This window comes from Sedimenticola hydrogenitrophicus (assembly GCF_029017505.1).
GTDB classification, from domain to species: domain Bacteria; phylum Pseudomonadota; class Gammaproteobacteria; order Chromatiales; family Chromatiaceae; genus Sedimenticola; species Sedimenticola hydrogenitrophicus_A.
In genome coordinates this window covers 57,672-104,041 of record NZ_JAQGEI010000017.1, presented here as the reverse complement: position 1 = coordinate 104,041, position 46,370 = coordinate 57,672, and the positions used below count along the sequence as shown (strand labels likewise).

At 63.6% G+C, this 46,370-nt stretch carries 46 protein-coding genes; 31 read left to right on the top strand and 15 right to left on the bottom strand.

Features of this window, described 5'->3' with window-relative positions; genetic code table 11:
• The first annotated feature begins 117 nt into the window (after positions 1-117).
• Positions 118-1,314 carry a CaiB/BaiF CoA transferase family protein gene (locus O9K64_RS12425; RefSeq protein ID WP_275098392.1) on the top strand — a complete coding sequence of 399 codons (1,197 nt, stop codon included), beginning with the start codon at positions 118-120 and terminating at the stop codon, positions 1,312-1,314.
• 5 nt (positions 1,315-1,319) lie between these two features.
• Here O9K64_RS12425 and O9K64_RS12420 read toward each other — a convergent pair whose 3' ends face one another.
• Positions 1,320-1,670 carry a hypothetical protein gene (locus tag O9K64_RS12420; protein WP_275098391.1) on the bottom strand — a complete coding sequence of 117 codons (351 nt, stop codon included), beginning with the start codon at positions 1,668-1,670 and terminating at the stop codon, positions 1,320-1,322.
• Positions 1,671-1,985: 315 nt separating this feature from the next.
• The gene (locus tag O9K64_RS12415; protein WP_275098390.1) at positions 1,986-2,591 is read right to left on the bottom strand and encodes an XTP/dITP diphosphatase; all 606 of its coding nucleotides are present in this window, start codon (positions 2,589-2,591) and stop codon (positions 1,986-1,988) included.
• A 334-nt stretch (positions 2,592-2,925) separates the two neighbouring features.
• On the opposite strand from O9K64_RS12415, the gene ccmA reads away from it, so the two are divergent.
• The 9 genes from ccmA to ccmI all read left to right on the top strand — a co-directional run bounded on the left by ccmA (position 2,926) and on the right by ccmI (position 10,122).
• Positions 2,926-3,561 carry a cytochrome c biogenesis heme-transporting ATPase CcmA gene (gene ccmA, locus O9K64_RS12410; protein ID WP_275098389.1) on the top strand — a complete coding sequence of 212 codons (636 nt, stop codon included), beginning with the start codon at positions 2,926-2,928 and terminating at the stop codon, positions 3,559-3,561.
• Positions 3,554-4,222, top strand: a complete 669-nt coding sequence (gene ccmB / locus O9K64_RS12405; RefSeq protein WP_275098388.1) for a heme exporter protein CcmB — start codon at positions 3,554-3,556, stop codon at positions 4,220-4,222. Before ccmA ends, ccmB begins: the two co-directional genes overlap by 8 nt.
• Positions 4,223-4,548: 326 nt before the next feature.
• The gene (locus O9K64_RS12400) at positions 4,549-5,298 is read left to right on the top strand and encodes a heme ABC transporter permease (RefSeq protein ID WP_275098387.1); all 750 of its coding nucleotides are present in this window, start codon (positions 4,549-4,551) and stop codon (positions 5,296-5,298) included.
• Positions 5,295-5,468: a heme exporter protein CcmD gene (ccmD, locus tag O9K64_RS12395; protein WP_335342285.1), complete on the top strand. Its 174-nt coding sequence runs from the start codon at positions 5,295-5,297 to the stop codon at positions 5,466-5,468. The genes O9K64_RS12400 and ccmD overlap by 4 nt, the downstream gene beginning before the upstream one ends.
• A complete protein-coding gene (gene ccmE, locus O9K64_RS12390) occupies positions 5,465-5,914 on the top strand; it encodes a cytochrome c maturation protein CcmE (protein ID WP_275098386.1) in 450 nt (149 codons plus the stop codon). Before ccmD ends, ccmE begins: the two co-directional genes overlap by 4 nt.
• The gene (locus tag O9K64_RS12385; protein WP_275098385.1) at positions 5,911-7,899 is read left to right on the top strand and encodes a heme lyase CcmF/NrfE family subunit; all 1,989 of its coding nucleotides are present in this window, start codon (positions 5,911-5,913) and stop codon (positions 7,897-7,899) included. The genes ccmE and O9K64_RS12385 overlap by 4 nt, the downstream gene beginning before the upstream one ends.
• Entirely contained in the window at positions 7,896-8,429 is a 534-nt protein-coding gene (locus O9K64_RS12380) for a DsbE family thiol:disulfide interchange protein (RefSeq protein WP_275098384.1), read from the top strand. The genes O9K64_RS12385 and O9K64_RS12380 overlap by 4 nt, the downstream gene beginning before the upstream one ends.
• Positions 8,426-8,887 carry a cytochrome c-type biogenesis protein gene (locus O9K64_RS12375; protein WP_275098383.1) on the top strand — a complete coding sequence of 154 codons (462 nt, stop codon included), beginning with the start codon at positions 8,426-8,428 and terminating at the stop codon, positions 8,885-8,887. The genes O9K64_RS12380 and O9K64_RS12375 overlap by 4 nt, the downstream gene beginning before the upstream one ends.
• Positions 8,884-10,122, top strand: a complete 1,239-nt coding sequence (gene ccmI / locus O9K64_RS12370) for a c-type cytochrome biogenesis protein CcmI (protein WP_275098382.1) — start codon at positions 8,884-8,886, stop codon at positions 10,120-10,122. Before O9K64_RS12375 ends, ccmI begins: the two co-directional genes overlap by 4 nt.
• A gap of 130 nt (positions 10,123-10,252) precedes the next feature.
• On the opposite strand, the gene O9K64_RS12365 is transcribed toward ccmI, so the two are convergent.
• Positions 10,253-10,783: a pentapeptide repeat-containing protein gene (locus O9K64_RS12365; protein WP_275098381.1), complete on the bottom strand. Its 531-nt coding sequence runs from the start codon at positions 10,781-10,783 to the stop codon at positions 10,253-10,255.
• A gap of 481 nt (positions 10,784-11,264) precedes the next feature.
• Here O9K64_RS12365 and O9K64_RS12360 point away from each other — a divergent pair, with 481 nt between their 5' ends.
• The 3 genes from O9K64_RS12360 (at position 11,265) to O9K64_RS12350 (ending at position 16,966) form a co-directional block, all read left to right on the top strand.
• Complete coding sequence (locus tag O9K64_RS12360; RefSeq protein ID WP_275098380.1) at positions 11,265-12,959, top strand: methyl-accepting chemotaxis protein; 1,695 nt, start codon at positions 11,265-11,267, stop codon at positions 12,957-12,959.
• Between the two features lie 162 nt (positions 12,960-13,121).
• A complete protein-coding gene (locus tag O9K64_RS12355; protein WP_275098379.1) occupies positions 13,122-14,462 on the top strand; it encodes an aspartate aminotransferase family protein in 1,341 nt (446 codons plus the stop codon).
• Positions 14,463-14,758: 296 nt separating this feature from the next.
• A complete protein-coding gene (locus O9K64_RS12350) occupies positions 14,759-16,966 on the top strand; it encodes a diguanylate cyclase (protein WP_275098378.1) in 2,208 nt (735 codons plus the stop codon).
• 349 nt (positions 16,967-17,315) lie between these two features.
• Here the strand turns inward: O9K64_RS12350 and rph are convergent, their stop codons facing one another.
• Genes rph through O9K64_RS12335 form a run of 3 tightly spaced genes read right to left on the bottom strand, consistent with a single transcriptional unit; the run spans position 17,316 to position 19,884 of the window.
• Complete coding sequence (gene rph / locus O9K64_RS12345; protein ID WP_275098377.1) at positions 17,316-18,032, bottom strand: ribonuclease PH; 717 nt, start codon at positions 18,030-18,032, stop codon at positions 17,316-17,318.
• On the bottom strand, positions 18,029-18,910 hold the full coding sequence (locus O9K64_RS12340) for a PP2C family protein-serine/threonine phosphatase (RefSeq protein ID WP_275098376.1): 882 nt from the start codon (positions 18,908-18,910) through the stop codon (positions 18,029-18,031). The genes rph and O9K64_RS12340 overlap by 4 nt, the downstream gene beginning before the upstream one ends.
• The gene (locus O9K64_RS12335) at positions 18,907-19,884 is read right to left on the bottom strand and encodes a serine/threonine protein kinase (RefSeq protein WP_275098375.1); all 978 of its coding nucleotides are present in this window, start codon (positions 19,882-19,884) and stop codon (positions 18,907-18,909) included. Before O9K64_RS12335 ends, O9K64_RS12340 begins: the two co-directional genes overlap by 4 nt.
• Before the next feature lie 322 nt (positions 19,885-20,206).
• On the opposite strand from O9K64_RS12335, the gene O9K64_RS12330 reads away from it, so the two are divergent.
• The 5 genes from O9K64_RS12330 (at position 20,207) to O9K64_RS12310 (ending at position 25,052) form a co-directional block, all read left to right on the top strand.
• Positions 20,207-21,061 carry a YicC/YloC family endoribonuclease gene (locus tag O9K64_RS12330; RefSeq protein WP_275098374.1) on the top strand — a complete coding sequence of 285 codons (855 nt, stop codon included), beginning with the start codon at positions 20,207-20,209 and terminating at the stop codon, positions 21,059-21,061.
• A 104-nt stretch (positions 21,062-21,165) separates the two neighbouring features.
• Positions 21,166-21,780 (top strand): guanylate kinase, encoded by a 615-nt coding sequence (gene gmk / locus O9K64_RS12325; RefSeq protein WP_275098373.1) that lies wholly within the window; start codon positions 21,166-21,168, stop codon positions 21,778-21,780.
• 318 nt (positions 21,781-22,098) lie between these two features.
• Positions 22,099-22,380: a DNA-directed RNA polymerase subunit omega gene (gene rpoZ, locus O9K64_RS12320; protein ID WP_275098372.1), complete on the top strand. Its 282-nt coding sequence runs from the start codon at positions 22,099-22,101 to the stop codon at positions 22,378-22,380.
• A 92-nt stretch (positions 22,381-22,472) separates the two neighbouring features.
• Positions 22,473-24,638 carry a bifunctional GTP diphosphokinase/guanosine-3',5'-bis pyrophosphate 3'-pyrophosphohydrolase gene (gene spoT / locus O9K64_RS12315; RefSeq protein ID WP_275098371.1) on the top strand — a complete coding sequence of 722 codons (2,166 nt, stop codon included), beginning with the start codon at positions 22,473-22,475 and terminating at the stop codon, positions 24,636-24,638.
• Positions 24,639-24,659: 21 nt separating this feature from the next.
• Positions 24,660-25,052, top strand: a complete 393-nt coding sequence (locus O9K64_RS12310; RefSeq protein ID WP_275098370.1) for a RidA family protein — start codon at positions 24,660-24,662, stop codon at positions 25,050-25,052.
• Between the two features lie 22 nt (positions 25,053-25,074).
• Here the strand turns inward: O9K64_RS12310 and O9K64_RS12305 are convergent, their stop codons facing one another.
• Together O9K64_RS12305 and O9K64_RS12300 are read right to left on the bottom strand one after the other, a co-directional pair.
• A complete protein-coding gene (locus O9K64_RS12305; protein WP_275098369.1) occupies positions 25,075-25,491 on the bottom strand; it encodes a secondary thiamine-phosphate synthase enzyme YjbQ in 417 nt (138 codons plus the stop codon).
• Positions 25,492-25,660: 169 nt separating this feature from the next.
• Positions 25,661-25,975, bottom strand: coding sequence for an MTH1187 family thiamine-binding protein (locus O9K64_RS12300; RefSeq protein WP_275098368.1), 315 nt, complete (start codon positions 25,973-25,975; stop codon positions 25,661-25,663).
• A gap of 156 nt (positions 25,976-26,131) precedes the next feature.
• Here O9K64_RS12300 and recG point away from each other — a divergent pair, with 156 nt between their 5' ends.
• The 3 genes from recG (at position 26,132) to ubiA (ending at position 30,165) form a co-directional block, all read left to right on the top strand.
• Positions 26,132-28,249 carry an ATP-dependent DNA helicase RecG gene (recG, locus tag O9K64_RS12295; RefSeq protein ID WP_420493168.1) on the top strand — a complete coding sequence of 706 codons (2,118 nt, stop codon included), beginning with the start codon at positions 26,132-26,134 and terminating at the stop codon, positions 28,247-28,249.
• A gap of 450 nt (positions 28,250-28,699) precedes the next feature.
• Positions 28,700-29,263: a chorismate--pyruvate lyase family protein gene (locus tag O9K64_RS12290; protein WP_275098365.1), complete on the top strand. Its 564-nt coding sequence runs from the start codon at positions 28,700-28,702 to the stop codon at positions 29,261-29,263.
• Positions 29,260-30,165, top strand: a complete 906-nt coding sequence (ubiA, locus tag O9K64_RS12285; RefSeq protein WP_275098364.1) for a 4-hydroxybenzoate octaprenyltransferase — start codon at positions 29,260-29,262, stop codon at positions 30,163-30,165. Before O9K64_RS12290 ends, ubiA begins: the two co-directional genes overlap by 4 nt.
• 55 nt (positions 30,166-30,220) lie before the next feature.
• Here ubiA and dsrA read toward each other — a convergent pair whose 3' ends face one another.
• The 4 genes from dsrA to O9K64_RS12265 all read right to left on the bottom strand — a co-directional run bounded on the left by dsrA (position 30,221) and on the right by O9K64_RS12265 (position 34,329).
• On the bottom strand, positions 30,221-31,468 hold the full coding sequence (gene dsrA / locus O9K64_RS12280) for a dissimilatory-type sulfite reductase subunit alpha (protein WP_275098363.1): 1,248 nt from the start codon (positions 31,466-31,468) through the stop codon (positions 30,221-30,223).
• Between the two features lie 425 nt (positions 31,469-31,893).
• The gene (locus O9K64_RS12275) at positions 31,894-32,271 is read right to left on the bottom strand and encodes a phasin family protein (protein WP_275098362.1); all 378 of its coding nucleotides are present in this window, start codon (positions 32,269-32,271) and stop codon (positions 31,894-31,896) included.
• A 191-nt stretch (positions 32,272-32,462) separates the two neighbouring features.
• Positions 32,463-32,930, bottom strand: coding sequence for a polyhydroxyalkanoate synthesis repressor PhaR (phaR, locus tag O9K64_RS12270; RefSeq protein WP_275098361.1), 468 nt, complete (start codon positions 32,928-32,930; stop codon positions 32,463-32,465).
• 214 nt (positions 32,931-33,144) lie between these two features.
• A complete protein-coding gene (locus O9K64_RS12265; RefSeq protein WP_275098360.1) occupies positions 33,145-34,329 on the bottom strand; it encodes an acetyl-CoA C-acetyltransferase in 1,185 nt (394 codons plus the stop codon).
• A gap of 203 nt (positions 34,330-34,532) precedes the next feature.
• On the opposite strand from O9K64_RS12265, the gene O9K64_RS12260 reads away from it, so the two are divergent.
• On the top strand, positions 34,533-35,423 hold the full coding sequence (locus tag O9K64_RS12260; protein ID WP_275098359.1) for a poly(R)-hydroxyalkanoic acid synthase subunit PhaE: 891 nt from the start codon (positions 34,533-34,535) through the stop codon (positions 35,421-35,423).
• A gap of 1 nt (position 35,424) precedes the next feature.
• Complete coding sequence (locus tag O9K64_RS12255; protein WP_275098358.1) at positions 35,425-36,522, top strand: class III poly(R)-hydroxyalkanoic acid synthase subunit PhaC; 1,098 nt, start codon at positions 35,425-35,427, stop codon at positions 36,520-36,522.
• A gap of 18 nt (positions 36,523-36,540) precedes the next feature.
• Here O9K64_RS12255 and hisG read toward each other — a convergent pair whose 3' ends face one another.
• The 3 genes from hisG to O9K64_RS12240 form a co-directional block, all read right to left on the bottom strand.
• Positions 36,541-37,419: an ATP phosphoribosyltransferase gene (gene hisG, locus O9K64_RS12250; RefSeq protein WP_275098357.1), complete on the bottom strand. Its 879-nt coding sequence runs from the start codon at positions 37,417-37,419 to the stop codon at positions 36,541-36,543.
• A gap of 246 nt (positions 37,420-37,665) precedes the next feature.
• On the bottom strand, positions 37,666-37,908 hold the full coding sequence (locus tag O9K64_RS12245) for a YdcH family protein (protein ID WP_275098356.1): 243 nt from the start codon (positions 37,906-37,908) through the stop codon (positions 37,666-37,668).
• Between the two features lie 153 nt (positions 37,909-38,061).
• Complete coding sequence (locus O9K64_RS12240; protein WP_275098355.1) at positions 38,062-38,760, bottom strand: ComF family protein; 699 nt, start codon at positions 38,758-38,760, stop codon at positions 38,062-38,064.
• A gap of 127 nt (positions 38,761-38,887) precedes the next feature.
• Here O9K64_RS12240 and bioB point away from each other — a divergent pair, with 127 nt between their 5' ends.
• The 8 genes from bioB to O9K64_RS12200 all read left to right on the top strand — a co-directional run bounded on the left by bioB (position 38,888) and on the right by O9K64_RS12200 (position 45,887).
• The gene (gene bioB, locus O9K64_RS12235) at positions 38,888-39,913 is read left to right on the top strand and encodes a biotin synthase BioB (protein ID WP_275098354.1); all 1,026 of its coding nucleotides are present in this window, start codon (positions 38,888-38,890) and stop codon (positions 39,911-39,913) included.
• Positions 39,914-39,981: 68 nt separating this feature from the next.
• On the top strand, positions 39,982-41,160 hold the full coding sequence (gene bioF / locus O9K64_RS12230) for an 8-amino-7-oxononanoate synthase (RefSeq protein ID WP_275098353.1): 1,179 nt from the start codon (positions 39,982-39,984) through the stop codon (positions 41,158-41,160).
• Positions 41,157-41,933, top strand: a complete 777-nt coding sequence (bioH, locus tag O9K64_RS12225; RefSeq protein WP_275098352.1) for a pimeloyl-ACP methyl ester esterase BioH — start codon at positions 41,157-41,159, stop codon at positions 41,931-41,933. Before bioF ends, bioH begins: the two co-directional genes overlap by 4 nt.
• Positions 41,926-42,828, top strand: coding sequence for a malonyl-ACP O-methyltransferase BioC (bioC, locus tag O9K64_RS12220; RefSeq protein ID WP_275098351.1), 903 nt, complete (start codon positions 41,926-41,928; stop codon positions 42,826-42,828). The genes bioH and bioC overlap by 8 nt, the downstream gene beginning before the upstream one ends.
• Positions 42,829-42,834: 6 nt before the next feature.
• The gene (bioD, locus tag O9K64_RS12215) at positions 42,835-43,512 is read left to right on the top strand and encodes a dethiobiotin synthase (RefSeq protein WP_275098350.1); all 678 of its coding nucleotides are present in this window, start codon (positions 42,835-42,837) and stop codon (positions 43,510-43,512) included.
• A gap of 42 nt (positions 43,513-43,554) precedes the next feature.
• Positions 43,555-44,157, top strand: coding sequence for an ACP phosphodiesterase (locus O9K64_RS12210; protein WP_275098349.1), 603 nt, complete (start codon positions 43,555-43,557; stop codon positions 44,155-44,157).
• Positions 44,154-44,612, top strand: coding sequence for a YbaK/EbsC family protein (locus O9K64_RS12205; RefSeq protein ID WP_275098348.1), 459 nt, complete (start codon positions 44,154-44,156; stop codon positions 44,610-44,612). Before O9K64_RS12210 ends, O9K64_RS12205 begins: the two co-directional genes overlap by 4 nt.
• 198 nt (positions 44,613-44,810) lie before the next feature.
• A complete protein-coding gene (locus O9K64_RS12200) occupies positions 44,811-45,887 on the top strand; it encodes a 3-deoxy-7-phosphoheptulonate synthase (protein ID WP_275098347.1) in 1,077 nt (358 codons plus the stop codon).
• Positions 45,888-46,370: the final 483 nt, after the last annotated feature.

Below are 46,370 nucleotides of genomic sequence, written 5' to 3'. Positions count from 1 at the left end.
AATGGTGCATCATGGGAATAATGACAGAATCAATGGCTGTATGCGCGCGGGCAAAACCGCCTGCGGAGTGGCACAATTTGCAACCCGTTACACCGACTTGCCGGAGTCAGAATCGCCATGGGACCACTGAAGGGGATCAAGATACTGGACCTGAGCCGCATCCTGGCCGGGCCCTGGGCCACGCAGCTGCTGGCCGATTATGGGGCCACGGTCTGGAAGATCGAGCGCCCGGGGGTGGGGGATGACACCCGTCACTGGGGACCCCCGTTTCTTAAGGATAGCGAGGGTGCCGATACGGCGGAATCGGCCTATTACCTCTCCACCAACCGGGGCAAGCACTCCATTGCCGTGGATATCACCAGCGAAACGGGGCAGGCGGTTATCCGTCGGCTGGCCGCCCGGGCCGACATCCTGGTGGAGAATTTCAAGGTCGGTGGATTGGCGAAATACGGCCTGGATTACGCCAGCCTCTGCGCCGTCAATCCGGGTCTGATCTACTGCTCCATTACCGGATTTGGCCAGACCGGCCCGGACGCCGCGCTGGCCGGCTATGACGCCATGGTGCAGGCGCGGGGCGGCCTCATGAGCATCACCGGGGAACGAGACGGGCTGCCCGGGGCCGGCCCACAGAAGGTCGGGGTGGCGGTGGCGGATCTGATGGCCGGGATGTATGCGGTCAGCGCCATCCTGGCGGCGCTGCATCACCGCGACCAGACCGGCGAGGGGCAGCAGATCGATCTCGGGCTGCTGGACAGCCAGGTGGCCTGGCTAGCCAATCAGGGCATGAACTACCTGGTCGGTGGCGAGGCGCCGGTCCGCCAGGGCACCGCCCACCCCAATATCGTGCCCTACCAGGCACTGCCCACCCGGGACGGTTTCCTGATGCTGGCGGTCGGCAATGACCGCCAGTTCGCCGCCTGCTGCCGGGTGTTGGGCCGGCCGGCATTGGCCGAGGATTCGCGTTTTACCAGCAACCGGCTGCGCGTCGAGCACCGGGAGCAGCTGATCCCGCTACTGGAGGGGCTGTTCAGTCGCAAGACCACCGCCGAGTGGGCGGGGCTGTTGGCGGCGGAGCAGGTACCCTGCGGGCCGATCAACAACATTGCCGAGGTGTTCGATGATCCGCAGGTGCTGGCCCGGGGTATGCGGCTGGAGCTGCCCCATCCGCTGGCCGGCACGGTGCCCCAGGTGGCCAATCCGGTCAAATTCTCCCGTACCCCGGTCGAGTATCAGGGCGCGCCACCGCTGCTCGGTGCGGATACCGAGGCGGTGCTGCGGGCGCTGTCGGATGAAGAGACGCCCGGGGAGCGCTGATTTGGCTAGCGAGTTGCGACCGGATCCAGGCCGGGACGGGGGACCGGCCGGAAGCTGAGCGGGAGTTCATTACGCGCCGCGGCATAGAGTTTGTGCTGGGTCTGCTTGAACAGGATGCCGATCTCGTGGGGCGTGGTGTGGGTAATGACCGCCTTGATCTGCCAGGGCGACCGGTCCACGGTCAGCGACAGCTCCACCTCCATGCCGACCGGCAGGGTCAGGGCGTGGGTCTCCAGCAGCGCCCCCTCCGGGGTCAGGCTGCCCAGGGTGGCGGAGAAGATGCGTCCGTGGTAGACGATCTGGGTCGGCAGCAGCAGGTTGATATGGTTGTTGCGGCACTCGTGTGGATGGTTCATGTGGGTTCTCTTCTGTTGGTCCTTGGTTTCAGGGCAGAAGGCTATCGAATCAACATGTCACCCCGGTTGCAGGCAGGTTAAGCTTTTGTTTCGTCCGCTGCCGGCAGGCAGCGGCCAGACCACGAACGGACGGCCAGGAGCCTTTCAATTAGATTTTACCGGATGAAGCTGTTTTGGTTTCGTAGGGTGGATAAGCCGGAAGGCGCATCCACCACGGCAATGGTGGATGCGCTGTCGCTTATCCACCCTACAACAGTACGTTATCAAATTGAGGTAGTACTGACTTTACCAGGCAGAATCAAGTTGAAGCACTACTTAGGAGAGCGCGGCCACCAACTGGCGCAGGGCCTGGCCGCGGTGGCTCAGGGCGTTCTTCTGGTCCGCGCTCAGTTGGGCGGAACTGCAGCCGAATTCGGGCACCAGGAACAGCGGATCGTAGCCGAAGCCGTTCTCGCCCTGGGCGGCGTGCAGGATGCGTCCCTCCCAGGTCCCCTGGCAGATGATCGGGGTGGGATCGTCGGCGTGACGCAGGTAGACCAGCACACACTGGAAGCGGGCGGTACGTTCCTCATCTGCCACCCCCTGCAGATCGGCCAGCAGCTTGTCGTTGTTGGCCTGATCGTCACAGGCGGGGCCGGCGAAGCGCGCCGAGTAGATGCCGGGCGCCCCGTTGAGCGCATCCACCTCGATGCCCGAATCGTCGGCAATGGCCGGCAGGCCGCTGTGGCGGGCGGCATTGCGTGCCTTGAGGATGGCGTTTTCCACAAAGGTCAGGCCGGTCTCCTCCGCTTCCGGGGTGGCGAATTGGCTCTGTGGAATCACCTGAATCTCCTGTTGCGCCAGCAACTGATTGATTTCGCGTACCTTGCCGGCGTTATTGCTCGCCAGTACAACCCTTTCTCCATGATGACTCGGTGACATGATACGGTTTCCTGCTGTGAATTGACTGGGGGGATTCTACCCCGGAACACAGCTTTAGAGCTCGCGAAAGAATAATTCCATCGTACCGAGGGCGTTCCTGGGCCGCTCCTGGGCATCCCTGCCCCCGCGGCATTAGTGAATCCCTTCACGTCGCCACGCGGGCAAGGCACGCTTTGCAGGCAATGGCCATTCCCTTGCCAAAAAGCGTAACGCCGCCAGCGGGGGCCAGGGGCGACCGAATACAGGAACTTATTCTTTCGCGAGCCCTTTTATGGGAAAGCGGGGTCAGGCTGTGTACAATCGGGCGGTTTTTTGATGGTTAAAGGTGCTTGTAATGCTCGAAGTGGCGGGGTTGGCCTGCATACGGGGTGACCGGAAACTCTTTTCCGATCTCAGCTTCACGCTGGAGGAGGGGGAGCTGTTGCGCCTGCACGGTCATAACGGCAGCGGCAAGACCACGCTGATGCGCACGCTGTGCGGATTGAGCCGGGAGAGTGCCGGTGAGATTCGCTGGAACGGGGCGTCGATCCATAAGCTGGGCGAGGAGTTTACCCGCGAGGTGGTCTATATCGGGCATAAGAACGGCATCAAGGACGACTTGACCGGGGTCGAGAATCTGCGTGTCTGCAGTGCCCTGGATGGCTGCCCGGTCACCGAGCGGCAGGCCTGGGATGCCCTGGAGCGTATGGGTTTGATGGGCCACGAGGACCTGCCCAGCCGGGTGCTCTCCCAGGGCCAGAAGCGGCGGGTGGCGCTGGCGCGGCTACTGTTGAACAAGTCGCGGCTGTGGATCCTGGATGAGCCTTTTACCGCGCTGGATGTGGCGGCGGTGGATTTCCTGCAGTCGATCATCCGCGACCATATTAATAGTGGCGGCATGGTGATCCTGACCACCCATCAGGAGGTCAAGATCACCCGGGAACAGGTGCTGGAACTGCGTCTCGGCTGGAAGGAGGCGGGGCATGTTTAATGCCTTCCAGACCCTGCTGGGGCGAGATCTGCTGCTGGCGATGCGCCGCCGTTCCGATCTGTTCACCACGCTGTTCTTCTTTGTCATCGTGGTCAGCCTGTTTCCCCTCGGTATCGGGCCGGAGATGAAAACCCTGCGGCTGATCGCCCCCGGGGTGTTCTGGGTGGCGGCGCTGCTGGCCTCCATGCTGGCGCTGGAGCGGCTGTTTGCGGTGGACTATGAAGATGGCGCCCTGGAGCAGATGCTGCTCACCCCGCAGCCGCTGTTTACCCTGGTGCTGGCCAAGGTGATCGCCCACTGGCTGGTGACCGGCCTGCCGCTGGTGCTGATGGCGCCCCTGCTGGGACTGCAGTATGACCTCTCCAGCGATGCCCTGGGGGTGATGGTGGTATCGCTGCTGCTGGGTACCCCGGCGCTGAGTCTGATCGGGGCGATCGGGGCGGCGCTGACCCTGGGTCTGCGGGGTGGGGGGGTATTGGTCTCGCTATTGGTGCTGCCGCTCTATATCCCGGTGCTGATCTTCGGTTCGGGGGCGGTGGAGGCGACCGCCTCCGGCATGGGTGGACAGGGACATCTCCTCATGCTGGGCGCCATTCTGGTACTATCCCTGCTGCTTGCCCCGCTGGCCGCCTCCGCGGCACTCAGAATTTCTGTTGAGTAGCTGGCCGTCGAGTAACTGGAATGAAAAATTGTCAGGATAGACAATTTTTACGGCCGGAGGCCGGCTGTCAGGGTGCGGCACAGGGATGTGCGGCATAAAATCTGCATATTTTTAACCGATTTGCCTTTGGTCAATGTCAATGCATGGTGGAATTGGGTATAACTGCCCCCCGGTGTGAAAAATTGTCAGGACAGACGATTTTCACGGCCGAAGGCCGCCCGTCAGGGTGCGGCACAGGGATGTGCCGCATGAAAAATTCACCAGAAACGGGAACCAAATCCTGTTTGTATTATCAAATCTCGGAATAGCTGGTCCTACACTATCCAATGAATGCTAGATTAATCAACTGGTTCAAATTTTCCTCACCAGCCACTTTCTACCCCTTGGCGGGGCGCCTGGTTCCCATTTTCAGCGTACTGGCGGTAGCGCTGATCGGCGTCGGACTCTATATGAGCTTCTTTATCGCCCCCACCGATTACAAGCAGGGTGAAGGCTATCGCATCATCTTTGTCCATGTGCCCGCGGCCTGGATGTCCATGTTCATCTATCTGGTCATGGCGTTCTGGGCGGCGCTCGGCCTGGTGTTCAACACCCGGCTCTCGGGCATGATGACCCGGGCCCTGGCACCCACCGGCGCGATCTTCGCCTTCCTGGCACTCTGGACCGGGGCCTTCTGGGGCAAGCCGATGTGGGGAACCTGGTGGGTGTGGGATGCGCGGCTGACCTCGGAACTGATCCTGCTGTTTCTCTATTTTGGTTACCTGGCCCTGCAGGGGGCCATCGACGACACCCGCCGGGCCGACCGGGCGGGCGCCCTGCTGGTGCTGGTCGGGGTGGTGAATATTCCCATCATCTACTACTCGGTACGGTGGTGGAACACCCTGCATCAAGGGGCCAGTATCAGTATGGATAACGGTTCGACCATGGCGGCGACCATGCTCTGGACCATGCTGATCATGGCCCTGGGCTTCTGGGCCTACACCATTGCGGTGGCCCTGGCCCGCGTGCGCTCCATTATCCTGGAGCGGGAAGCGGATACCACCTGGGTCAGCGAGCTGGCGGAGGTTAGGCGGTGAGTGTGGCGGAATTTTTTGATATGGGCGGCTACGCCCTTTATGTGTGGGGCTCGTTCGGCGTGTCCGCACTGTTGATGGTGCTTGAACCGATCATGCTGCGAAGCCATCGGCGCGCCGTACTGCAACGGATTGCCCGAATCATCCGAATCAAGGCAGGAGAGAAGGTATGAAGGCAAGGCATAAGCGACTCGGGTTTCTGGTTGTCGGACTGGCGGGGCTCGGCGTGGCCGCCTGGCTGGTGTTCAATGCCCTCGACAGCAACCTCTCCTACTTCTTCTCACCCTCCGATGTGGTGCAGAACAAAGCGCCGACGGATCATGTCTACCGGCTCGGTGGCATGGTGCAGAGCGGCAGCCTTGAGCGCGGTCAGGAGCTGACGGTGCGCTTTCTGGTGACCGATACCGCCAATACTGTCAAGGTCGCCTATACCGGCATCCTGCCGGACCTGTTCGCCGAAGGTCAGGGGGTGATCGCCCAGGGACGCATGGGAGCGGATGGCGTGTTCATCGCCGACGAAGTGCTCGCCAAGCACGATGAGAACTACATGCCACCCGAGGTGGCGGATGCCCTGGACAAGGCGCATAAGGGCGCACCGGACGGAGTAGCCAAAAAATGATTCCCGAACTCGGACATGTGGCGCTGATCCTGGCGCTGTCACTGGCACTGATTCAGGCAACCCTGCCGGTCATTGGTGCCCATCGGCGTATCGCCAGCTGGGTGGCGGTGGCCAAACCGGCGGCCCTGGGACAGCTGTTGTTCATGATGGTGGCCTATGGCTGCCTGACCTACGCCTTTCTGATGAATGATTTTTCGGTCAGCTATGTGGCTCAGAACTCCAATACCGCCCTGCCGACGATCTATCTGATCTCCGGTGTGTGGGGTGCCCACGAAGGGTCACTGCTGCTCTGGGCGCTGATTCTCTCCGGCTGGACCGCGGCGGTGGTGCTGTTCAGCCGCAGCATGCCGGAGGCCATGCTGGCCCGGGTGGTCGGCGTGATGGGCATGATCAGCGTCGGTTTCCTGCTGTTCATGCTGTTCACCTCGAACCCGTTTGACCGGCTGATCAACCCCCCGATCGAGGGTCGGGACCTCAATCCCCTGTTGCAGGACGTGGGTCTGATCATCCATCCGCCGCTGCTCTATATGGGCTACGTGGGCTTCTCTGTGGCCTTCGCCTTCGCCATCGCCGCCATGCTGGGTGGCCGCCTGGACGCCGCCTGGGCGCGCTGGTCACGGCCCTGGACCAATGTGGCTTGGGCCTTTCTCACCCTGGGTATCGTGCTCGGCAGCTGGTGGGCCTATTACGAACTGGGCTGGGGCGGCTGGTGGTTCTGGGATCCGGTGGAGAACGCCTCGTTCATGCCCTGGCTGGTGGGCACGGCGCTGATCCACTCCCTGGCGGTGACCGAGAAGCGCGGGGCGTTCAAGGCCTGGACCGTACTGCTGGCCATCTTCGCCTTCTCACTCAGCCTGCTGGGCACCTTCCTGGTTCGCTCCGGGGTGCTGACCTCGGTGCACGCCTTCGCCACTGACCCGGCCCGGGGTATCTTTATCCTGCTCTTCCTGGTGGTGGTCATCGGCGGCTCCCTGCTGCTCTACTCCTGGCGGGCGTCGCAGATCCGCAGCAGCGTCAGTTTCAAGCTGGTCTCCCGGGAGACGGCCCTGCTGCTGAACAACGTGATCCTGGTGGTGGCCGCCTGCAGTGTGCTGCTTGGCACCCTCTATCCCCTGGCGATCGATGCCCTGGGCCTGGGCAAGATCTCGGTGGGACCGCCCTATTTCAATACCGTATTCATCCCCCTGACCGCGCCGCTGGCGGCGCTGGTGGGGGTCGGTGCCCTGGCCCGCTGGCGCCAGGACAGCGGACAGCGGCTGTTTGCGCGGCTGCGTTTCTCGCTGTTGTTCAGTGTGATCGCCGGACTCGGTCTGACGCTGCTGGCGCCGCATTACTCCTGGGCCGCGGCGCTGGCCCTGGTGTTGGCGATCTGGGTGCTGCTCAGCACCCTGCAGTGGCTGTTCGAGCGCCACAGCGCCGGCCGCGCCTTTACCCGGACCCTGGCCAACACCCCCCGCTCCGGCTGGGGCATGATGCTGGCCCACCTCGGGGTGGCGGTATTCGTGGTGGGCATCACCCTGACCAGCGTCTACAGCGAGGAGAAGGATGTCCGCCTCGAACCGGGGCAGAGCTATAACCTGGGTGGATACGATTTCCATTTCCAGGGGGTGAAGCAGATACAGGGGCCCAACTACCAGGCCTTCCGCGCTGAGGTCGACATCTATCAGGGCGAGCGCAAGATCACCCACCTCAGTCCGGAGAAGCGCAACTACAAGGGCGGTCAGCCGATGACCGAGGCGGGCATCGATGCCGGCCTGTTCCGCGACCTGTTTGTCGCCCTCGGCGAACCCCTGGGAGATGAGGGCGCCTGGAGCGTGCGTATCTACCACAAGCCGTTTGTCCGCTGGATCTGGCTGGGTGGGCTGTTGATGGCCCTGGGCGGCCTGCTGGCGGCGGCCGATCGCCGCTATTATCGATTGAAAAACAAGGCCAGCGTTGCTGTTAACAGCGTCGCTGTCGACGAGGCCACGGTGGGTACGGCATGAAGGCACGTTTTCTGATACCGCTGGGGATTTTCCTGGCTCTGGCACTGTTGCTCGGCATCGGCCTGACGCTCAATCCACGGGATGTCCCGTCGGTGCTGATCAACGAAAAGGCGCCGACGTTCAACCTGCCGGACCTGTTTGACCCGGAGAAGCGGGTCAGCTCCCAGGACATGCAGGGCAAGGTGTGGCTGCTGAATGTCTGGGGAGTCTGGTGTCCGGAGTGCTGGCGGGAGCATGAGTTCCTCAATCACCTGGCGAAAGACGAGGGGGTCACCTTCATCGGCATCGACTGGCGTGATGATCGCGAGGAGGCCATCGCCTTCCTGACCAATAAGGGCAACCCGTTTGCCGCGGTCGGCTTCGATCCGGAAAGCGAGGCGATCATGGACTGGGGCGTGTATGGCGCGCCGGAGACCTTCGTGATCGACAAGCAGGGGATGATTCGCAAGAAACACACCGGCCCCCTCTACCAGCAGGTGTGGGACAAAGAGTTCCGGCCCCTGCTGCAACAGCTGGAGGGCGAGTCATGATCCGTGCCTGGCTGTTGCTGCTGCTGTTGCTGCCGCTGTTTTCCCAGGCGGCCATCGAGGCGAACCAGTTCGATGACCCGGAGAAGGAGGCGCGCTACAAGCAGCTGATCACCGAGCTGCGCTGTCTGGTCTGTCAGAACCAGAATCTGGCCGACTCCAACGCCGAACTGGCCCAGGATATGCGCCGCAAGACCTACGAGTTGGTGCAGGGCGGTGCCAGCAGCGACGACGTGGTCGACTACATGGTCAAGCGCTATGGGGATTTCGTGCTCTACCGTCCGCCGTTCCGGCTCTCGACCCTGCTGCTCTGGCTGGGACCTTTTGCCATTCTCGCCGGTGGCGTCGCCATCCTATTGGTATTCATTCGGGGACGCGGCAGACAACCCGGCGCCCAGCTCAGTGACAACGACCTGCAGAGAGCCAAGGCATTGCTTGGCGAAGAAGACAATAAATCATGACACTTTTCTGGATTATCACGGCGGCCATGATAGTGGTCGCACTAGCCTTCATTGTGCCTTCCCTGTGGCGTAAATCAGAGCTACGGGTTTCCGATCGCGACAAGCAGAATGTGGTCATTGCCCGCGAGCGGCTGGCCGAGCTCAACAATGAGCTTGCCGCCGGCACCCTGTCGGACGAAGAGTACGAGCAGACCAAGCTGGAGCTGGAGCAGACCCTGCTGATCGATCTGGAGGCCGGTGACGAGGCGGCACAGGCCGGCGGCCCCGGGAAGGCTGGCATGCTGGCGCTATTGTTCTCGGTCCTGTTCGTCGCGGTGGTCACGGTCTCGGCCTATCTCTACCTCGGCACGCCCCAACTGGTTGACCCCGCGGCCATGCAGGCGCAGCAGGCCGACCAGGAGTTGCCCTCGATCGAGGAGATGATGACGGCCCTGGTGGATCGGCTGAAGGAGAATCCCGAAGATGCGGAGGGGTGGTATCTGCTGGGACGTACCTACATGGCGGTGAAGGATTACCAGAAGGCGGCCTTTGCCTTCGACAAGCTTAATCAGCTGGTGAGCGACCAGCCCTCCATCATGCTGGCGCTGGCGGATGCCCTGGCGATGGCGTCGGGTGGGGATATGCAGGGGCGCCCGGCCGAACTGATACGCAAGGCGGTCGGCCTGGCGCCGCAAGATCAGACCGCTCTCTGGCTGGCCGGGATGGTGGAGGATCAGGCCGGCAATCACGCCCGCGCCCTGCAGCACTGGGGACGGCTCAAGCCGATGCTGGCGGATGACCCGGAATCCACCCAGCAGGTCGACCGGCTGATGGCGGCGGCGCAACGCAAGCTGGCCGCTGCCGGGCCCGGCGAGGCGGTGGAGCAGCAAGTGGCGGCGCAACCGGCGAGGCAGGTCATCACCGCCCGCATCACCCTGGCCGCGGAATTGGCCGCCCGGGTAAAACCGGAAGAGAGCCTGTTCGTCTACGCGCGGGCCCTGGAGGGGCCGAAGATGCCGCTGGCGGCGGTGCGCCTGAAGGTGAGTGACCTGCCGACCACGGTCCAGCTCAATGACGGTCAGGCGATGGTGCCGGGGATGAATCTGTCCCGTTTTGATCAGGTCGTGGTGGGTGCCCGCATATCCCGCTCCGGCAATGCCATTGCCGCCAGCGGCGATCTGCTGGGTGAGGTGTCCCCGGTGGTGGTGAAGGGGGATGCGGTGGTGGAACTGGTGATCGACTCGGTGATTCCGTAACCGATTGCCCATCCGGCCGATCCTGCCCAGGAAGGATATTCGCGACCTTATAAAACCAAGCGGCCCGATGGGCAATCAGCAAAGGCCTTGCCCCGACCGGCAAGGCCTTTGTTGTCTCAGCGACCTGGCGTTACCGGCACTCACCCTTGGAGCCGACCGCGCAGACCCGGCCGTCGGTCCAGGTGGCATTGTCCAGCTTGGCGGCGATCAGGATGGCGCCCTCCATGTTGGCGCCGCGCAGATTGGCCCCACTCAGGTCCGCGTCGAGGAAGTTGGCCCCTTTCAGATTCGCCAGCATCAGGTTGGCGCCCTGCAGGTTGACCGCATGCAGGGCGGCATGCTCCAGATTGCTCAACATCAGGTTGGCACCCTGCAGATTGGCCAGGTGCAGGATGGCACGGGAGAGATTGGCCCCCTGCAGATTGGCGTTATCCAGCCGCATGGAGGCCATGGAGGCTTCGTGCATGTCCACCCCGGGTATCTGCGCGCCGATCCGTACCGCCCATGAGCACTGCGCCTGCGGCTCGAACTTGCAGGTGGTGTTTTCGATCGGGCCGGAGGTCTCGATATCCTTGCGCCAGGCGTTGGATTCGATGGCATAAGTGGAGAGGAGTGCTACGGTGACTCCCATGACGGTCGTGCGAAGGGTGTGTGAAATCATCATCTGTTCCTCTGGTTATCCTGCCCGGCTCAGGGCGTTGGTGGTTAAAGGGCTCGCGCTAAAATAAGTTTCGATATTCGGTCGCATCTGGACCCCGCTGGCAGCGTTACGCTGTTTGGCACGGGAATGGCCATTGCCTGCAAAGCGTGTCTTGCCGGCGTGGCGCCCAGAGTAACCCGGCGACTCCCTCGGTACTGCGAAATTATTCTTGCGCGAGCCCTAAGTGATCGTCCCTACCCAGTCGAGTGGAAAAGGTGCGAGCCCATCAAAGTGGTTTATGTTACCCCAATAATATTCTATCTGATTTGACCCAGATCTATTGCCCCCCCTGATTTAGCGCCCCCGGAGACGGGTTTTGGCTGGACGGCTTCCGCGGATCTGTCCCGGATACGAGGCTGGACACTATTATGGATTGATTAAAGTTGAGCGCAAACCAGTCGATAGTGATTTTATGTCGGCATACATATAGTTTATGAACACTATGAAGAGACTCAACAAAACGACTCCCCCCATTATCCTGGCGCTTGTCCTGATGGCTTTGGCGGCCGGGGCGGCAGCGGCACTTCTCGGTGGATATCTGGGGCTCGGTCGTATAGCGGCAATGGCGGTCGTGGTGGTGGTTTCGCTGACGGCGGCGCTGCTCCCGGCCTACCTCCTGCTGCTGAAGCCCCTGCTGCGTGATATCGGCCTGATCCACCGCCTGGTGGAGACCCGGGGCGACCTGGATGCGGAACAGAACCGGCGGCTGTCGGCCCTGGGAGAGGGTGTCGCCGGGGCGCAACTGAAGGTGGTGGCGGAGATGTTGCGGGAGTATTACAGCTGCGGTATCGGTGTGGTCAACCGCAGCGGCAAGATCGCCATCGCCGGGGCCGAGGTCTCCTTCGCCGCGGATGTGTTGAAGCGGCGTATCGACGATCAGATCGAGCATATCCGCAATATTACCGAGGCGACCGGCCAGATCTCCTCTAATATCGAACAGGCGGTGACCAATTCCGAAACCCTGAAAGAGCTCTCCCGCCAGACCCGGCGCGCCAGCTATATCGGCCAGGAGGCGATCGGGGAGGCGGCCGAGCAGATGCGCAACACCGGCAGCCATGCCCGCGAGGCGGCCGAGCTGATCGCCAAGCTCGAGGAGGGCGCCGGCCAGATCTCCCAGATCACCAAGGTGATCAGCGAGATCGCCGACCAGACCAATCTGCTGGCCCTGAACGCGGCCATCGAAGCGGCCCGGGCGGGCGAGCAGGGGCGCGGATTTGCCGTGGTCGCCGAGGAGGTGCGCAATCTCGCCACGCGCACCTCCAAGGCCACCACCGAGATCGGCCAGATGGTACAGCGGATCAACGCAGAGACGGGTAATGCCGGCAACACCATGCGCGCCCTGGTGGATGAGGTGCAGGAGAGCCGACTGCGTACCGAGAAGGTGGATACCCAGCTGCTGGAGATCCTGGAGCACGCCCGGGAGGTAGAGTCGCGGGTGATCTCCGCGGCGGAGCGTTCGGCGCAGAACCGCGAGCACCAGGCGCAGATCAACCATTCGCTGGAGATATTTACCCAGACCCTGAACGACTCGTCGGATAAGGTGGATTCGGTGGCCGGCCAATCCCTGGAACTGTCAGAGATGGCCGAGGCGATCTACGAACTGCTGGGCGATGCGGGGCTGCAAGGGGCGCACGGCATCGCCTACGCCGAGGGGTGTGCCGCGGTGACGGCGATCGGCCAGCTGTTTGAAAACGCGCTGGCGCAGGGGCAGCTGACCCTGGATCAGCTGTTTGACCGCAATTACCAGCCCATTGCCGGGACCAACCCGCAGAAGTACAAGTCCCAGTTTGATGGCTTCACCGACGCCAATTTCCCATCGATCCAGGAGCCGATCCTGTCCCGTCACAGCTTCATGGCCTATGCCGGCGCGGTGGACAACAACGGCTATTTCCCCACCCACAACAAACGTTATTCACAGCCGCTCAGTGGCGACTATGCCAAAGACCTGCTGGCCAATCGGACCAAGCGGATCTTTAATGACCGCACCGGTGCCCGATGCGCCAGCTCCACCAAACCGTTCCTGCTGCAGACCTACAAACGGGACACCGGGGAGGTGATGCACGACCTGACCATCCCCATCCACGTCGCCGGCCGGCACTGGGGCGGGTTCAGGATCGGTTACCAGTCGTCCGATTAGTCGCGCTTCCCTGTGCTGAACAAAAACCCGGCCCGGCCGGGTTTTTATCTGTCTGCCGTTTCTTCCACCGTTAAGGGCCCGACAGACTCCTGGATCTGCCATACTGATGCTGATGGAGCCAGACTGTAAGACAAATTTCACCCGTGGAACAAGGATTGACCTATGTCCGATATCGATACCCGACTGACTGCCGGCCTGAACCGTGAGGCGCTGGAGGCGCACTGGATGCCGTTCACCGGCAACCGCGATTTCAAACGGAACCCCCGCCTGCTGGTGGCCGCCGAGGGCAACTATTACCAGAGCGCCGACGGGCGGCGGATTCTGGACGGGATGTCCGGCCTCTGGTGTTGTGGCGCCGGGCACAACCGGCGGGAGATTGCCGACGCGATCACCGCCCAGCTGGGGCGCATGGACTACTCCCCCGGATTCCAGTTCGGCCATCCGCTCTCGTTTGAGCTGGCCAATCGCCTCAAACAGCTGACACCGGCCGGCCTGGATTATGTGTTTTTCTCCAATTCCGGCTCCGAGGCGGTGGAGACCGCGCTGAAGATGGCGCGCGCCTACTGGCGTCAAAAGGGGATGCCGGGCAAGAACAGGCTGATCGGCCGCGCCAAGGGCTACCACGGGGTCAATTTTGGCGGTGTCAGCGTGGGCGGGATCGGGCCAAACCGCAAGCCGTTCGGTACTCTCCTGGATGCGGATCATCTGCCCCACACCCTGCTGAAGGAGAACGCCTTCAGTCGCGGCGTGCCGGCCCATGGTGCTGCCCTGGCGGATCAGCTGGAGGAGCTGGTGGCGCTGCACGATGCCTCCAACATTGCCGCCGTGATCGTTGAGCCGGTGGCCGGGTCGGCCGGCGTCATCGTACCGCCCGAGGGCTACCTGCAGCGCCTGCGGGAGATCTGTGACCGGCACGCGATCCTGCTGATCTTCGATGAGGTGATCACCGGCTTCGGCCGCACCGGGCATGCCTTCGCCGCGGATGCCTTTGGCGTGGTGCCGGACATCATGACCCTGGCCAAGGGGCTGACCAACGGGGTGGTGCCGATGGGGGCGACGCTGGCCCGCGCTGAGATCTACCAGACCTTCATGGAACAGGGCGGTCCCGACTACCTGGTGGAGTTTCCCCACGGCTACACCTATTCCGCCCACCCGCTGGCCTGCGCGGCCGGGCTGGCCGCCCTGGAGCTGTTCGAACGGGAGCGGCTGGCGGAGCGCGCCCGTGAACTGGCACCCTATTTCGAAGCCGGCCTGCACAGCCTGAAGGGCTTCCCCCACGTAACCGACATTCGCAATTTCGGCCTGGCCGGGGCGCTGCAGATCGCCCCCCAGGGCGGGGAACCGGCGCGCCGCCCCTGGGAGATCGCCATGCGCTGCTGGGAGCGCGGGGTCTATGTGCGCTATGGCGGTGACACCCTTCAGTTCGGACCGGCCATGACCATGGAGCGGGAGGAGATAGACCGCCTGGTCAATGTGGTGGGGGACTGCCTCAGGGGCCTTTGAAGCCCGGTCCGCCGGCCCGTCCGGGACCGGCCTGTGCAACCCCGGGACCCCTGTTGCCGCCGGCCCCGGGAGGATTGCCTGGGCGTCGAACGGATAACAAAATATTCATAAATGTGTCATCACTCCTTAAGAAATCGCTAATGTGACCGATAGTAAAAGGTGATCCGGTTCACAAACCGGGGTGCCGGGAGCAAGAGATGCTCCTCTCTGATGGATGCGGGTGGGGTTGATGCGACTCGCCGGTATGTCCGGTTCAGGCCGGCAGGCGGGCGCAACGGCTGCCTGATTGATGTGTTATGAAGAGAATCCATTGGGATGAAGGGCTGAGTATAGGTGATCCCGTACTGGACGGGGAGCACCGGCAATTCATCGTGCTGCTCAATCGGCTCATCGATCTGATCGACGAATCGCCGGATGCGGAACAGGTGCATCGGATTCTCGACGAGCTGGAGCAACTGGCCGTCGAGCACAGCCGCCATGAGGAGATGCTCAGCCTCTCCAGCGGGGCGGGCGCCAGGGAAGAGCAGCGGCGCGAGCACAGTGACTTCCGCTCGGCCATCATCGAGGCCAGGAGCCAGCTGCGGCCCGACGATCTGGGGAGCTCCCTGATCGATATGACCGAGTCCCTGGTCAAGTTGCTGATCAACCATATCATCGATCAGGACCTTGACCTGGCGCCGCTGCTGGCGGAACGGGAGCTGAATAATCACTCCCTGGCGGAATATCTGGTGGTCAAATTCCAGAAAGTCTCCTTCGTGCGCGGCCTCGAGATGCTGGTGGTCATCTCCCTGCTGCCGATGCTGGTGTTTGCCGGAATGATCATGGTCCAGTCCTGGCGGGCGGCGGTCGACGCCAGTGATGTGACGCGGTTGGCCAATTTCAGCCAGCGGGTCGGCGGTCTCGCCCATGAGCTGCAGAAGGAGCGTGGCCTCAGCGCCGGTTTTCTGACCAGTGAAGACCGGGCGTTCAGGACCGCCCTGCAGTTGCAGCGCCGCCACAGCGATCATGAACTGGCGCTGTTCCGCTCGGACCTGGAGTCCCGGAAGCTGGAGGGCCGGCTGGAGCAGATCGGCAAACTGGCAGCCAAGGTGGTGGTCCGCCTGGAGGCGCTGGCGCGTTACCGTAACCGCATCGACCGGCAGCAGATAGCCCCCCGGGAGAGTTTTGACGGCTTTACCGGGCTGATCTCCGAACTGACCGGGCTGACCAACCAGATAGCCATTTTCTCCCGCCGTCAGAGCGCCGCCGAGCTGTTTCAGGCCAATGCCCTGCTGATCCAGTATGCCGAGTTGGGCGGGCGTGAGCGGGCGGTGGTCTCCGGGGCATTCGGCCGGGGTGAATTCACCCGGGATGAGTACCGGCAACTGGTCTCGCTGACCTCGGAGCAGGGAATGCTGGAGAGGCAGTTTCACTCCTTCCTCTCGGAGCGCCAGTGGCTGCGCTGGCGTGCCCATTACGCGACCGAGGCGGTCATTGCCTATAAGCGCCTCAGTGACTACGCCCTGGAGGCCGGCGGCGGCGACGGCAAGGTCGCGGTGGACAGCTTCACCTGGTTCAAGGTGGCTACCCTGCGCATCAACCTGATCAATGCGTTCCAGCAGCAGATGCTCAGTCAATTGCTGGAGGAGATGAAGCGGCAGCGCAGTCTCGCCACGGCCGTCTTCATGATGACGGTGTTTGGCGGCGGCGCCATGGTGCTGCTGATCGGTTACGTGGCGCTGCAGCTGGCCCGGTCGATTCGCCTGCCCATCCTCAGCCTGACCGAAGGGATGCGGGCGTTGACCGCGGGTGACAAGTCGTTGCGCATACCGTTTGCCAAGCGCCGGGACGAGCTGGGGGATATGGTGCTGGCCTATGAGACATTTCGGCGCAAGCTGATTCGGGCAGATATGTTGAGCCTGGGTGAGCAGCTGGGGCCGCTGGCGGTGAGTCGGCATGTACTGGCATTGAAACGCAGCACGGCGGAGGGGGAGGAGTATAAGCGGCTGGCCAGTATCGACTCCCTGACCGGGGTGATCAACCGCCGTGAATTCATGAAGCGGGCCAAAATGGAGGTGGCGCGGCTGTTGCGCCATCAGGGCGAGTTGTCGGTGATGCTGCTGGATGTGGATTACTTCAAGCAGGTGAACGACAACTACGGCCATCCCGCCGGTGACCGGGTGTTGAAGTTTGTCGCCCAGGCCATCGTCTCGGCGCTACGCGAAGAGGACATCATGGGCCGCATCGGCGGAGAGGAGTTCGCCGTGCTGTTGCCCGCCACCGATCAGTCGTCCGCCGGCGCAACGGCGGAGCGGGTGAGGACGGCCATCGAAAATCTGCGTATCCAGGTCGGTGAGGACGAGATCAAGGTAACCATCAGCATCGGTCTCAGCGAGTTCGCCGGCGGCGAGACGTCGGTCGAGGCGGCCATGCTGCGGGCCGACCGGGCGCTCTATCGGGCCAAGGATGAGGGGCGTAACCGGGTCTGCAGCCAGCCGGCTGTTGCGCCGGCGACGAGCGCCTGACCAGCCGCCCGGCGGCTATCCCACCCCCGGGTCCGTAAACGGTACATCCATGTACCACTCCTCACCATGAATCGGGTGGCGGTGGATGCGCAAGCTTATCCACCCTACAAGTACTGCGAATTCCCAAACTTGTTTTAACAACTCAAGGTTCGGAGTTCAAAAAGCATCGTTCAGGGCGGGCCACCCCCTTGTCGGGACCGTCGGAGGCAGGGATGCCGACGCCGAGCGTACAGGGACGTATTCACAGCGTGTACCGGCAAGGGGGTGGCCCGCCCGGTGTCTGGAACTGAGCTACGAACTTGAGCTTGTACCACTCCTCACCCTATGAATGAATCCACCGCCCGATGCGCTATCCCTCCAGCGCCTGCCGCTGCAGCGCCATGATCTCGCGGATGCCGCCATCCGCCAGTGCCAGCATGGCATTCAGCTCCTGCAGGTGAAAGGCGTGTCCTTCCGCCGTCCCCTGGACCTCGATAAAGGCCCCGGCGTCGTTCATCACCACGTTCATGTCGGTCTCGGCCTGGGAGTCCTCGGCATAATCGAGGTCCAGTACCGGTACCCCCCGGTAGATGCCGACCGAGACCGAGGCGAGCTGGCCGTGTAGCGGATCGCGGGCGAGTTTGCCGGTCTCCCGCAGCTTGCCGACGGCATCGCACAGCGCCACGTAGGCACCCGAGATGGAGGCCGTGCGGGTGCCGCCGTCCGCCTGGATGACATCGCAGTCCAGGGTGATGGTGCGTTCGCCCAGGGCCTGGAGGTCGGTTACCGCGCGCAGGCTGCGGCCGATCAGCCGCTGGATCTCCAGGGTACGGCCCCCCTGTTTGCCCCGGCTCGCCTCCCGTGCCATACGGCTGTCGGTGGAGCGGGGCAACATGCCGTATTCGGCGGTCACCCAGCCCTGGCCACTGCCCTTGAGGAAGGGCGGTACGCGCTCCTCGACCGAGGCGGTGCAGATGACCTGGGTATCGCCGAACGAGATCAGTACCGACCCCTCCGCATGCTTGGTGAAGTGTCGGGTGATGCGGACAGGGCGCATCTGCTCGGGTGTACGGCCACTCGGTCTCATTCTTTCTCCTGCTTGATTTCTGTTTCAAAATTGTTGATGGCGTTCTGCAGCTCGGCAATGGCCTGGGCCAGGTTGCTCTCCTCCGCGGGCTCCGCTTGTTCGTCCCGGGTCTTGTCCAGCTTGTCTTGGTCCCCCTGCTGCATCCGCAGGGCGAGCAGGGTGATGTTATCACTGTCCGGAAAGGCGTTGTGGGCCGCCTGTTCGGCCAGCTTGTGAATCGCCTCCGACAGCGGCAGGGTACTGAACAGGGTGGTCAGCAGATCCTCTTCGCTGATGCTCCCCCAGAGTCCGTCGCTGCACAGCAGCAGGATATCCCCGGCCTCCAGCTTGTGTTTGCCCAGGGTGATGTCCGGGGAGGCCAGCGCGCCGCCCAGGCAGCGGGTGACATAGTTGCGCTGGGGGTGGTTCTTCTGCTGTTTGGCGGTGATCACCCCCTGCTGTTTCAGCCGTTCAACATAGGAGTGGTCGATGGTCTTGGAGAGCACCCGGCGCTCACGCAGCAGATAGAGCCGGCTGTCGCCCGCGTGTGCCCAGTGGGCCACGCTCTTCTGCACCAGGCAGGCCACCGCCGTGGTCCGCGGATCGATGGCCGGCTGCTGTTCATAACCGAAGGCAACGATATTTTCATGCGCCTTATGCAGCAGGCGGGTGAGGAAGCTGCTGGGATTGAGGATCGGATGGGGGATCCGGTTGAAATAGCTCTGGCAGGTATCGATCAACACCTGCGCCGCCGCCTCGCCCCGTGGATGGCCTCCCATGCCGTCACCCAGGCCCAGCAGGATGCTGTCACCGTCGGTCACCCGGATACAGCGGTCCTGATTGATCTTGCGGTCGCCTATCAGGCTACTGAAGGCAAATTCACCGGGTTGTATGCTCATTCAGGGGGGCTCTCCTTGAACAGATCGTCGGTTGTCGCAGGCGGTGTCTGGCGGTTGTTTGCCGGGCGCCCCCGTTCCTGGGTCAGCGCCTCCAGCATGATGCCGGCATTCTGGGGCCTCAGCAGGGGGTCCACCTCCATCGCCCAGTCGATCACATCCAGCAGGTAGGCGGGGTACTGTTTCCGGTACAGGCTGGCGATCGGCTTCATGGAATCCTGCGCATGCCGTTCGATGGCGGAGGGCGGCGGTTTTCCCTCGATGCAGGAGCGCATGGTGGCGCCGATGGCGTAGACGTCGCTCCACGGTCCCACGTAACCGGAGGCGTAGTACTGCTCGACCGGGGCGAACCCGGGTGTCACCACCTGGGAGGATTGCCGGCGGCGCGTGGTGGCGAACTGGTGCACCGCGCCAAAGTCCAGCAGCAGGGGATTGCCGCCCGGCCGCAGGTGGATATTACTGGGTTTGATGTCCAGGTGCAGCTGTCCCTCGGAGTGGATCAAGTTCAGGGCGTCCAGCACCGCCGGGAAGACCGTCAGCAGAAAGGTGGTGCTGAGTCCGCCGTTGCGCTTTTTGACATAGCTGCCCAGGTTTTTGCCATGCTCATAGTCCATCACCAGGTAGGCGGTGTTGTTGGCCAGGAAGAAGGTGCGGACATTGACGATATTGGGGTGGCGCAGGGTGGCCAGCGCCTTGGCCTCCAGGTAGAACAGCTTGCGGCCGTTGTGGAAGGCGTCGCACTGTTTCTCGCCGCTCACCTGCACCCGGCCGGCCGGGTCCCGCACCGCCAGCTTCTTCGGCAGGTACTCCTTGATCACCACATGGTCCTGGGTGTCCTCGTCCTCGGCCAGATAAATCAGGCTGAAGCCTCCGCTCCCGATCAGTTTGATGATCGAGTAACAGTCAATGACGGTGCCGGATGGTAGGCTGTCCCTGGTCTGTTCCGTGGGTGAAGAAATAGTCGGCTCCGGATGCACTCTGTACGAATGCGCATTATGATACACCTCGCAGCCTGTCGGACTTAACGCAGATCTACTGCGGAAAAGCCGGGTTTGGCCATATTTCCCGATCTTTCTCGTTAAATAGGTCCACTATTCGCCTCGAAAGATCGAAAAATCTGGCTCAAACCGGCTTTCCCTCGCTACGATCGGTCAAGCCCGACAGGCTGCTAGACACTGTCAACGGCCGCCAGGATCTCGGCGGCCCGGTCGATCGGCGGGTAGATCACTGCCTGCGTTGTCATGATGATACGCAGTACTCTTCCAAGTATAAATAACAGGTGCGCACATGATCTGCAGTATGACCTCATTTTCAAGAAGAGAGAGCCGCGACGAGCTGGGTGAACTGGTATGCGAACTACGCTCGGTCAATCACCGCTACCTGGAGCTGTTTGTGCGGCTGCCGGAAGAGTTGCGTGCCCTGGAGCCGCTGGTCAGGGAACGGGTTGCCGCCCGGCTGGGGCGTGGCAAGGTGGATTGTCTGTTCCGTTTCGTGCCATCGAAAAGCGCCACCGCCGGGGTGGCGGTGAATCAACGCTTCGCCCAGCAGATCATCGATGCGGCCGGTGAAGTCGGGCATCTGCTGCATGAGTCGGTGCCGCCGCGGGCCATGGATATCCTGCGCTGGCCCGGGGTGCTGGAGACCGAGGAGGTGGATCTGACCCCGGTGCATCAAAAGGCGGCGCAGCTGCTGGATGAGACCCTGGATGGCCTGATTGAATCACGCCGGCGCGAGGGCGGCCGTCTGGCGGAGCTGATCACCCAGCGTTGCGGGGCGATGCGCGAAGAGGTGACCAAGGTGAAGCAGCTGATGCCGCAACTACTGGTATCGCTGCGTGACCGGCTGCGCGCCCGGCTGGCCGAACTGACGGCCGAGCTGGATGAGGGGCGCATCGAACAGGAGATGGTACTGCTGACCCAGCGGCTCGATGTGGATGAAGAGATGGACCGGTTGCAGACCCATCTGGACGAGGTGGAGGCGGTACTCGCCCGGGACGAGCCGGTGGGACGACGGCTGGATTTCCTGATGCAGGAGCTGAACCGGGAGGCCAACACCCTGGGCTCCAAATCCAATGACGTGGAGATGACCCGGGTGTCGGTGGAGCTGAAGGTGCTGATCGAACAGATGCGCGAGCAGATCCAGAATATAGAATAGGTACAGGGCGTTACCATGCCCGTCGCTCACCCGGAGGGAGGGCGGAGCGGGGAGTCGCGACGCGCCATGTACCGTCAGAGAACGGAAGGAAAAGCGGAAACAACATGACTACAGGTACCCTGTTTATAGTGTCCGCCCCGTCGGGGGCGGGCAAGACCAGCCTGCTGAAGGCGCTGGTGGAGACCGAGGAGCGTGTGCGGGTCTCCATCTCCCACACCACCCGACCGAAAAGACCGGGCGAGAGCGATGCCGTGGACTACCATTTCGTGGATAGCGATGCCTTTAGCCGGATGATCGAGGCGGGTGCGTTTCTGGAGCATGCGGAGGTGTTCGGCAATTTTTACGGTACCTCCGAGGCCGGTATCCGCGAGCAGATGGAGCGCGGCAATGACGTGATCCTGGAGATCGACTGGCAGGGCGCGCGGCAGGTGCGGGAGCGTTTCCCGGCGGCGGTCTCGGTGTTCATCCTCCCGCCCACGCCAGAGGCGCTGCGCCAGCGGCTGGGTAGCCGCGGGCAGGACAGCGAGACGGTGATTCAGCGGCGCCTGGGCGAGGCGCGGCAAGAGATGTCCCACTACCCCGAATACGACTACATCGTGGTCAACGACCTGTTCGACCAGGCCCTGGGGGAGCTGCGTGCGATCATCACCGCGCAGCGGCTGCGCCAGTCGGTACAGGCGCAGCGGCTGCAGGAGCGGCTGCGCTCGCTACTGGCCTGAATCACCGTTCCGACTACAGCAATGCTAAATTTGGCGGGACCCTGGAGAACCACGAATTCACACAGATAAACACGGATTCAGAATACTGATCTCCCATCTGTGTGGATCCCTGTCCATCCGGGGTTCCTTGCCAGTCGGGGCCGGGATAACTAAACGGCTATTGAAAGCCATACTTGGAATTGCTGCTCCGGCTGGCTGGTGCGCGCGCGGGCATTGTTATACTATTAAATGTTCCGGTCGTGACGGCTGGTGTGATTGAATTATTTTCTTCCCCGTGGACAGCGTATCCGGGGATCGGACCTTCGGAGTGTATTGAACATGGCCCGCGTTACTGTTGAAGATTGCCTTGAGCATGTGGATAACCGTTTTGATCTGGTGTTGTTGGCGACCAAGCGTGCACGCCAGTTGAGCCATGGTGTGGCGCCGCTGCTGGCCTGGGAGAATGACAAGGCGACCGTCGTGGCCCTGCGCGAGATCGCCGCCGGCCTGGTGGACGACCGCCTGGTGGCCCCCAAATCCCAATCGGAAGTGGACATGAGCGCCCTGGAAGATAACTTCGGTTCGGATGACATGGTGGAAGAGCAGACCTTTGCCAGATAAGGAATGGGTACCCGAGGCCGCTCAATTGAACTTATCAGCCCTCTTGCCGAGGCTGCATGGGTCTATGGTGCAGCCTTCGACCGGTGCATCGTATGAGCAGTCCGGCCAGTCTCCAACCTTCCGAATCGAATAACAAACCCCGCTTCCTGATCAGCGATCTCTGCGTCTATCTCGAATCCTATCTGAGTGTCGAGCAGATCCGCGAGGTCTACCGTGCCTATGTCTTCAGCGCCGAGGCACACGAGGGGCAGAAGCGACTCAGTGGCGAGCCCTACATCTACCACCCCCTGGCCGTGGCCCGGATCCTGGCCGATATCCGCCTCGACCACCGCTGTCTTATGGCCGCCATCATGCATGATGTGCTGGAGGACACCCCGGTCACCATGACCCAGCTGGTGGCCGAATTTGGGGAAGAGGTGGCCGCCCTGGTGGACGGCGTCAGCAAGCTCAACCAGATCGATTTCCCCTCCAAGGCCGAGGCCCAGGCCGCCAGTTTCCGCAAGATGCTGCTGGCCATGACCCAGGATATCCGCATTATCCTGATCAAGCTGGCCGACCGGCTGCACAACATGCGGACCCTGGAGGTGATGCGCCCGGAGAAGTGCCGGCGGATCGCCCGCGAGACCCTGGAGATCTATGCCCCGATCGCTCATCGGCTGGGTATCTACCGGTTGCGCACCGAGTTGGAGGAGCTCTGCTTCGCGGCCTACTGGCCGATGCGCTACCGCGCCCTGAAAGAGGCGGTACGCGCCGCCCGGGGTAATCGCAAGGAGGTGATGGCCAATATCGATACCGCGCTGGCCGGCCGCCTGGAGCAGGAGGGGATCGTCGGCGTGGTGCGCGGCCGGGAGAAGCACCTCTACAGCATCTACACCAAGATGCGCGATAAAAAGCTCTCCTTCTCCGAAGTGGTGGACGTCTACGCCTTCCGTATCATCGTCGACCGCCTGGACACCTGCTACCGGGTGCTGGGCGTGGTGCACAACCTCTACAAGCCGGTCCCCGGACGCTTCAAGGACTACATCGCCATCCCCAAGGCGAACGGTTATCAGTCGCTGCACACCCTGCTGTTCGGGCCCCACGGCCTGCCGATCGAGATCCAGATCCGCACCGTGGAGATGGACCGTATGGCGGAATCGGGCATCGCCGCGCACTGGCTCTACAAGTCCAGCGACAACCAGAGCGGCAAGGCCCACGCCGATGCCTCCAGTTGGCTGAAGAATCTGCTGGAGTTGCAGAAGGACGCGGGCAACTCCATGGAGTTCCTGGAACATGTGAAGGTGGACCTGTTCCCGGACGAGGTCTACGTCTTCACCCCGCGCGGTAAGATCATGGTGCTGGCCAAGGGGGCCACGGTGATCGATTTCGCCTACGCGGTGCACTCCGACGTGGGTAACCACACGGTGGCGGCCCGGGTCGACCGGCACATGGTGCCGCTGCGTACCCGGCTCTACAGCGGCCAGACGGTGGAGATCATCACCTCCGACTCAGCCAACCCCAGTGCCGCCTGGCTCAACTTCGTGGTGACGGGCAAGGCACGGGCCAATATCCGCGGCTATCTGAAGAATCTGCGCCATCAGGAGGCGGTCACCCTGGGGCGGCGGCTGGTGAACAAGGATCTGGCGCAGCACGACCTGAATATCGATCAGATTTCCGATGCCCGATTGGAGCGGTTGCTGGAGGATTTCCACCTGACCAGCAAGGAGGCGTTGCTGGAGGAGATCGGCCTGGGTAACCGCATGCCGCTGTTGGTGGCGCGCCGGCTGACCGATTCCGACAGCGAAATCCCCCGGGAAGAGATGCCGCCCCAGGCCGGTTCGGCACCGCTGGCGATTAGCGGCACCGAAGGCATGGTGGTGCGGTTCGCCAAGTGCTGCCGGCCGTTGCCGGGGGACGAGATCGTCGCCATTTTCAATCCCGGCAAGGGTATCGTGGTGCACCGGCATGAGTGCCGCAATCTCGGCGATTTCCGCAAGAGCGACAGCTGGCTGGATGTGAGCTGGGAGAAGGAGCCGGTGGGCGATTTCACCACCGAGATCAAGGTGGATGTGGGCAACAAACGGGGCGCCCTGGCGTCCGTGGCCTCGGCCATCTCGGAGATGGGCTCCAACATCAAGAACGTCAATATGGAGGAGCGGGACGGTCTCACCTCCACGCTCCATTTCGTGGTGGCGGTGGATAGCCGCATCCACCTGGCCAACATCATGCGCCGTCTGCGCCAGTTGAAGACGGTGCTGCGGATTCACCGCGTCGGTTGAATAGACAGAGAGCAAACAGCAATGGAAAAAGAGATCATTCGAACAGACCTGGCGCCGCAGGCGATCGGGACCTATTCCCAGGCGGTCAAGGTCGGGACCACGGTCTATCTCTCCGGGCAGATTCCCCTGGTGCCGGAGACCATGGAGATGGTGACGGGCGATATGGAGGCGCAGATCCGTCGCGTCTTCGATAATCTGCAGGCGGTGGCTCGGGCGGCCGGCGGTGAACTCCGGGATGTAGTCAAGCTGAATATCTTTCTTACCGACCTGGTGCACTTCCCCCTGGTGAACAGCGTGATGGCGGAGTACTTCGCCCAGCCCTACCCGGCGCGGGCGGCCATCGGCGTGGCCCGGTTGCCCAAGGATGCCGGGGTGGAGATGGATGCCGTGATGGTGCTTGCGTCCGGCGGCTGAAGAGGCATAGCGTCCGCCGCTGCTACTCCCCCTGCACCGTGACCGTGATCTGGCGGCGCTGCGGCGCGGTACGATGTTCCCACAGATAGATCCCCTGCCAAGTGCCCCGGGCACAGTGCCCGGTGGTGACCGGCAGGGTCAGGTCCATGTTGGTCAGGATCGAACGGATATGGGCCGGCATGTCATCGGGCCCCTCCTGCGTGTGTTCGTAGGCCGGGTCGCCATCCGGCACCAGTCGCGCCATGAATTGCTCCAGATCCCGGTGTACGGCCGGATCGGCGTTCTCGCACAGGGTGAGCGAGGCGCTGGTATGGTGGGTATAGACATGGCACAGGCCGGTACTGATGCCGGAATCACTCACCACCTGCTCCACCTCCCGGGTGATGTTGTAGGTGCCCCTGCCGTTGCACTGAATCTGCAGTATTGCTTGATGGATCATGGATCTCTCCGCTGACAGCAGTTAGCCTGATTATGCTCGCAGAGGCGCAAAGGTGACCAAAATAACCGCAGCATATATGCGACAGTGATCTGCCGACGTACGCAGGCAATAGATCGTTGTTTTCTTTGCGCCCTTGGCGTCTTGGCGAGAGTTTTATGAAAAGAACGGGTTAACTGCGCACCTCGCCGATCTTCTCGCGCACCGAATCCACCTTGCCCTGCATGCGGTTGCCGCTGCCCTGGCGGATATCAAGCTTCAGGGAGGAGTAGACCCTCGCGCAGCCGGCCTGTTCCAGTATCCGGTAGGCCGCCTCCACCAGGGCCAGCGCCTCGGGCAGGGTGTCGGTCTCGATAATGGTGCCCATGGGGGTCAGCTGATAGTCACTGCCGCTGTCACGGATCATGCGGATTACCTGGCTGACATAGCCCCCCACACTCTCCCCCTTGTCGGTCGGGAACATGGCAAACTCCAACAGTACGGACATGGCCGGTCTCCTCTATTTGTTCTCTCTAGGTTTTCCATGTGGATTTATCTGGTAATATTATCACCCAATTGATTACCTGCCGGTCTTGTCACTAAGCGTGGCACAGGGATGGGCCGCTGGCCATTATGGCCCTATTCATCAAGAAGGATACGACGGATGCCGGAAGGGGGGGCTTTGAACAATCACGCTGGGGTTTCAGGATTGGACCAGCTGCCGGTAACCGCCCTCAAGGGGGTCGGTTCGCGCAACAGCGAGAAACTGGCCCGGATCGGCGTCAGGACCGTTCAGGACATCCTCTTTCACCTGCCGTTCCGCTATCAGGATCGTACCCGGGTGGTGCCGATCGGCTCGCTGCGTCCCGGCGACAGCGTGGTGGTGGAGGGCGAGATCGAACTGGCGGATATCCGCTTTGGCCGTCGCCGCTCGCTGTTGATCCGGCTGGCCGACGGCAGCGGCGCCCTGACCCTGCGCTTCTTTCATTTCTCCACCGCCCAGCAGGCGGCGCTGAGCCGCGGCCGCCGGCTGCGCTGCTATGGCGAGGTGCGCCCCGGTCCCGCCGGCTATGAGATGGTCCATCCCGAGTATCAGCCTATCGCGGAAGGGGAGAGTCCGGCGGTGGAGGAGCGCCTGACCCCGGTCTACCCCACCACCGAGGGGATGCACCAGTTGAGCTGGCGCGCCATGGCGGGGCGGGCGCTGGCCCTGCTGCAGGCCGATCCCGCCGCCCTGCCGGAGTGGCTGCCGGAGGAGCTGCTGCAGCGCTTTCGCCTGCCCGATCTGGCCGCCGCCCTGGGTTATCTGCACCGGCCGCCGGCGGATGCCCCCCAGGCGCAGCTGCTGGCGGGCGCTCATCCCGCCCAGCAGCGTCTCGCCTTCGAGGAGCTGATGGCGCACCAGCTCAGCCTGCGGGCGACCCGCCAGCGTCAGAAACGTCAGCAGGCACCGGCCCTGACCGCCACCCGGCGGCTGACCCGGCCTTTTCTCGAACGGCTAGGCTTCACCCTGACCGGGGCTCAGCGGCGGGTGCTGCGGGAGATCGCCCGCGACCTGGAGCAGACCCACCCGATGCTGCGCCTGGTGCAGGGGGATGTGGGCTCGGGCAAGACCGTGGTGGCGGCGCTGGCCGCCCTGCAGGCGGTGGAGGCGGGGCACCAGGTGGCGCTGATGGCGCCCACCGAGCTGCTGGCGGAGCAGCACCTGCGGGTGCTGCGGCAGTGGCTCGAACCGCTGGGGCTGGGAGTGGCCTGGCTCACCGGCCGCCACAAGGGCAAGGCACGCGAGCAGCTGCTGGAGGGGCTGGTCGCCGGGAGCACTCCGATTGTCGTGGGTACCCATGCCCTGTTCCAGGCGGATGTCGATTTCCAGGCCCTGGGCCTGGTGATTATCGATGAGCAGCACCGCTTCGGCGTGCACCAGCGCATGGCATTGCGCGAGAAGGGCGGCGGCAGCGCGGTGCCCCATCAACTGATCATGACCGCCACGCCGATCCCCCGTACCCTGGCGATGACCGCCTATGCCGATCTGGATCTCTCGGTGATCGACGAGCTGCCGCCGGGACGCACCCCGGTGGCCACGGTGGCGATCCCGGACAGCCGCCGTGGCGAGGTGGTGGAGCGGGTGCGCAGCGCCTGTGTGGCGGGGCGCCAGGCCTACTGGGTCTGTACCCTGATCGAGGAGTCGGAGGCGTTGCAGTGCCAGGCGGCCGAGGAGGCGGCGCGCATGCTCCAGGAGGCGCTGCCGGAGCTGCGCATCGGCCTGGTGCACGGGCGGCTCAAGGCGGCCGAGAAGGAGGCGGTAATGGCGGCCTTCAAGGAGGCCGGGCTGGACCTGCTGGTGGCCACCACGGTGATCGAGGTCGGGGTGGACGTGCCGAATGCCAGCCTGATGATTATCGAGAACCCCGAGCGGCTCGGCCTGGCCCAGCTGCATCAGCTGCGCGGCCGGGTCGGCCGCGGCGCGGTGGAGAGCCACTGCGTGCTGATGTACCACCCGCCGCTGTCACAGAATGCCCAGCAGCGGCTCGGCGTGATGCGCGCCTCCACCGACGGCTTCGAGATCGCCCAGAAGGACCTGGAGCTGCGCGGACCCGGTGAGGTGCTGGGTACCCGGCAGACCGGCGAGATGCAGTTCCGCATTGCCGATCTGCTGCGTGATCAGCCCCTGTTAGCGGAGGTGCAGCAGGCCGCCCAGCTGCTCCTGGAGCGCTATCCGGAGCGGGTCACCCCGCTGGTACGGCGCTGGGTCGGCGACCGCCAGCACTACATCAACGCCTGAGGTGACAGTGCGGTAAACGCCCAGGGTCCTGATGCCGTTCCGCTTGCACTTCTGGGGGGTGTAGGATGCCGGTGAGGCACGAACCGCATCATTTACCGGCTTCCGGATCGATGCGGTTCGCAAGCTCACCGGCATCCTGTTCTGGGCGTCTGGTTTGTAGCCTGGATGGAGCCCGCTCCATGGGAACTTAACAGGCACGTAGTCCCGGACGGGCGAAATCCGGGGCGGTGTTGAGTTGAAGCCCGCTGCCCCGGATTCCGCCGCCGTGGGTGCATGCGGTCCTCCGGTTTGGGGAAATGGCGGCTTCATCCAGGCTACGGTACTGAGCCCCACCATCGATAGGCACGCTCCGCCCCAGGGCGTATGAGCATCGCAGCCAAGTGCATTTATAGGGGAAACGGGGCAAAAAATCGGTGATAATGGCCCATTTGCAGTCAGCGGAAGTCGTTCTTGAAGCGTTTTTACAGCAGGCGTGAGCCCCACTGGGCACCCTGGTGCCGGTTTCGGCATCACCAGGTGCCCGCGGATATCGAGCAGTGGTTGCGCGATCGTGGCTCATTGACGGCACGTCTGAAGAGCGCCTCGCCAGGAGATTTCCGGGTCAATCTGTTGCGTCAGGGGTGGGCCCGGCCGCTGGACAGCGAACGCCGGCTGCTGGGCATGCGCCGGGGCGGGATTGCCGTGCTGCGAGAAGTGGAGCTGCTCTGCGGCGGCGTGCCCTGGGTGTTTGCCCGCACCCTGATACCGGCGCGCAGCCTGCAGGGCCCGGCCCGGCGCCTGGCCATGCTGGGGGAGCGGCCGCTGGGTGAAGTGCTGTTTGCCGATCCCTCGATGCGCCGCGGGGTCACCCAGATGGCCTGTCTGCTGCCCCGCCACGCGCTCTTCGTCTCGGCCACCGTGCATCTGCGGCAGGTCGAGGCGATCTGGGGGCGGCGCACCCTGTTTCACTTGGCGGGCAAGCCGTTGTTGGTGAACGAACTGTTTTTACCCGATATTCCAGCGAGTCCCTCATGAGCCATTCACCATCCGACCTCAACACCGTTGCGACGCCACGCACCCTGCGCCGACAGCTGGACGGCTATATCCGCCTGGTCCGGCTGGACAAGCCGATCGGCATCCTGCTGTTGTTGTGGCCGGCGCTCTGGGCCCTGTGGCTGGCCGGCGCCGGTGAACCGCGCTGGGGGGTGGTGCTGATCTTCGTTCTCGGGGTGGCGCTGATGCGTTCCGCCGGTTGCGCCATCAATGATTACGCCGACCGGCATATCGACGGCCGGGTGAAACGCACCTGTGGCCGGCCGATCGCCACCGGCGTGGTGTCGCCGAAAGAGGCGCTCTGGGTGTTTGCCGTGCTCTGCCTGATCGCCTTCGGCCTGGTGCTGCTGCTCAACCGCCAGACCGTGCTGATGTCGGTGGTGGCGGTGCTACTGGCGGCCCTCTATCCGTTCATGAAACGCTATACCCACCTGCCCCAACTGGTGTTGGGCATGGCCTTCGGCTGGGCGGTACCGATGGCCTACATGGCCCTGCTCGGCGACATCCCGACGGTGGCCTGGGTGCTCTATGGGGCCGCCATCCTCTGGGCGCTGATCTATGACACCGAGTATGCCATGGTCGACCGCGAGGATGATCTGCGCATCGGGGTCAAGTCCACCGCCATCCTGTTTGGCCGCCAGGACCGGCTGATTATCGGCCTGCTGCAGCTGGCGATGCTGGCGCTGCTGGCGCTGGTGGGTGCCCGGGAGGGGCTGGGGATGGCCTATTATCTGGGGCTTGCGGTAGCGGCGGCGCTGTTCGTCCGCCAGCAGGTGCTGATCCGCGGGCGCGAGCCGGCCGCCTGTTTCAGCGCCTTCCGCAACAACAACTGTGTCGGCATGACGATTTTCTTCGGCCTGCTGCTGGACTATCTGCTGGGGTGAGTGTTCGGTAGGGGACCCGGACCGTGCCGAAGCGCGTGCCGGGTCCCCGGTCGGCTTATACGGAGCCCGACTTACGCTCGTTCCATTTCGCCGCCTGCTCATCCCAGTCGTCGGTGCGGACATAGGGATTGGTACGCGGCTGGGAGATCATCTCCGGCTCGATCTCCAGGCCGAGACCTTCCAGGAAATTGATCAGACCGATACGTTCGATCATCTCACCGGTACGCTCGTGCTCCAGGGCGTTCTCGGCGAAGAAATCGAGGATGCTGGTGCTCAGCTCCTCCAGCCACTCGAAGTCCTCGTCGCTCTCCAGCTTGTGGAACGGCACGATCACCGTGCCCATCAGATCACCGATCTTCAGGGTACGCTTGCCGCCCACCAGGATGGTCACGCCCTTGTCGTCACCCGGGGAGAGGGCCTTGGTCATCACGTTGATGCAGTGCATGCAGCGCACGCAGTTGTGATTGTCCACGACCAAGGTGTCGTCGTCATTCAGGGACAGCGCCTGGGTCGGACAGCGGGTGATCACATTGTCGATGGTGTATTTGCGTCCCTTCTTGGCGACGAACGCCTGCACCTCGGCCTGATCCACCTTGATGTCGCCACGCCAGGTGCCGATCATCGCCACATCGGCGCGCTGGATCGAGTTCATGCAGTCGTTGGCGCAGCCGGAGGCCTTGAACTTCAGCTTGTAGGGCAGGGCCGGGCGGTGCATGTCGTCCAGGTTGGCGTTGACACAGGTGCGCATCGCGCGGGCCTCGTCGTAGCAGGACTGTTCGCAACGGGCGGCGCCCACGCAGGACATGCCGGTGCGTACCGCCGGGCCGGCACCGCCCAGGTCGAAGCCCGCCTTGTTGATCTCGTCGAAGGCCTTCTGCACATTCTCCGTGGAACAGCCCTGGAACATGATGTCCCCGGACTGGCCATGGAAGGCGATCAGCCCGGAACCGTATTTCTCCCAGATGTCGCACAGATGGCGGATGGTCTTGGTGTCGTAGTGCATGCCGGGTGGGGGGATCACGCGCAGGGTGTGGAATTCGGCCGCCGCCGGGAACAGTGGCTTGTTGTTCTCATCCTTCAGTTCGGTGAACCGGGGAATGATGCCGCCGCCATAACCCATGACGCCGACGGTGCCGCCTTTCCAGTAGCCTTTGCGGGTTTCATATGAAGTTTCGAGCTGGCCCAGCAGATCGACCATCATGTCGCTGTTTTTCGCCAGACGTTTCAGGCCGGTAACAAAGCTCGGCCAGGGACCTCCCTCCAGCTGATCCAGCATCGGGGTATCATGCATTGGTTTTGTCATACTGCTCCTCCCAAAATTACCAGTCATCCGGAGTGTTGGCTCGATCTGTCGGTCCGGGACTGCCATTCGTGTGTGACCCGCCTATTTATGGGGGCTTGGGGAAGATGATAGATCAAAGCAATACCAAGTAAACCACTAGGTTATTGGGGTATCGGAAACACCCACCGCGCCGAACCGTAGGGGCAGGCCCCCATGCCTGCCCTTTGTTCCAGATCCCCCGGGGACCAGGGCAACCACAGGGGGTTGCCCCTACGCCCATCCCCTGGACAAAAAAAAGCCCGGCAGGGAGCCGGGCGTAAAATCTCTCTATGCACTGTTCAGAGAGAGGAGGATTTCTGCCTGAAGGCCGCTGCGGGCCGTCGGGACTTCGCCGCACCCGCCGGGTGCGGGTGCCGCTGATGTATTACTTTTCCAGGACCTCTGTATTACTTTTCCAGGACCTCTTCGGCCACTGCGGTGACTTTGCTGTTAAAGGTGTTGATGCCGTTTTCCAGCCAGCTGCGATACTCGTTGCCGGCCTGGGTTGCGAGGTTGACCGCGTCACGGCCCTTGCCGGCGAGGTTTTCGCCGAGGGTCCTGCCCAGGGCCAGCTGGCTGTCGAACACCGCCTTGGGATCGCTGGAGTGGCTGGTGGCGGACAGCTGCTCGATGCCGGCATCGACAAATACCGCGAAGGTATCCAGCTGTTTCTCAACCAGTTGTTCCCAGGTGCGCAGGTTGATTTCCGCCAGGGCACGGATATTTTCGTAGCCGTTGATTCCGAACTCTTTGAACAGCTCAAGATTTGCCTTGGGATCGTTCATTGCGCATTCTCCACGATTTGTGCGTTGCAATAATATTGCGACGCAGCATAAGGGGGCTGGCGCGGTGTGTCAATAGGTCAGCGAAAAAATTGTGCGACGCACAACCGAGTTCGGCTGGTTCGCCCGCAGCCGTAGAGATCCGGCCCCGAAGTGACTCGCTAGAGGCCCGGTGCCGGGGCGGGTGGGGGGGGTTATTCTTCTTCTTTTTTTCTGTTGGCGGCGCCAGCCAGACCGGCGGCCTTGAAAAAGTTCTTCTGCATGTCGGCCCACATGCGCATGTTCTGTTCGGCCATGCTGGTGATCGCCTTGACCGGGTCGGTACCAACCGTGTTGTTCAGCTGCTCCTGCTGCTGCACGAACATGGAGAGGCTCTCCTCCAAGTAGCGGGCCAGCATTCCCTGCACCGTGCCGCCGTAGAAGCGGATGATCTGCGACAGCATCTTGGCGCTGAATAGCGGCGCTCCGCCGGACTCCTCATCCAGCATGATCTGCAGCAGGATGGAGCGGGTGAGGTCCTCGTTGGTATTGGTGTCGACCACCTGGAAATCCATTCCGCTCATGACCAGTTCCCGAATATCACTCAGGGTGATATAGCGACTGAGTTCCGTATCGTAGAGGCGACGATTGGGATATTTTTTTATAATTCTGATGTTGGACATGAAGCTGGATCCTCGAAATGAATTACCACCTGCGGCCACAGTTTACCCGGGAATATTGGCAAAGGGAAAACTCTTTGGACTTGTCGGGTTGAAGGGGCGGGGGAGGATGTTGGCAGGCGCGGCCATTTACCGCCGGAGGACGGATTTTGCAGGTACGGGAGAGGACGGTGACGGGGCCGATCCGGCAGTTTCCGGATCAGCCCCGTGATGGCTCCTAGTCGCGTTCCACGGCCAGGGCCACGCCCATGCCGCCGCCGACGCAGAGGGTCGCCAATCCCTTCTTGGCGTCACGTTTAGCCATCTCGTGCAGCAGCGAGACCAGGATTCGGGCACCGGATGCGCCGATCGGATGGCCCAGGGCGATGGCGCCACCGTTGACGTTGATCTTCTCCGGGTCCCAGCCCAGCTCCTTGTTGACCGACATCGCCTGGGCGGCAAACGCCTCGTTGGCCTCCACCAGATCCAGGTCGCCAACCGACCAGCCGGCCTTTGCCAGGCACTTGGTGGTGGCGGTGATGGGGCCGGTGCCCATGATGGCGGGATCGACGCCGCTGGCGGCGAACGCCTTGATCCGCGCCAGCGGGGTCAGCCCCAGTTCCACGGCCTTGCTCTCTTTCATGACGATCACGGCGGCGGCGCCGTCGTTGAGGCCGGAGGCGTTGCCGGCGGTGACCGTGCCGTCACGGTCGAAGGCCGGGCGCAGCTTGCCCAGGGTCTCTGCCGTGGTGCCGTGGCGCGGGAACTCGTCGCTGTCGAAGATGACCGGGTCGCCCCTGCGCTGCGGGATCTCCAGCGGGATGATCTCGTCGCGGAACCGGTTGGCCTTCTGTGCGGTCTCCGCCTTCTGCTGCGAGGCGGCGGCAAACTGGTCCTGGGCCTCGCGGCTGAACTCGAACTTGCTGGCGATATTCTCCGCCGTGACGCCCATGTGGTACTGGTTGAAGGCGTCCCAGAGCCCGTCGACGATCATGCTGTCTTTCAGTTTCCAGTCACCCATGGTCTGGCCCTTGCGGGAGCCGGGTACCACGTGGGGGGAGAGACTCATGTTCTCCTGGCCGCCGGCGATCACGATCTCCGCATCACCACAGGCCACCGCCTGCATCGCCAGGTGCACCGCCTTCAGGCCGCTGCCGCAGACCTTGTTAATGGTCATGGCGGGAACCTCCTGCGGCAGGCCGGCACCCAGGGTGGCCTGGCGTGCGGGATTCTGTCCGCAGCCGGCGGTCAGGACCTGGCCAAGGATCACCTCATCGATTTGTTCCGGGGCGAGCTTGGTGCGTTCCAGGAGGCCGGCGATCACCTTGGCGCCCAGTTCGCTGGCCGGAATGCCGGCGAGGGCTCCGGAGAAGCTGCCGATAGCGGTTCTGCCTGCTGCAACGATTACGATGTTATCACTCATACGCATTACCTATATGCTGTCATGGGCAGGGGGGTCGCGATGACACACCCCTTAGTATTGCGCCGGTGGGCGCGGAGTATCCATTTCTACTATACACAGGTCAGTGTAATGCAAATTGCTGCACCGCACTACATCGGTTTGCATGTTAGTATGCTGCGTGATAATGACGGCAGAGTTAAGGACCGATGGGGGAAAGTGATTTCTTGAACGATGACTGGCTGGAGGCGCAACGCAACTACTGGGCCGAGTGGTCGGCGCGTGCCGGGCAGAGTGGTGCCGGGGCTGAGCCTGCGCTCAACCCCTGGGAGCAGGCGCTCAATCAGTGGTGGCAGAGCCTGGCCCCGACCGCACCGCAGATGGTTCAGGAACTGCTGGAGAAGACGCTTGCCCAGGGTCGGCAACTGTTCCAGCTGGCCGAGCAGTTTGCCGCCACCGGGCAGCGACCGGAGGGCGGCCCGGACTGGCAGGCGGCGGCGCAGCAGACCATTGGCGATCTGCGCGGGATCCTCGCCGGTATCACCGCTAGCATGAGTCCGCTGCCGGAGGCGGTAACCGAGGGCGCCACTGATTATCTGGAACGCTTGTCTGCGCTACCGGGACTGGGCCTAGTGCAGGGCAGCCAGGCGCAGCGGGAGGTGATTGCCCGTCTGCTGCGATTTCAGAAGGCCCATCAGGCCTACGAGCTGTTTTTTGTCGATCTGGGCAAACAGGCGATCGCCCGGCTGCAGGATGAGATCGCCAAGCTTGACGGGCAGGGCGAGACGCTCGATTCCGCCAGGGCGCTGTATGATCTCTGGGTGTCGGTCTGCGAGGGGGTGTACGCCGGGCAGGTGATGACACCGGCGTATGTCGAGCTTTACGCGGAGCTGATCAACAGCCAGATGGCGCTCAAGCAGCAGCTGCGCGACATGCTGGACGAGTCATTCACCCTGCTGGGCATGCCCACCACCCGGGATTTTCGCGCCCAGGAGCAGCGGGCACATCAGGATCGTCAGGCCCTCCGCGCGCTGCAGGCCGAGGTCGCGGCCATGCGCCGGGCCCCGGCAAAGAAACGCGCCGGATCCCGGAAAAGGCCGGCCGTGGCGGGGAAATAGTATGGCTCCCATCGATTTGCCGCCTGAAAAACTGATCGCGGAAGTGGTCGAGTACAGCCGCAAACTGCAGGCGGGTGCCGAGCGCCTGTGCACTGCCGGGGGGCTTGCCTCCGGGGGGCTTTCCAGCGGGGTTTCGCCCCGCGAGGTGATCTACCGCGAGGACAAGCTGACCCTCTACCGCTATCTGCCCGACGCGTCGGCCTCCGCGGCGCCCAACCCAGTGTCCGAAAAGGTACCGCTGCTGATCGTCTACGCGCTGGTGAATCGCCCCTACATGGCCGATCTCCAGGAGGACCGGTCGACCATCAAGGGTCTGCTGGCCAGCGGCCAGCCGGTCTATCTGATCGACTGGGGCTATCCGGACAGCGCCGACCGCTTTCTCACCCTGGACGACTATATCAACGGCTATATCGACCGCTGTGTCGACCGGCTGCTGGAGCGCCACCAGGTTGAGCGGATCAATCTGCTGGGGATCTGCCAGGGCGGCACCATGAGCCTCTGCTATACCGCCCTGCACCAGCCGAAGGTGCGCAACCTGGTCACCATGGTGACGCCGGTCGATTTCCAGACCCCGGACAACATGCTCAGCGCCTGGGTACGGCACCTGGATGTGGATCTGCTGGTGGATGTGCAGGGCAATATCCCCGGCGACTTCCTCAACTGGACCTTCCTGGCGCTGAAACCCTTCACCCTGGCCGGACAGAAGTACGTGCAGTTGGTGGATATCCTGGAGGATCAGGCGCAGGTGGAGAATTTTCTGCGCATGGAGAAGTGGATCTTCGACAGTCCGGCCCAGGCGGGGGAGGCCTTCCGTCAGTTTATCAAGCAGTTCTATCAGCAGAACGGGTTGATCCGCGGGGAGGTGATCCTGGGGGAGCAGCCGGTGAAGCTGAACAAGATCACCTGCCCGCTGCTGAACATCTACGGCGAGCAGGATCACCTGGTGCCGCCGGACGCCTCCCGGGCCCTCAAGGGCCAAACCGGCAGCACGGATTACAGCGAGCTGGCCTTCCCCGGCGGCCATATCGGCATCTATGTCAGTGGCAAGGCCCAGGCGCTGATCCCGCCCAGCATCGGCCGCTGGCTGGACGAGCGCTGATCCGGGAAGATACCCGCATCAGATCATCTTGCGCAGCTCGTACTCCAGGATCCCTTCGGCGCCCGCCGCCTTCAGGCGCGGGATCAGGTCGCGCACCGCGCCGCTGTTGACCACAGTCTCCACCGCCAGCCACTCCTGATCGTACAGATGACTGACGGTCGGGGCGTGCAGGCTGGGCAGCATGCCGACCACCAGTTCCAGCTGGTCCGCCGGCACGTTCATCTTCAGCGCCACCTTCTGGCGGGCGGTCAGCGCGGCCCGCAGCAGGGTGGCGATCTGTTCGATCTTGGCCCGCTTCCAGGGGTCCTGCATCGCCTGTTTGTTGGCGATCAGCCGGGTCTCGGTGTGCAGGATGTCGCAGACGATGCGCAGTCCGTGGGCGCGGATGGTGCTGCCGGTCTCGGTGATCTCCACCACCGCATCCACCAGGCCTTCCACCACCTTGGCCTCGGTTGCGCCCCAGGAGAACTCCACCCGGGCGTCGATGCCCCGCTGCGCCAGGTAGCGCTTGGTGAAGGAGACCAGTTCGGTGGAGATCTTCTTGCCCTGCAGATCCTCGATGGACTGGATCGGTGACTCCTTGGGCACCACCAGCACCCAGCGGCAGGGCTGATCGGAACTCTTGGAGTAGACCAGTTCGCTGATCTCCACCACCTCGTTTTCCGATTCGGTTTCGAGAATCCAGTCGTGTCCGGTGAGGCCCAGGTCGAGGGTGCCGTTGGCAACATAGGGGGCCATCTCCTGGGAGCGCACCAGGGCGCAGCTGATATCGGCGTCATCGATCGAGGGAAAGTAGTTGCGTGACCGGGGCGTGATATTCCAGCCGGCCTGCTTGAACAGGGAGAGGGTGGCGCTCTCCAGGCTGCCCTTGGGGATACCGAGTTTCAGTTGTGGCATAGGACTCTGGACTCTTTGCATGGTCAGTGTTGGGAATGGCGGAGGGTGATTCTACCCGCTTATCGGGGTGAATATCCATTCGGCTGACTGTCGTGTCCGGGTATCGGGTAATAAGGTGAAAAGCCAAAGAATCCAACGGGTGGGGGTCAGGCCGCCCGCCCAATCCGCGTCAACTCGTGATGATCAACGCGGCCTGACTCCGACCCCTGTGAATTCACGCCGGGTCGAGTCTTCCCCCGTTTATTCCTACGGGTTGTCGCGCAGGTACTGGTAAATCTGGTCTTTCAACAGCGCCCGGGTCTTCTTCATCTCTTCCATTTTGAAATCATCGATCGGCTGGTTGAGCTCTTCCAGCTGGCGGATCTCGCTGTCCAGGCTGTCGTGTGTTTCCATCAGGTTGGCAAACTCGGGATCGTTGTGGTGCAGGTTTCTGATGGTCTCCTCCAGATTGGGAAACTCGTGGAGGATATCGTGCGTTTCTCCAAGCATGGCATGTCTCCTCGTGTCGGATATCGAATCACAGATTTGGGTCAGGGATTTCGGTTACAGCGGTTTTAATTATAGGGCGCCATTGCGAGCTTCACATGATGCACGGCAACGGATCTGTGTTGCCGGCAGGCGCCCGTTTTTTTTCACAGGCTCTCAGGGGGTGCGTGCCACGGCCCAGACATCCACCCGGACGACCCCGGCCCGTTTCAGCTGCCGCGCCAGTTCGTTTACCGTGTCGCCGGTGGTGACCACGTCGTCCACCAGGGCGACATGGCGGGCCGCTATCGGTTGGCTGACCTGGAAGGCACCGCGGATATTCTGGCGGCGCTGGCGCTTGTTCAGGGCGTGCTGTGGCCGGGTGTGGCGGATCCTGTGGCAGCTCTGGTGATCCAGCGGAATGGCGAAGCGACGCCCGAGTGGCCTGGCCAGCTCCAGGGCCTGGTTATAGCCGCGCTGGCGCAGCCGGCTGGGATGCAGGGGCACCGGTATCAGCAGCTCGGGCAGCGTGGCCTGCCGCTCCAGGTGGTCCCCCAGCAGCCGGCTCAGCAGCCGGCCCTGGGCCAGTCGGCCGGAAAATTTAAACTGCCCGATCAAGCGGTCGATCGGCGCGGCGTAGAGGAAGGGGATCAGGCTGCGGTCGACCGCGGGCGGGTGCTGCAGGCAGTGGCCGCAGACCAGCTCTCCGCCCAAGGTCAGGGTTAGGGGCAGGCCGCAGCGTCGGCAGCCTTGAGAGTTGTAGGGCAGCTCATCCCGGCAACCCGCGCAGAGGCCGGCGCGGGCGGGTGCGTCGCACAGTCGGCAGTGATCCGGATAGAGTAGCGAGAGTATATTATTTATACAGCTGTAAACCATTGGAATCCATTCCGGTTGACGAGTACGCCTGCTCCGGTATCATAGCGGGCTGGCGTGACGCCCACTGTCCGCCGTGTATTATCCACTATCCCCGTCATGACCGACAGAGCCAGAGGCAGCACCCGACATGAATAACACGACGCCGCGACACGACTGGAGCCTGGATGAGATCGAGGCGCTGCTGAATCTGCCGTTCAATGATCTGCTGTTCCAGGCCCAGACTCTCCATCGTCAGCGCTTCGACCCGAACAAGGTGCAGGTGAGCACCCTGCTGAGCGTCAAGACCGGCGCCTGTTCCGAGGATTGCGGCTACTGTTCCCAGAGCGCCAGACATGCCACCGACCTGGAAAAGGAGAAGCTGCTGCCGCTGGACGAGGTGAAACGTGCCGCCCGGGAGGCCAGGGAGAAGGGGGCGACCCGCTTCTGCATGGGGGCCGCCTGGCGCAACCCCACGGACAAGAACCTGGAGCGGGTGGTGGAGATGATCCGCGCCGTGCATGACATGGGCATGGAGACCTGCGTCACCCTGGGCATGCTGACCGAGTCCCAGGCCCAGAGCCTCAAGGAGGCGGGGCTCGATTACTACAATCACAACCTGGACACCTCGCCGGAGTTCTACGGCAACGTGGTGACCACCCGCACCTACCAGGACCGGTTGGACACCCTGGCGCGGGTGCGCGACCGGGGCATCAATGTCTGCAGCGGCGGCATCCTCGGCATGGGCGAGTCGCGTCGCGACCGCGCCTCCATGCTGCGCGAACTGGCCAATCTGCCGAAACATCCGGAGTCGGTGCCGATCAACATGCTGGTGCAGGTGGAGGGCACGCCGCTGTACGGCACCGCCGCCCTGGACCCGTTCGAATTCATCCGCACCATTGCGGTGACCCGCATCCTGATGCCGGAGTCCTATGTGCGCCTGTCGGCCGGCCGCACCGAGATGAGCGACGAGATGCAGGCCCTCTGCTTCCTGGCCGGGGCCAACTCCATGTTCTATGGCGAGCGGCTGCTGACCACCGACAACCCGGACGCCGACGCCGACCGCAGGTTGTTTGAGCGCCTGGGCCTCCATTTCGAGGAGACCCGGGAGCTGCAGGCCACCGAGAAGGAGTGCGACAACAAGCGCAAGGTCCGCCTGGCGGCCGAATTCTCCTGATCGCGGAATCGCCCCGGCGTCCGGCCGTCGGCCGCCCGCCGCGTCACCCATCGAGGCACCCTCATCCCATGAGACCACTGCAACCGGAACTGGAGCGGCGCCGGGCCGCCCACCTCTACCGCCGCCGCCGGGTGCTGGGCAGTGCCCAGGGACCGCTGCTGCAGGTGGACGGGGAGGCGTTGCTCAGCTTCTGCAGCAACGACTACCTGGGGCTGGCCAATCACCCCCAAGTGGTCCGGGCGCTGCAGCGCGGCGCCGAACAGTACGGTGCCGGCAGCGGTTCGGCCCACTTGGTGGCGGGGCACAGCGCCGCCCATCATGCGCTGGAGGAGGAGCTGGCAGCCTTCACCGGCCGCCCCCGCGCGCTGCTCTACTCCACCGGCTACATGGCCAACCAGGGGGTGATCACCGCCCTGCTGGGGCGCGGCGACAGTGTCTACCAGGACCGTCTGAACCACGCCTCGCTGATCGATGGCGGGCTGCTCAGCCGGGCCGAACTGAAACGCTATCCGCACAATGACCTGGGCGCCCTGGCCGGGCGCATGGCCTGCCAGCGTAGTGGCGAGGCGCTGGTGGCTGTGGACGGAGTGTTCAGCATGGACGGTGATCTGGCGCCGCTGCGGGAACTGGCCGAGCTGTGCCGGGAGCGGGAGGCCTGGCTGCTGGTGGACGACGCCCACGGCCTCGGCGTGCTGGGGCGTGATGGCCGCGGCAGCGTGGACCATTTCGGCCTGGACGACCAGGCGGTGCCGATCCTGATGGGCACCCTGGGCAAGGCGTTCGGCACCTTCGGCGCCTTTGTCGCCGGCTCCGAGGCGCTGATCGAGACCCTGATCCAGCAGTCGCGCAGCTACATCTATACCACCGCCCTGCCGCCGGCCGTGGCTGAGGCGACCCGGGCCAGCCTGCGCCTGGTACAGGAGGAGGGGGGACGGCGCGAGCAGCTGCGACTGCTGATCGGCCGGTTCCGTGAGGGGGCCGCTCAACTGGGGCTCGACCTGATGCCCTCGGAAACGGCCATCCAGCCGATCCTGGCCGGTGACGCCGAGCGGGCCATGGCCTGGAGCCGGGCGCTGCAAGCGCAGGGCATGCTGGTGATCGCCATCCGTCCGCCCACCGTGCCGGCAGGGAGCGCGCGCCTGCGCGTGACCCTCTCCGCCAGCCACAGCACCGATCAAGTGGATCGGCTGCTGGAGGCGCTGGGGTGGCTGGACCGGGAGCGGCTGGACCGGGAGGAGCGGGCATGAAACTCCATACCGAGACCACCGGCAGCGGGCCGGACCTGGTGCTGCTGCACGGCTGGGGTATGAACGCGGCGGTCTGGTCGCCGGTGGTGGATGCCCTCTCCCGAGATTATCGCATCACCCTGGTCGAACTGCCGGGCCACGGGGCGAGCGCCTACGATCCCCACTGTGCCGGTCTGGATGACTGGGTCGATGCCTGCCTGGCGGCGGCCCCGGCCCGCGCGGTCTGGATCGGCTGGTCCCTGGGTGGCCAGCTGGCCCTGCGCGCGGCCCTGCGGGCACCACGGCGGGTCAGCGCACTGGTGCTGGTCACCGCCAGCCCGCGCTTCGTGATGGGCGAGGGGTGGCCGCACGCCATGGCGCCGGCCACCCTGACCCAGTTCGCCCGGGCGTTGCGCCGGGATCACCACCAGACCCTGGAGCGCTTCCTCTCCCTGCAGGTGCAGGGAGACGAGGCGGCCCGCGAGACCCTGCGCCTGCTGCGCCAGGATATCGCCCAGCGCCCCGAGGCCGACCCGCTGGCGCTGGAACACGGTCTGGAGCTGCTGCGCACGGTGGATCTGCGGCCCGGTCTGGGGGATCTCCGCTGCCCCACCCTGTGGCTGCTCGGTGAGCGCGATACCTTGGTCCCGGCCGATGTCGGCGATGCGCTGGAGCGGCTGATGCCGGCCGCCGAGATCCTGATTCTGCAGGGCTGCGCCCATGCCCCGTTTCTCTCACACCCGCGGCAGTGTCTGCGGGCCCTGAACCACTTTCTGGGATCGGACCATGCCTGACCGAGAACACCGTATCGACAACCGTATCGACAAGGGGCAGGCGCGCCGCGCCTTCTCCCGCGCCGCCGAGTGCTACGACCAGGTGGCGGTGCTGCAGCGGGAGATCGGCCAACGCATGCTCGACCGGCTGGAACTGGTGCGCCTGCAGCCGCGGGTGATCCTGGATATCGGTGCCGGCACCGGGGTGGCCACCGCCGCCCTGGCGGCGCGCTACCGCAAGGCCCGGGTGGTGGCGCTCGATTTCGCCCTGCCAATGCTGCAGCAGGCGCGCAAGCGGGGCGGCTGGCTGCGCAAACCGCGCTGCATCTGCGGCGACCTGGAACAACTGCCGCTGGCCGACCACAGCGTGGATCTGGTCTACTCCAACGCCGCCCTGCAGTGGAGCAATGACCTGGACAGCGCCTTCGGCGAGTTCCGCCGGGTACTGCGGCCGGGGGGGCTGCTGATGTTCACCACCTTCGGCCCGGACACCCTGAAGGAGCTGCGCGCCGCCTGGGCCGCCGTCGACAACGGCTCGCACGTCAGCACCTTTATCGATATGCACGACGTGGGGGATGCCCTGATGCGCGCCGGGCTGGCGGACCCGGTGATGGACGTGGACCGCCTGACCCTGACCTATGAACGGGTCGGCGGGCTGATGCGGGAGCTGAAGATCCTCGGTGCCCACAATGTCAACAGCGACCGCCGCCGCGGCCTCACCGGCAAGGGACGGCTGCAGGCGATGCAGGCCGCCTATGAGCAGTTCCGCCGCGCCCAGGACGGCCTGCTGCCGGCCAGCTACGAGGTGGTCTACGGCCACGCCTGGGCGCCCGAGGAGGGCCACCGCTCCAACGCTCCGTCGATCTCCCTGGATCAGATCGGCAGCGATCTGAACCGGGCCGGCCGGGGTGGCTGAGTCGGCATGCGCAGCGGTTATTTCATCACCGGTACCGATACCGATTGCGGCAAGACGGTCGTCACCCTGGGGCTGATGCGGCTGTTGCAGTCCCAGGGGCACCAGGTGCTGGGGATGAAGCCGGTGGCCGCCGGCTCCGTGCAGACGGCGGACGGCCTGCGCAACGACGATGCCCTGCGGCTGCAGGCCCAGGCCTCACGGCCGGCCGCTTACGAACGGGTCAACCCCTACTGCTTCAACCCGCCCATCGCCCCCCATCTGGCCGCCGCACAGGCGGCGTGCGAGATCGACTTTGCCCGCATAACGGCCTGTTTTGAGCAACTGGCCGAGGGGGCGGATCGGGTGTTGGTGGAGGGGGCCGGCGGCTGGTGCGTGCCATTGGGCGCGGACCGGACCCTGGCCGACCTGGCCGTCTCGCTGGGCCTGCCGGTGATCCTGGTGGTGGGGCTGCGGCTGGGCTGTATCAATCACGCCCTGCTGAGCGCCGAGGCGATCCGCGCCAGCGGGTTGCCGCTGGCCGGCTGGATCGGCAACCAGGTGGACCCGGCGATGCGCGAGCGCGAGGCCAACATCGCCACCCTGCAGCAGTGGCTCGATGCCCCCTGTCTCGGCGTGATCCCGCACCTCGCCGATCCCAGCGCCGGCGCGGTCAGCGAATTCCTGCGTCTGCCCACGCATTGTTGAGCGAGAGTTCCGCGCGCTCTACCATTCAATCGGGATGCCACAGTGAATTACCTCGCCCACCTGTTCCTCTCTCCCGACGATCCTGAACTGCTGCTCGGCAGCCTGATCGCCGATTTCACCCGTGGGCGCCTGGAGACCCTGGCCCGGGACTGGTCGCCGGGGGTGATGCGGGGCATCGCCCTGCACCGCCAGGTGGACCGCTTCACCGACGACCACCCGCGGGTGATCCGCGCCCGGCGGCGAATCGCCGCCCCCTACCGGCGCTACAGCGGCATCATCCTTGATATACTGTTCGATCACTTCCTCAGCCGCTACTGGGCGGAATTCACCCGGCGCGACCGGGGCGAGTTTATCCGCGACGTCTACCGGCTGCTGGAGCAGCGCCGCGAGCAGCTGCCGGCGCGCCTGCATGCCCTGGTGCCGCGCATGCGACGGGAGGACTGGCTCGGCTCCTACCGGGAACTGGAGGTGGTCGGCCTGGTATTCGAACGGATGGCGACCCGCCTGCGCCAGCCCAATGAACTGGGCGGGGCGCTGGTGGAGGTGCGTCGGCACTATCCCGAACTGGCGGAGGATTTCCGCTACTTCTTCCCCGAGCTGATCGAATTTGTACAACGACAACAGGAACAAACGGACCGGCAATGATACCCGAGCGTGTTAAACAGATACTGAACAGCCACGGCCTCAGTGCACTGGAGTTCGAGCCCGGCAGCACCCCCACCTCCGAACTGGCCGCGGCGCGCATCGGCGTGGCGGTGGGCCAGATCGCCAAGTCGATGCTGTTCAAGGGCAAGAACGGCAGCTTCTTCCTGGCGGTCTGCCCGGGCGACCGGCGGGTCTGCAGCAAGAAGATGAAGAACGAGACCGGCACCAAGGTGCGCATGGCGCGGGGCGACGAGACCGAGACGGTGACCGGATTCCGCCCCGGCGGGGTCTGCCCGTTCGGCGTCGAGGGGGTGGAGACCCTGCTGGATATCGGCCTGGCCGAGTATCCGCTGATCTATCCGGCGGCGGGTAACGATGCCTCCGGGGTGCCGGTCACCTTTGAACAGCTGAAACAGATCACCGGTGGCCGGGTGGTGGATGTGATGGAGCGCTGAAGCGGGCGCGGCGCCGGTTGGTCATTCAGGGTGGTCATATAGTGCCGGCGCCAGGGCGATCGAGCGGCGGGAGCTGATACTTTACTTCCTATTTGACGCTTTCTGCTGCAGTTGCAGCAGATTGTCCCGGCCAGAGGTGGCAAAAGCGCGGCGAATCTCCTATTCTTCAGGACCTTTTTTGTACAATCGAGCACCACAATGTTCCAAGACAGCCTGACCAATACCAACCTGCTCGCCGAGCGGGTGCTGATCTCTCCTGTGGATCTGAAGCGCCATCTGCCCCTGACCGCCGAGGGGGAGCGCCATGTCATCGAGGCGAGGCAGACCATCAAGCGGATCCTCAACAAGGAGGACCACCGGCTGCTGGTGGTTACCGGACCCTGCTCCATCCACGATGTAGCGGCGGCCAAGGAGTATGCCCTGCGCCTGAAGCAGCTGCACGACCAGCTGGGGGATACCCTCTATATCGTCATGCGCATCTATTTCGAGAAGCCCCGCACCACGGTGGGCTGGAAGGGGCTGATCAACGATCCGCGCATGGACGACAGCTTCCATATCGAAGAGGGGCTGCACAAGGCGCGCGAGCTGCTGGTGTGGCTGGCCGAGCTGGGGCTGCCGGTGGCCACCGAGGCGCTGGATCCGTTCAATCCCCAGTACCTGGGGGACCTGTTCGCCTGGGCGGCGATCGGCGCGCGCACCACCGAGTCCCAGACCCACCGCGAAATGGCCTCCGGCCTCTCCATGCCGGTGGGCTTCAAGAACGGCACCGACGGCGGGCTGGCGGTGGCCATCAACGCCCTGGAGTCGGTGGCCAATCCGCACAGCTTCCTCGGCATCAACCAGAAGGGCCAGGTGACGGTGATCCAGACCAAGGGCAATGTGTGCGGTCACGTGATCCTGCGCGGCGGCAACAGCGGACCCAATTACGACTCGGTCAACGTGGCCCTGTGCGAGGAGGCCCTGCGCAAGGCCGGTCTACCCGGGAACATCATGATCGACTGCAGTCACGGCAACTCCAGCAAGAAGCCGGAACTGCAGCCGCTGGTGGCGGAGAACGTGGTCAACCAGATCATCGAGGGCAACCAGTCGATCACCGGCCTGATGCTGGAGAGCAACCTGGAGTTCGGTAACCAGTCCATCCCGGCCGATCTGAGTCAGCTCAAATACGGCGTCTCGGTGACCGATGCCTGTATCGACTGGGAGACCAACGAGAAACTGCTGCTCGGCATGGCGGAGAAACTGAAAAACGTGCTGCCGGCCCGGATCAGATCGTGATCGCCGGAAGGGGGTCAGCGACGCCGACTCCAGGCGAAAAAGCGGAAGGCAAAAAAAGAGGCCGCAAGGAGATTGCGGCCTAAATCCAAAAGGAGGAGTCGGTCCGGGTGATCGCACTACTTCGATACTGCCTTCGGCCCATCACCCTGACCATGGGACAGATTTGATCACGGAACGGCAACCGGCCGCATTGCGAATTCGCAACGCGGCCGTTTTTTTTGTTCAGGGATGGAGTTATGCCGCGGAGGCCAGGGATGTGCGGGAGCGGCCATTCAAATGGTGTATGCGCTGGCGCTTATCCACCCTGTATCCGAATATTCTTCGTAGAGTGCCTAAGCCGATAAGCGCATCCACCATTGCCGCGGTATGCATTCCCACGCGGAGCGTGGGAACGAGGAAATGGATCGTAGGATGTGGTGAGTGAAACGAACCGCATCAAGGCGTTTGCGCCGTTTCCTGTGGCGGCTGGTGCGGTTCGCAAGC

What these genes read in the sequence shown, in the direction of transcription:
- bioC (WP_275098351.1), top strand. Translation starts at nt 41,926, where the DNA reads ATGCCTGACCGAGAACACCGTATCGACAACCGTATCGACAAGGGGCAG.
- O9K64_RS12365 (WP_275098381.1), bottom strand. Translation starts at nt 10,783, where the DNA reads ATGATTTCACACACCCTTCGCACGACCGTCATGGGAGTCACCGTAGCA.
- bioB (WP_275098354.1), top strand. Translation starts at nt 38,888, where the DNA reads ATGAATAACACGACGCCGCGACACGACTGGAGCCTGGATGAGATCGAG.
- O9K64_RS12330 (WP_275098374.1), top strand. Translation starts at nt 20,207, where the DNA reads ATGACCTCATTTTCAAGAAGAGAGAGCCGCGACGAGCTGGGTGAACTG.
- O9K64_RS12425 (WP_275098392.1), top strand. Translation starts at nt 118, where the DNA reads ATGGGACCACTGAAGGGGATCAAGATACTGGACCTGAGCCGCATCCTG.
- O9K64_RS12245 (WP_275098356.1), bottom strand. Translation starts at nt 37,908, where the DNA reads ATGCTTGGAGAAACGCACGATATCCTCCACGAGTTTCCCAATCTGGAG.
- O9K64_RS12360 (WP_275098380.1), top strand. Translation starts at nt 11,265, where the DNA reads ATGAAGAGACTCAACAAAACGACTCCCCCCATTATCCTGGCGCTTGTC.
- rph (WP_275098377.1), bottom strand. Translation starts at nt 18,032, where the DNA reads ATGAGACCGAGTGGCCGTACACCCGAGCAGATGCGCCCTGTCCGCATC.
- ccmA (WP_275098389.1), top strand. Translation starts at nt 2,926, where the DNA reads ATGCTCGAAGTGGCGGGGTTGGCCTGCATACGGGGTGACCGGAAACTC.
- O9K64_RS12310 (WP_275098370.1), top strand. Translation starts at nt 24,660, where the DNA reads ATGGAAAAAGAGATCATTCGAACAGACCTGGCGCCGCAGGCGATCGGG.
- rpoZ (WP_275098372.1), top strand. Translation starts at nt 22,099, where the DNA reads ATGGCCCGCGTTACTGTTGAAGATTGCCTTGAGCATGTGGATAACCGT.
- ccmE (WP_275098386.1), top strand. Translation starts at nt 5,465, where the DNA reads ATGAAGGCAAGGCATAAGCGACTCGGGTTTCTGGTTGTCGGACTGGCG.
- bioF (WP_275098353.1), top strand. Translation starts at nt 39,982, where the DNA reads ATGAGACCACTGCAACCGGAACTGGAGCGGCGCCGGGCCGCCCACCTC.
- O9K64_RS12380 (WP_275098384.1), top strand. Translation starts at nt 7,896, where the DNA reads ATGAAGGCACGTTTTCTGATACCGCTGGGGATTTTCCTGGCTCTGGCA.
- O9K64_RS12340 (WP_275098376.1), bottom strand. Translation starts at nt 18,910, where the DNA reads ATGAGCATACAACCCGGTGAATTTGCCTTCAGTAGCCTGATAGGCGAC.
- O9K64_RS12205 (WP_275098348.1), top strand. Translation starts at nt 44,154, where the DNA reads ATGATACCCGAGCGTGTTAAACAGATACTGAACAGCCACGGCCTCAGT.
- O9K64_RS12275 (WP_275098362.1), bottom strand. Translation starts at nt 32,271, where the DNA reads ATGAACGATCCCAAGGCAAATCTTGAGCTGTTCAAAGAGTTCGGAATC.
- dsrA (WP_275098363.1), bottom strand. Translation starts at nt 31,468, where the DNA reads ATGACAAAACCAATGCATGATACCCCGATGCTGGATCAGCTGGAGGGA.
- recG (WP_420493168.1), top strand. Translation starts at nt 26,132, where the DNA reads ATGCCGGAAGGGGGGGCTTTGAACAATCACGCTGGGGTTTCAGGATTG.
- O9K64_RS12305 (WP_275098369.1), bottom strand. Translation starts at nt 25,491, where the DNA reads ATGATCCATCAAGCAATACTGCAGATTCAGTGCAACGGCAGGGGCACC.
- bioD (WP_275098350.1), top strand. Translation starts at nt 42,835, where the DNA reads ATGCGCAGCGGTTATTTCATCACCGGTACCGATACCGATTGCGGCAAG.
- hisG (WP_275098357.1), bottom strand. Translation starts at nt 37,419, where the DNA reads ATGCCACAACTGAAACTCGGTATCCCCAAGGGCAGCCTGGAGAGCGCC.
- O9K64_RS12385 (WP_275098385.1), top strand. Translation starts at nt 5,911, where the DNA reads ATGATTCCCGAACTCGGACATGTGGCGCTGATCCTGGCGCTGTCACTG.
- O9K64_RS12300 (WP_275098368.1), bottom strand. Translation starts at nt 25,975, where the DNA reads ATGTCCGTACTGTTGGAGTTTGCCATGTTCCCGACCGACAAGGGGGAG.
- spoT (WP_275098371.1), top strand. Translation starts at nt 22,473, where the DNA reads ATGAGCAGTCCGGCCAGTCTCCAACCTTCCGAATCGAATAACAAACCC.
- ccmI (WP_275098382.1), top strand. Translation starts at nt 8,884, where the DNA reads ATGACACTTTTCTGGATTATCACGGCGGCCATGATAGTGGTCGCACTA.
- O9K64_RS12420 (WP_275098391.1), bottom strand. Translation starts at nt 1,670, where the DNA reads ATGAACCATCCACACGAGTGCCGCAACAACCATATCAACCTGCTGCTG.
- O9K64_RS12200 (WP_275098347.1), top strand. Translation starts at nt 44,811, where the DNA reads ATGTTCCAAGACAGCCTGACCAATACCAACCTGCTCGCCGAGCGGGTG.
- O9K64_RS12400 (WP_275098387.1), top strand. Translation starts at nt 4,549, where the DNA reads ATGAATGCTAGATTAATCAACTGGTTCAAATTTTCCTCACCAGCCACT.
- bioH (WP_275098352.1), top strand. Translation starts at nt 41,157, where the DNA reads ATGAAACTCCATACCGAGACCACCGGCAGCGGGCCGGACCTGGTGCTG.
- O9K64_RS12265 (WP_275098360.1), bottom strand. Translation starts at nt 34,329, where the DNA reads ATGAGTGATAACATCGTAATCGTTGCAGCAGGCAGAACCGCTATCGGC.
- gmk (WP_275098373.1), top strand. Translation starts at nt 21,166, where the DNA reads ATGACTACAGGTACCCTGTTTATAGTGTCCGCCCCGTCGGGGGCGGGC.
- O9K64_RS12255 (WP_275098358.1), top strand. Translation starts at nt 35,425, where the DNA reads ATGGCTCCCATCGATTTGCCGCCTGAAAAACTGATCGCGGAAGTGGTC.
- O9K64_RS12375 (WP_275098383.1), top strand. Translation starts at nt 8,426, where the DNA reads ATGATCCGTGCCTGGCTGTTGCTGCTGCTGTTGCTGCCGCTGTTTTCC.
- ccmB (WP_275098388.1), top strand. Translation starts at nt 3,554, where the DNA reads ATGTTTAATGCCTTCCAGACCCTGCTGGGGCGAGATCTGCTGCTGGCG.
- O9K64_RS12240 (WP_275098355.1), bottom strand. Translation starts at nt 38,760, where the DNA reads ATGGTTTACAGCTGTATAAATAATATACTCTCGCTACTCTATCCGGAT.
- O9K64_RS12355 (WP_275098379.1), top strand. Translation starts at nt 13,122, where the DNA reads ATGTCCGATATCGATACCCGACTGACTGCCGGCCTGAACCGTGAGGCG.
- O9K64_RS12415 (WP_275098390.1), bottom strand. Translation starts at nt 2,591, where the DNA reads ATGTCACCGAGTCATCATGGAGAAAGGGTTGTACTGGCGAGCAATAAC.
- O9K64_RS12350 (WP_275098378.1), top strand. Translation starts at nt 14,759, where the DNA reads ATGAAGAGAATCCATTGGGATGAAGGGCTGAGTATAGGTGATCCCGTA.
- ubiA (WP_275098364.1), top strand. Translation starts at nt 29,260, where the DNA reads ATGAGCCATTCACCATCCGACCTCAACACCGTTGCGACGCCACGCACC.
- phaR (WP_275098361.1), bottom strand. Translation starts at nt 32,930, where the DNA reads ATGTCCAACATCAGAATTATAAAAAAATATCCCAATCGTCGCCTCTAC.